At 63.3% G+C, this 56880-nt stretch carries 51 protein-coding genes (2 of these 51 cut by a window edge); 32 read left to right on the top strand and 19 right to left on the bottom strand.

Annotated features, from left to right (window positions below):
* A protein-coding gene (locus tag ABIE56_RS01045) for a LysR family transcriptional regulator (RefSeq protein WP_429241976.1) crosses the window boundary here: on the top strand, positions 1–357 show its 3' end. It extends 549 nt beyond the left edge of the window; only the last 357 of its 906 coding nucleotides appear in the window; the start codon falls outside the window, past its left edge; its stop codon occupies positions 355–357.
* 42 nt (positions 358–399) lie between these two features.
* Here ABIE56_RS01045 and ABIE56_RS01040 read toward each other — a convergent pair whose 3' ends face one another.
* Entirely contained in the window at positions 400–792 is a 393-nt protein-coding gene (locus ABIE56_RS01040; RefSeq protein ID WP_429241975.1) for a hypothetical protein, read from the bottom strand.
* A 482-nt stretch (positions 793–1274) separates the two neighbouring features.
* On the opposite strand from ABIE56_RS01040, the gene ABIE56_RS01035 reads away from it, so the two are divergent.
* From ABIE56_RS01035 to ABIE56_RS01010, 6 genes are all read left to right on the top strand, one after another.
* Positions 1275–2525, top strand: coding sequence for an efflux RND transporter periplasmic adaptor subunit (locus tag ABIE56_RS01035; RefSeq protein ID WP_429241974.1), 1251 nt, complete (start codon positions 1275–1277; stop codon positions 2523–2525).
* Positions 2526–2541: 16 nt separating this feature from the next.
* On the top strand, positions 2542–3312 hold the full coding sequence (locus ABIE56_RS01030; RefSeq protein ID WP_429241973.1) for an ABC transporter ATP-binding protein: 771 nt from the start codon (positions 2542–2544) through the stop codon (positions 3310–3312).
* Positions 3309–5750, top strand: coding sequence for an ADOP family duplicated permease (locus ABIE56_RS01025; RefSeq protein ID WP_429241972.1), 2442 nt, complete (start codon positions 3309–3311; stop codon positions 5748–5750). The genes ABIE56_RS01030 and ABIE56_RS01025 overlap by 4 nt, the downstream gene beginning before the upstream one ends.
* Positions 5751–5784: 34 nt before the next feature.
* Positions 5785–7173 (top strand): sigma-54-dependent transcriptional regulator, encoded by a 1389-nt coding sequence (locus ABIE56_RS01020; RefSeq protein WP_429241971.1) that lies wholly within the window; start codon positions 5785–5787, stop codon positions 7171–7173.
* Positions 7160–8470, top strand: coding sequence for a sensor histidine kinase (locus tag ABIE56_RS01015; protein WP_429241970.1), 1311 nt, complete (start codon positions 7160–7162; stop codon positions 8468–8470). The genes ABIE56_RS01020 and ABIE56_RS01015 overlap by 14 nt, the downstream gene beginning before the upstream one ends.
* A gap of 123 nt (positions 8471–8593) precedes the next feature.
* On the top strand, positions 8594–8716 hold the full coding sequence (locus ABIE56_RS01010) for a hypothetical protein (RefSeq protein ID WP_429241969.1): 123 nt from the start codon (positions 8594–8596) through the stop codon (positions 8714–8716).
* Between the two features lie 44 nt (positions 8717–8760).
* Here the strand turns inward: ABIE56_RS01010 and ABIE56_RS01005 are convergent, their stop codons facing one another.
* Positions 8761–9726, bottom strand: coding sequence for an MASE1 domain-containing protein (locus ABIE56_RS01005; RefSeq protein ID WP_429241968.1), 966 nt, complete (start codon positions 9724–9726; stop codon positions 8761–8763).
* Positions 9727–9980: 254 nt separating this feature from the next.
* Between ABIE56_RS01005 and ABIE56_RS01000 the strand changes: the two genes are divergently transcribed.
* A complete protein-coding gene (locus tag ABIE56_RS01000) occupies positions 9981–10463 on the top strand; it encodes a GFA family protein (protein ID WP_429241967.1) in 483 nt (160 codons plus the stop codon).
* An 8-nt stretch (positions 10464–10471) separates the two neighbouring features.
* Positions 10472–12376, top strand: a complete 1905-nt coding sequence (locus ABIE56_RS00995) for an esterase/lipase family protein (RefSeq protein WP_429241966.1) — start codon at positions 10472–10474, stop codon at positions 12374–12376.
* Positions 12377–12379: 3 nt separating this feature from the next.
* Here the strand turns inward: ABIE56_RS00995 and ABIE56_RS00990 are convergent, their stop codons facing one another.
* Positions 12380–13177: a hypothetical protein gene (locus ABIE56_RS00990; RefSeq protein ID WP_429241965.1), complete on the bottom strand. Its 798-nt coding sequence runs from the start codon at positions 13175–13177 to the stop codon at positions 12380–12382.
* Positions 13178–13326: 149 nt separating this feature from the next.
* Between ABIE56_RS00990 and ABIE56_RS00985 the strand changes: the two genes are divergently transcribed.
* The 4 genes from ABIE56_RS00985 to ABIE56_RS00970 all read left to right on the top strand — a co-directional run bounded on the left by ABIE56_RS00985 (position 13327) and on the right by ABIE56_RS00970 (position 18086).
* Positions 13327–14352 (top strand): LacI family DNA-binding transcriptional regulator, encoded by a 1026-nt coding sequence (locus ABIE56_RS00985; protein WP_429241964.1) that lies wholly within the window; start codon positions 13327–13329, stop codon positions 14350–14352.
* Between the two features lie 104 nt (positions 14353–14456).
* Positions 14457–15041, top strand: a complete 585-nt coding sequence (locus ABIE56_RS00980) for a sugar dehydrogenase complex small subunit (protein WP_429241963.1) — start codon at positions 14457–14459, stop codon at positions 15039–15041.
* A 19-nt stretch (positions 15042–15060) separates the two neighbouring features.
* Positions 15061–16647 carry a GMC family oxidoreductase gene (locus tag ABIE56_RS00975; protein WP_429241962.1) on the top strand — a complete coding sequence of 529 codons (1587 nt, stop codon included), beginning with the start codon at positions 15061–15063 and terminating at the stop codon, positions 16645–16647.
* Positions 16647–18086 (top strand): cytochrome c, encoded by a 1440-nt coding sequence (locus ABIE56_RS00970; RefSeq protein WP_429241961.1) that lies wholly within the window; start codon positions 16647–16649, stop codon positions 18084–18086. Before ABIE56_RS00975 ends, ABIE56_RS00970 begins: the two co-directional genes overlap by 1 nt.
* 5 nt (positions 18087–18091) lie before the next feature.
* On the opposite strand, the gene ABIE56_RS00965 is transcribed toward ABIE56_RS00970, so the two are convergent.
* Both ABIE56_RS00965 and ABIE56_RS00960 read right to left on the bottom strand, forming a co-directional pair.
* Positions 18092–18829: a hypothetical protein gene (locus tag ABIE56_RS00965; protein ID WP_429241960.1), complete on the bottom strand. Its 738-nt coding sequence runs from the start codon at positions 18827–18829 to the stop codon at positions 18092–18094.
* Between the two features lie 298 nt (positions 18830–19127).
* Positions 19128–22187: a TonB-dependent receptor gene (locus ABIE56_RS00960; RefSeq protein WP_429241959.1), complete on the bottom strand. Its 3060-nt coding sequence runs from the start codon at positions 22185–22187 to the stop codon at positions 19128–19130.
* Between the two features lie 346 nt (positions 22188–22533).
* Here ABIE56_RS00960 and ABIE56_RS00955 point away from each other — a divergent pair, with 346 nt between their 5' ends.
* The 4 genes from ABIE56_RS00955 to ABIE56_RS00940 all read left to right on the top strand — a co-directional run bounded on the left by ABIE56_RS00955 (position 22534) and on the right by ABIE56_RS00940 (position 25959).
* Positions 22534–23106: a cytochrome b gene (locus ABIE56_RS00955; RefSeq protein ID WP_429241958.1), complete on the top strand. Its 573-nt coding sequence runs from the start codon at positions 22534–22536 to the stop codon at positions 23104–23106.
* 19 nt (positions 23107–23125) lie between these two features.
* Positions 23126–23680 (top strand): sigma-70 family RNA polymerase sigma factor, encoded by a 555-nt coding sequence (locus tag ABIE56_RS00950; RefSeq protein ID WP_429241957.1) that lies wholly within the window; start codon positions 23126–23128, stop codon positions 23678–23680.
* Positions 23670–24437 (top strand): anti-sigma factor family protein, encoded by a 768-nt coding sequence (locus ABIE56_RS00945; RefSeq protein ID WP_429241956.1) that lies wholly within the window; start codon positions 23670–23672, stop codon positions 24435–24437. The genes ABIE56_RS00950 and ABIE56_RS00945 overlap by 11 nt, the downstream gene beginning before the upstream one ends.
* A 190-nt stretch (positions 24438–24627) precedes the next feature.
* Entirely contained in the window at positions 24628–25959 is a 1332-nt protein-coding gene (locus ABIE56_RS00940) for a S41 family peptidase (protein ID WP_429241955.1), read from the top strand.
* On the opposite strand, the gene ABIE56_RS00935 is transcribed toward ABIE56_RS00940, so the two are convergent.
* Complete coding sequence (locus ABIE56_RS00935; protein ID WP_429241954.1) at positions 25956–26690, bottom strand: IclR family transcriptional regulator; 735 nt, start codon at positions 26688–26690, stop codon at positions 25956–25958. The two genes, ABIE56_RS00940 and ABIE56_RS00935, sit on opposite strands and share 4 nt — an antisense overlap.
* A 68-nt stretch (positions 26691–26758) precedes the next feature.
* Here ABIE56_RS00935 and ABIE56_RS00930 point away from each other — a divergent pair, with 68 nt between their 5' ends.
* Together ABIE56_RS00930 and ABIE56_RS00925 are read left to right on the top strand one after the other, a co-directional pair.
* Positions 26759–27988, top strand: coding sequence for a multidrug effflux MFS transporter (locus tag ABIE56_RS00930; protein ID WP_429241953.1), 1230 nt, complete (start codon positions 26759–26761; stop codon positions 27986–27988).
* A gap of 145 nt (positions 27989–28133) precedes the next feature.
* Entirely contained in the window at positions 28134–28529 is a 396-nt protein-coding gene (locus ABIE56_RS00925; RefSeq protein WP_429241952.1) for a PAS domain-containing protein, read from the top strand.
* A gap of 99 nt (positions 28530–28628) precedes the next feature.
* On the opposite strand, the gene ABIE56_RS00920 is transcribed toward ABIE56_RS00925, so the two are convergent.
* Positions 28629–29147 carry a lipocalin-like domain-containing protein gene (locus ABIE56_RS00920; RefSeq protein WP_429241951.1) on the bottom strand — a complete coding sequence of 173 codons (519 nt, stop codon included), beginning with the start codon at positions 29145–29147 and terminating at the stop codon, positions 28629–28631.
* A gap of 132 nt (positions 29148–29279) precedes the next feature.
* Here ABIE56_RS00920 and ABIE56_RS00915 point away from each other — a divergent pair, with 132 nt between their 5' ends.
* A complete protein-coding gene (locus tag ABIE56_RS00915; protein WP_429241950.1) occupies positions 29280–30200 on the top strand; it encodes a LysR family transcriptional regulator in 921 nt (306 codons plus the stop codon).
* Between the two features lie 43 nt (positions 30201–30243).
* Here the strand turns inward: ABIE56_RS00915 and ABIE56_RS00910 are convergent, their stop codons facing one another.
* Entirely contained in the window at positions 30244–32157 is a 1914-nt protein-coding gene (locus ABIE56_RS00910; protein WP_429241949.1) for a glycoside hydrolase family 76 protein, read from the bottom strand.
* A gap of 284 nt (positions 32158–32441) precedes the next feature.
* On the opposite strand from ABIE56_RS00910, the gene ABIE56_RS00905 reads away from it, so the two are divergent.
* Entirely contained in the window at positions 32442–33278 is an 837-nt protein-coding gene (locus ABIE56_RS00905) for an AraC family ligand binding domain-containing protein (RefSeq protein ID WP_429241948.1), read from the top strand.
* Positions 33279–33331: 53 nt separating this feature from the next.
* The gene (locus ABIE56_RS00900) at positions 33332–33739 is read left to right on the top strand and encodes a DUF2000 family protein (protein ID WP_429241947.1); all 408 of its coding nucleotides are present in this window, start codon (positions 33332–33334) and stop codon (positions 33737–33739) included.
* A 68-nt stretch (positions 33740–33807) separates the two neighbouring features.
* On the opposite strand, the gene ABIE56_RS00895 is transcribed toward ABIE56_RS00900, so the two are convergent.
* Positions 33808–34131 (bottom strand): hypothetical protein, encoded by a 324-nt coding sequence (locus ABIE56_RS00895; RefSeq protein ID WP_429241946.1) that lies wholly within the window; start codon positions 34129–34131, stop codon positions 33808–33810.
* A 187-nt stretch (positions 34132–34318) separates the two neighbouring features.
* Here ABIE56_RS00895 and ABIE56_RS00890 point away from each other — a divergent pair, with 187 nt between their 5' ends.
* The gene (locus ABIE56_RS00890; protein ID WP_429241945.1) at positions 34319–36400 is read left to right on the top strand and encodes a catalase; all 2082 of its coding nucleotides are present in this window, start codon (positions 34319–34321) and stop codon (positions 36398–36400) included.
* An 85-nt stretch (positions 36401–36485) separates the two neighbouring features.
* A complete protein-coding gene (locus tag ABIE56_RS00885; protein WP_429241944.1) occupies positions 36486–37250 on the top strand; it encodes a response regulator in 765 nt (254 codons plus the stop codon).
* Between the two features lie 45 nt (positions 37251–37295).
* Here the strand turns inward: ABIE56_RS00885 and ABIE56_RS00880 are convergent, their stop codons facing one another.
* Both ABIE56_RS00880 and ABIE56_RS00875 read right to left on the bottom strand, forming a co-directional pair.
* Positions 37296–38495, bottom strand: coding sequence for a GAF domain-containing sensor histidine kinase (locus tag ABIE56_RS00880; RefSeq protein WP_429241943.1), 1200 nt, complete (start codon positions 38493–38495; stop codon positions 37296–37298).
* A gap of 9 nt (positions 38496–38504) precedes the next feature.
* The gene (locus ABIE56_RS00875; protein WP_429241942.1) at positions 38505–39083 is read right to left on the bottom strand and encodes a TetR/AcrR family transcriptional regulator; all 579 of its coding nucleotides are present in this window, start codon (positions 39081–39083) and stop codon (positions 38505–38507) included.
* A 156-nt stretch (positions 39084–39239) separates the two neighbouring features.
* On the opposite strand from ABIE56_RS00875, the gene ABIE56_RS00870 reads away from it, so the two are divergent.
* Complete coding sequence (locus ABIE56_RS00870; RefSeq protein ID WP_429241941.1) at positions 39240–39797, top strand: hypothetical protein; 558 nt, start codon at positions 39240–39242, stop codon at positions 39795–39797.
* Here ABIE56_RS00870 and yidA read toward each other — a convergent pair.
* On the bottom strand, positions 39788–40621 hold the full coding sequence (gene yidA, locus ABIE56_RS00865) for a sugar-phosphatase (protein WP_429241940.1): 834 nt from the start codon (positions 40619–40621) through the stop codon (positions 39788–39790). The two genes, ABIE56_RS00870 and yidA, sit on opposite strands and share 10 nt — an antisense overlap.
* A 103-nt stretch (positions 40622–40724) precedes the next feature.
* On the opposite strand from yidA, the gene ABIE56_RS00860 reads away from it, so the two are divergent.
* Entirely contained in the window at positions 40725–41357 is a 633-nt protein-coding gene (locus tag ABIE56_RS00860) for a nucleoside/nucleotide kinase family protein (RefSeq protein WP_429241939.1), read from the top strand.
* The gene (locus tag ABIE56_RS00855) at positions 41354–42784 is read left to right on the top strand and encodes a sugar porter family MFS transporter (protein WP_429241938.1); all 1431 of its coding nucleotides are present in this window, start codon (positions 41354–41356) and stop codon (positions 42782–42784) included. Before ABIE56_RS00860 ends, ABIE56_RS00855 begins: the two co-directional genes overlap by 4 nt.
* Positions 42785–43572: 788 nt before the next feature.
* Here ABIE56_RS00855 and ABIE56_RS00850 read toward each other — a convergent pair.
* The 5 genes from ABIE56_RS00850 to ABIE56_RS00830 form a co-directional block, all read right to left on the bottom strand.
* Positions 43573–44808: a histidine-type phosphatase gene (locus tag ABIE56_RS00850; protein ID WP_429241937.1), complete on the bottom strand. Its 1236-nt coding sequence runs from the start codon at positions 44806–44808 to the stop codon at positions 43573–43575.
* Positions 44809–44818: 10 nt separating this feature from the next.
* Positions 44819–47305 carry a TonB-dependent receptor domain-containing protein gene (locus ABIE56_RS00845; RefSeq protein ID WP_429241936.1) on the bottom strand — a complete coding sequence of 829 codons (2487 nt, stop codon included), beginning with the start codon at positions 47303–47305 and terminating at the stop codon, positions 44819–44821.
* A 101-nt stretch (positions 47306–47406) separates the two neighbouring features.
* The gene (locus ABIE56_RS00840) at positions 47407–48522 is read right to left on the bottom strand and encodes a FecR family protein (protein WP_429241935.1); all 1116 of its coding nucleotides are present in this window, start codon (positions 48520–48522) and stop codon (positions 47407–47409) included.
* Complete coding sequence (locus tag ABIE56_RS00835; protein WP_429241934.1) at positions 48515–49021, bottom strand: RNA polymerase sigma factor; 507 nt, start codon at positions 49019–49021, stop codon at positions 48515–48517. The genes ABIE56_RS00840 and ABIE56_RS00835 overlap by 8 nt, the downstream gene beginning before the upstream one ends.
* Positions 49022–49253: 232 nt before the next feature.
* Positions 49254–50231 carry an alpha/beta hydrolase gene (locus tag ABIE56_RS00830; RefSeq protein ID WP_429241933.1) on the bottom strand — a complete coding sequence of 326 codons (978 nt, stop codon included), beginning with the start codon at positions 50229–50231 and terminating at the stop codon, positions 49254–49256.
* Positions 50232–50719: 488 nt separating this feature from the next.
* Here ABIE56_RS00830 and ABIE56_RS00825 point away from each other — a divergent pair, with 488 nt between their 5' ends.
* A complete protein-coding gene (locus ABIE56_RS00825) occupies positions 50720–51268 on the top strand; it encodes a helix-turn-helix domain-containing protein (protein WP_429241932.1) in 549 nt (182 codons plus the stop codon).
* 16 nt (positions 51269–51284) lie between these two features.
* Here ABIE56_RS00825 and ABIE56_RS00820 read toward each other — a convergent pair whose 3' ends face one another.
* Positions 51285–51890: a phosphatase PAP2 family protein gene (locus ABIE56_RS00820; RefSeq protein ID WP_429241931.1), complete on the bottom strand. Its 606-nt coding sequence runs from the start codon at positions 51888–51890 to the stop codon at positions 51285–51287.
* Between the two features lie 80 nt (positions 51891–51970).
* Here ABIE56_RS00820 and ABIE56_RS00815 point away from each other — a divergent pair, with 80 nt between their 5' ends.
* From ABIE56_RS00815 to ABIE56_RS00800, 4 genes are all read left to right on the top strand, one after another.
* Positions 51971–52408 carry a low molecular weight protein-tyrosine-phosphatase gene (locus ABIE56_RS00815; RefSeq protein ID WP_429241930.1) on the top strand — a complete coding sequence of 146 codons (438 nt, stop codon included), beginning with the start codon at positions 51971–51973 and terminating at the stop codon, positions 52406–52408.
* A 126-nt stretch (positions 52409–52534) separates the two neighbouring features.
* Positions 52535–53275: a YjbF family lipoprotein gene (locus ABIE56_RS00810; protein ID WP_429241929.1), complete on the top strand. Its 741-nt coding sequence runs from the start codon at positions 52535–52537 to the stop codon at positions 53273–53275.
* Positions 53272–54069 (top strand): capsule biosynthesis GfcC family protein, encoded by a 798-nt coding sequence (locus tag ABIE56_RS00805; RefSeq protein ID WP_429241928.1) that lies wholly within the window; start codon positions 53272–53274, stop codon positions 54067–54069. Before ABIE56_RS00810 ends, ABIE56_RS00805 begins: the two co-directional genes overlap by 4 nt.
* A complete protein-coding gene (locus ABIE56_RS00800; protein WP_429241927.1) occupies positions 54066–56327 on the top strand; it encodes a YjbH domain-containing protein in 2262 nt (753 codons plus the stop codon). Before ABIE56_RS00805 ends, ABIE56_RS00800 begins: the two co-directional genes overlap by 4 nt.
* A gap of 93 nt (positions 56328–56420) precedes the next feature.
* On the opposite strand, the gene ABIE56_RS00795 is transcribed toward ABIE56_RS00800, so the two are convergent.
* Positions 56421–56880, bottom strand: the end of a protein-coding gene (locus ABIE56_RS00795) for a UDP-glucose dehydrogenase family protein (RefSeq protein WP_429241926.1). The gene runs 878 nt beyond the window's last position; 460 of the gene's 1338 nt are visible here — the last part of the coding sequence; its start codon lies beyond the right edge, outside the window; its stop codon occupies positions 56421–56423.

The raw sequence follows: 56880 nt of genomic DNA, 5'->3' as shown, positions 1-56880 counted from the left end.
GCGCTCGCGAAGCACGACTGCATCATTTTCGGTGAGCACCCGACGCGCGAATGGACGTTTCGAGACAAGGATGGCGAATCCTCAGTTAGGGTCAACCCTGCGTACGTCACCAACGATGGCGAAGCGGCGCATGCATTGGCGCTTGCCGGCGGCGGCATTGTGCAGAAATCGATATGGGATGTCGGCGATGACCTTGGGACCGGACGACTCGTTCGCGTGCTGCCGGATCACGCCATTCCCGCTGCCCCGCTGCATGCGCTCTACGCCAACGCGCAGCACCTTGCACCAAAGGTAAGGGCGTTCGTTGCGTTTTGTGCCGACGCGCTGGAGAAGGACTGGCGCTGGGGCGAAGCCTAGTCCGGCCCGCCACTGGGGGCTCAGCAGCGGGCCAATCGCGAATCACTCATGGCTGATTGCCTCGAATACGTCAGCGACGAGCGGATGGCCCATCGCCCGTAGAAGCACGCCGATCAAGGCGGCGGCAGAGCCGAGCACCGCTACCGCCCCGGCGAGTGCCCACAGGGCGAACTGATGCTTGGTCATGTACCGATCCGCCAGGCCATCGATCTTGTCCGAAAGCGTTCGTTGTACGGTGTCGATCTTTTCAGTGAGCGTCCGTTCGACCGTGTCGATCTTTGCGTCGGTAGCATCGAGCCTGGCTTCCGTACGCGCCGAGATGCATTCGAGAGCGCTGAGGCGCACATTGATCTGGCGCACATCGGCGCGCGTCTCGGCCATATCGCGGCGGATGTGTTCGACGCCGCTTTCCAGTCTGCTAATCCGGGCTTCCATACGTCCTTCGCTGGGTAATTTGTCTACTTGGCTGCGTGCGGAGGCCGGGCATGAATTGCCCGTTTGGCGGTGTATTCGCGCAGTGTCGCAGCCATGGTGTCCTGACCCTTGGGTTGACCAGTTGCCTGGATGCTACGTGGTCGTGCGGCCAGACGTGCCCGCGTTGTTGCGTAGTCCAAGCCCTACAAGCCTGGATGCGGCCAAATAAAAAGCCCGCGGAGGGGGCCGCGGGCTCGGGTGTACGTCCATCGATGCAAAGGCTGCAGGGGAACAGCCGGAGATGCGTGGGACCGGTGCCTCTCGGCAACCTTGGGAATAAATATACTCGCCGGTACATGAATGAACGTTAAGCCGCGCCCGTAGGCCGGGGCACGGGCCCCGAAACCGTACACCCTGTGTCCGCCAGCGTACGGCGCTGTGGGCCAGAAACGGCGCTGTAGAGCCATTTCTTGGGTTGGCACGGCCCGTGCTCTAAGGCTCCCATGGATATCGCCAAACCCGCCACCCCCATGCTTCGCCGTCCCCGCCTGTGGTGGCTGACCGGCGCCGCCGTCACGTTGGCCGTCGTGCTGGCTGCCTCCCTGGCCCTGGGCCGGGCCGCCCCGGCCGTTGCCCGTTCCGATGTGTGGATAGGCACCGCGGAGCAGGGCCAGATGAAGCGCGAGGTTCGCGCTAACGGAACCCTGATACCTCGGCAGCTCCGCTGGATTACCGCCGGCGCGGCGGCGACGGTGCAGCAAGTGGTCGTCGAGCCGGGCGCACGGGTCAAGGCCGATACGCTCATCCTCCAATTGGTGAACCCCGAACTGCAGGCCAATTTCGTAAAGCAGAAGGCCGCACTCGCCGGTGCAGAGGCGGCGGTCGCCGCTCAGAAGGCGCTCCTGCACTCGCAGTTGCTCGATGCGCAAGCCATCCAGACCCAAACTGAATCCGACCTGCTCACAGCCGACATCAAACGTATTGCGAACGAGCGCGCGTACGAGAAGGGCGCTTCGGCCGAGATCGAGGTGAAGCAAAGCAAGATCACCGTGGAGCAGGACAAGAAGCGCCTTGCGATCCAGCAGCAGCGCGTCGCCGCAATCAGGGCCAACATTGAAGCGCAGATCCGCGCCGAAGAGGCCAGGCGCGACGAAGCCGCCAGCGCATTGGAGATCGCGCGGCAGCAAATCGATTCGCTGGCCGTCCGCGCGGGTATCGATGGCATTCTCCAGCAGGTGGATGTGGAGCCGGGCCAGCAGATCGCCTCCGGTGGCAAGCTTGCCCGCGTCGCCCGCCCCGATGACCTGATTGCCCGCCTGCAAGTGCCTGAGGCGCTTGCCAATGATCTGGCCCTCGACCTGCCCGTCGATGTCGATACCCGCAACGGCCACATCACGGGTCGACTCACGCGCGTCGACCCCTCGGTGCGCAATGGCAGCGTTACCGTCGATGTCGCCTTCGATGCGGCGCTTCCCGCAGGTGCTCGCCCCGATCTGTCAGTAGAAGGCCGCGTGGTGCTTGGCACGTTGCCGCATGTCGTGAACGTTGGCCGCCCGTATGGCGCGGGCGCTAATACGGCGGGATCGTTGTTCGTGATCCGCCCTGGCGATAACGAGGCCCATCGCGTGCCGGTACGCTACGGCGCCATGTCGAGCGACCGCGCCGCGGTGCTCGAAGGGTTGCACGCCGGCGACCAGGCCATTCTTTCCGATACCAGCCAGTGGAACGGCTATGACACCCTACGCTTACGTTGAGATGGAGAGCGACCCGATGAATCCCGCCACCCCCGCGAATGACCGCGCGCCCTTGATCCGCCTGGAAGGCCTGGGCAAGGTGTTCCACACCGACGAGGTGGAGACGCATGCACTCTCCGGCGTGTCGCTGGATATCCATGCGGGCGATTTTGTTGCCATCACGGGGCCTTCTGGCTGTGGCAAGTCCACGCTGCTGTCGATGCTGGGGCTGTTGGATTCGCCGTCGGCCGGCCGTTTCCTGCTGGATGGGAACGATGTGGCTGGCCTGGACCTGCGCAGCCAGGCGCGCGTGCGCAACGCGAAAATCGGTTTCATCTTCCAGGCCTTCAACCTGATCGCCGACCTTACCGTGGAAGAAAACGTCGCGCTGCCGCTCACCTTCCGCGACGACTACCGCCGCGACGTGGCGCAACGCCGCGTGCGTGAAGTGCTGGATCAGGTTGGCATGAGCCACCGCAATCGGCACTACCCGGGGCAGCTCTCTGGCGGCCAGCAGCAGCGCGTGGCGGTGGCGCGTGCCCTGGTGGGCGAGCCACGCATCCTGCTTGCCGATGAGCCTTCCGGTAACCTGGATTCGCGCAATGGCGAGGCGGTGATGCAGCTGCTGGAACAGCTCAACCGCGCTGGCGCCACGCTTTGCATGGTTACCCACGATCCTGCGTTCGCACGCCGCGCCGGGCGCATCGTGCATATGCTCGATGGTTGTATCGTCGATGAAGATACGTTCGAGCGCCTGCGCAACGAAGAAGACAAGGACATGCCCCTCCTGCGCGAGGTGACGCCGTGATCCCGGCCTCCGTCGCGATGGCGGAGCTGCGCCAGTCGTGGCGCGGCATGTTTCGCCGGCCGGCCTTCCTGTTGCTGGCCGTGTTCACGCTATCCCTTGGCGTTGCCACCATCACGGCCATGTTCGCGTTGCTCGATCAGGCGCTCCTGAAGCCGCTGCCGTTTCCGCACGCCGACCGGCTCGTCACGCTGGGCACGTACATGGACGACTACGGAAACGCCGCCGCACCGGGCTACTACGAACCGTTGAAGGCCATGCCATCGATCGAATCGGCGGGCATGATCGATGGCGGGAACGTCAACGTGAACATCGCGCCCGATGGCCGGCCCGAGGTAGCACTGGCGACCCACGCCGATCGCGGCTTCTTCGCGACCCTTGGGCTGCCCATGGCGCTGGGGCGTAATTTTGATGATGCTGAGAATCGTCCGCATGGCCCGGGCGCCGTGATCCTGACCAACGCCTTCTGGCGATCGCGATTCGGTGCGGATCCCGCGGTGGTCGGCAAGACGCTCCAGGTAGAGGGGCAGGGCATGCAGATCATCGGCGTGCTGCCCCGCGAGTTCCAGTGGCCTGTGCCGCTCGACATGGTGTTGTCGATGCAGCCCGACCCGGCATCACAAAACATGTCCACCAACCAGCAGATCGTGGCGCGCATGAAACCCGGTGCCACGCTGGCCGGTACCGCAGCCGAGACCGCGGCCACGCTCACGCCCTTGCTGCTTGCGTCATCCGACGATGCGGCCAGGGCACGGGAAGCCCTTAGCCTGCAGCCGCCTCGCGCCCTGCCGCTCCTGAGCGACACCTACGTCGGCGAGCATGGCAAGACGCTGTGGCTGTTTCTGGGGGCCGCGGCCTGCGTGCTGTTGATCGCCGTGATCAACCTGGCCAGCCTTATCTTGTTGCGTTCACTCACGCGCACGCATGCGAGCGCGGTGCGTGCGGCGCTCGGCTCTTCCACCGGGCGCCTGAGCTTGCCTGCCTTTGGCGAGGGCCTGCTGATCGGCCTGCTCGGTGCCTCGCTGGGCCTTCTGCTCGCCTGGCTTGGGTTGAGGCTGATGGGCGATCTCGTGCCGCCGGAGTGGCTGCGCGGGGAGCATGTCGCGCTGACGGGCATGAGCGTCGTCTTCGCCCTGGTTGCCGGCCTGGCGGCCGCGGCGGGCGCCACGTTGCTCGCGGTGCTGCGTGGCCGGCGCCGTGACTGGCGACGCGAGCTGGTGGGCGGCGGCCGCGGGGGCATGAGCCGTGAGGATGGGCGGGCGGGGCGCGCATTGGTGGTCGCCCAGGTCGCCGTGGCCGTTGTCCTGTTGGTGGGCGCGGCGTTGTTTACCCGTACGCTGTATGAGCTCGAATCCATCCCCATGGGCTTCACCAGCCGCAACGTCACGACGTTTACGCTCTCGCCCGTGAAGCAGCGCTTCGTTACCGTGGCCGACGTGTCGGTGCTCGCCCGCAAGGTCCGGGAGCGCCTGGCGCGCCTGCCGGCGGTCGAGGGCGTAGGTGTTTCCAGTAACTTGCCCACGGGCTCACAGCTGAACTGGCCCATCGTGCTGCCCAATGGCGCGCCGCTGGGCGTGCAATACCGGATGACCGGTCCCGGATTCCTCGAGGCCGTGGGCGTGCCACTGATGACCGGTCGCCTGTTCGCGGATACGGATGTGGCGGGTGCCGATCCGGTGTGTGTCGTAAGCGCCGCGTTCGCACGGAAGTATTTCGGCGATGGCGATGTACTTGGGCGTGTTGTGATGCTGCGGTTCGATGACACGCGACAGCTTCCGCTGCGCATCGTCGGTGTGGTCGGCGATGTGCGCCAGCGTGGCCCGGCCGAACCCATGCCACCGATCCTCTACACGCCCCTCGCCCAGGTGCCCGAAGGGATCTGGACGATCATGCGGCAGTTCGGCCCACTGAGCTTCGCGGTGCGCCTGCACCCCGGCATGGGCCTTGACGATGGCGTGTTGGGTGGCGCCGTGAACGAGGTGGCCCCGGGCCAGCCGATCTCCAACGTGCAAACGCTGGATACGGTCGTCGCCTCCACGACCAGCGAGCAGCGCCTCAATCTGGTTCTGGTCGGCCTTTTCGCCGGCCTGGCGCTCCTGCTGGCGTCGGTGGGCCTGTATGCCGTGATGTCAGTGGCCGTGGCTGCCCATCGCCACGACTACGGCGTACGCGCTGCGTTGGGCGCCACGCAGAAACGCCTCCTGCTCACGGTGATCCGCGCGGCGTCAATGCAGGTGGGGCTGGGCCTGGCCATTGGGTTGGCGACTGCCATGGTGCTATCGCGGCTGCTGCGCACCTTCCTTTTCGGTATCCAGGCATTGGACCCACTGGCGATCGGCGCGGTGCTGCTGATCCTGGGGGCATCGGGTTTGCTGGCGAGCCTGCCACCTGCCTGGCGTGCGGCGAAAGTTCGACCGATGCAAGCCTTGCGCATCGACTAGCCCGTATCGCATTCAACTGATTAGACTGCCACGCATGACTGAACGCTCCCGCACAGATCGCACGTTGCCGCATGTTCTCGTGGTCGATGACCAGGATGCCGTGCGCGATGCGGTGCGCCTGTTGTTAAAGCACTCGGGCTACCGCACCAGCGAGGCGGCGGCACCTGCCGAGGCGCTGGCGATGATCCAGGCCGACGATTACGCCGCCGTGCTTGTCGATATGAATTTCGGCAAGGACACGACATCGGGCGAGGAAGGCCTTGCCCTCATCCGTGAACTCACTGCGCGCAAGCCCGAGGTCCCGGTGATTGCCATGACCGCCTGGGCCAGTATCGAACTGGCGGTGGAGGCCATGCGCGAGGGCGCGGCCGATTTCGTTGAGAAGCCCTGGCAGAACACCCGGCTTCTCAGTGTTCTGGAATCACGCATCGCACTGCGTCGGCGCGAGCGCGATGTGCAGCGCCTGAGCGAGGCGCAGGCGCTGTTGCTTGATGATGGCGAGATCTTCGTCGCCGAATCACCGGCCATGCGCCGGCTGATGGACGATGTATCGCGCATTGCGACAAGCGATGCTGCCGTGCTGTTGCTTGGCGAGAATGGCACCGGCAAGAGCGTGCTGGCCAGGCGCATCCACCGGTTGTCGCCACGCCGCAAGCAGGCATTCGTGAAGGTCGATATTGGCGGGCTGGCACCCACCTTGTTCGAGGCCGAACTCTTCGGGCACGTGAAAGGTGCCTACACTGATGCGCGCCAGGATCGGGCGGGCCGCTTTGAAACGGCCGACGGAGGAACGCTGTTCCTCGATGAAATTGGCAACCTCCCGCTGGAGCAGCAGCCCAAGCTGCTTCGCGTGCTGGAAGAGGGGGAATTCGAACGGCTTGGTGCCTCGCGCACCCAGCGCGTGGATGTGCGCATCATCGCCGCGACCAACGCGGATCTCGATGGTGAGGTGGAGGCCGGGCGCTTCCGTGAAGACCTGCTCTATCGTCTCAGTGTGTTCCCCTTGCGCCTGCCACCGCTACGCGAGCGGAGGGACGATATCGTGCCGCTAGCCCGCCACTACCTTGAAGCCGCCGCCCGGCGCTATCGGCGTGAGGCTCCGGCGCTGGATAACGTGGTTGAGCGTGCGTTGCTCGAGCACGCGTGGCCCGGGAACGTACGTGAGTTGGCGCACGCCATGGAACGGGCCGCTTTGCTGGGCGGCGGGCGCGTCCACATCGATGATCTACGCCTGCGAAAAGCAGCGAAGCCGCGTGGCATCGATGACATGACGCTGGATGATGCCGAGGCCATGATGTTGCGTGTGGCGATTGATCGCCACGATGGCAACCTGATGCGCGCAGCGGAACAGCTTGGCATCACCCGCCAGCGCCTGTATCGCCGACTGGAGAAATACGGGCTCCAGCGCGATGAAACCGAGTAGTACTACGGCGACCGGCCTGCTCGTCGCGTTACCAGCGCTCCTCGCGTTGACGGGCGTATTGCTGGCCGGTGTTCCCTCATTGGCCGAGGCGGTGGCGTTGGTTGCCCTGGTGATCGTGCTGACGTGGGCGGCCTGGCGTTTTGCCGGCGAGCGTACCAACCGATTACAAACCGTGGTGAACTTGCTCGAGGCTTTGCGCGAAGGGGATTACGGCGTGCGCGCGTCGGGCACGGCGCGCGGGGACGATTTCGGTGATATCGCACGCCACTTCAATGCGCTGGCAGCACGGCTGCAGGATGAACAACGCGGCTTGCACGAATCGCTGCAGCTGCTGAGCAAAACCCTCGCGGCGCTGGATGGCGCGGTGTTCGCGTTTGAACGTGACGGCCGTTTGCGGCTGGTCAATCCTGCAGGCGAGCGGTTGCTCGCCCGGCCCGCACAGGAGTTGCTTGGCACGGATGCGGCGATGCTTGGTCTCGCTGCGTTGTTCGATGTGCGATCGGGCGACATCGTTCCTCACGCGTTTGCGGGGCAGTCCGGGCGCTGGCAAGTAGGCCATGCGTCCCTTCGCAGCCGCAGCCAGGAGGGGCGCCTGCTGGTAATGCAGCCCATGGAGAGGGCCTTGCGTGACGAAGAGGCGCAGGCGTTTCGCCGCCTTCTGCGCGTTCTGAGCCACGAAATCACCAATTCCATGGCGCCGATCGCATCGCTGGTGGAAACGCTGCAGGGGGTGCTGCCTACCACCGGGAGCCCGCTCGACGGCGAACTCCACGAGGATTTGCGCCACGGGCTGGATGTCATCGGCCAGCGCAGTGCGGCGCTTCAGCGGTTTATTGGCCAGTACGCCCGGCTGGCACGCCTTCCGCCGCCACAACCGGCGGTAGTGGATGTGGTCGCCTTCTGTGAGCGGGTGGCGGGGCTGTTTAATGACCCGCGCATTCGCATCGCCCCCGGTGCGGCGCTACAGCTTCACGGCGATCGCGATCAGCTGGAGCAGGTGCTCATCAACCTGCTTCGCAATGCGGTCGAAGCCGGCGGCGACAGCGAGGTCGTGCTCGGCTGGCGCCGCGCCGACAAGCACGTACTGGTGGAGGTAAGCGACCGCGGCCCCGGGCTACCGCCCAGTGGCAACCTGTTCGTACCGTTCTTCACGACGAAGGCCAATGGCGCGGGCATCGGCCTGGCTTTGTCCAGGCAGATCGTGGAGGCCCAGGGCGGCACCCTGGAGCTTCACTCGCGTGAAGGCGGCCAGGGCGCCGTGGCCCGCATAAGCCTTCCCTTGGCAGCGCCGGGCTAATTACCGCCCCACCCGCGCCGCACAGGCCCAATGCACATCTCCGGCAGTTCGCCTGCGGTACAGGCGGCGCGCACCAGCGCTCGGCTAGGCTAAAGACTCCATCAACGAAAGAGGGAGTACGCCATGCGTTCCATGTACAAGTGCCTGGTTATGGGTTTCCTGGTCCTGGCCTCGACCGGTACGGCTGCCGTGCAGTCGCTCGATCTTCCGTGCAACCCGCTGGTCTGCTCTGTAAAGGGCCCCTGACCTAAGGCCTGCGTCGGGGGCGGCCGAACGTCGCCCCCGGTGTTTTACGCCCGTCGCCCGGAAGGGACCGCGCGGGCGACAGGTGCGCGGTGACCTACGAGAAGCGCGCCGGAGATCACCATGGCCAGCACGGCCTCGACGCGGATGGTGTTCGCTTCTGCAAGCAATCCCGGCGACGCCAGGGCGGCTTCCAGCGCCAGGGCAATGCTGGCGGCCATGCCGCCCATCGCGGTGCCATGCCACCCGTGCCGCCAGGCCATGCCCAGGACAGGCAGGAGCAACGCCAGTCGTGCTATCTGGCGCAGCATGTCGTCGTGCGTGGTCAGGCCCACCCACACCAGCGCTGCCAGCACGGGGAGCAGCCAAGCCACGACATCCTTGAACAGCGGGCTGCCGACGATACGGGCAGTGGTGAGCCCCTGGCCGCGAAGGTTCAAGAAGCGCTCGCGCAGGGCCAGGATGGTCGGCGTGAGGGTCAGCGCGCCCAGGTAGGAGCCGAGGGCGTAAGCCAGGAAGTAACCCATAGGGCCGGTGGCGGGGTCCGGCCACTCGGCGGTCGGGGTGTTCAAGATGGCGGCAAGCGCCGTGAGCAGGGTAGCGACGGAGGTGATGACGGCCGTGGCCAGGGCGGCCACGAGAATCATCGGCAGCCGCACACCGCCGCGCTCGTCAATCACTGGCCAGTAGCGTCGTAGTGGCTTCAGGGCTGCCATCCAGAGCACCACCATCGGCACGGCAGCCGATATGGCCCAGGGTAAGCCCATGTCGCGGCCGTTTGCCGCGGCATCCTCGAGAAGAGGAAGGCCTTCACCCAAGGCCAGCGCGGGCCAATAGCGTACAGGGAGCAGAAGAAGTGCCGCCAGGCGCAAGCCGGACGTCAGCATCCACTGGGGAAAGGAAAGATGGCGCGCGATCTCATAGCCGGCGCCGTAGGCGGCAGCGATCGCGAGGTGCTGGCCCCAATGCCAGGGCGTGTGTCGAGCTCCGAGCCCATGCGCGCGTCCATTCATCACCGTTGCCAACTCCTAGCCATGTAGTCGTGGTCCGATGGCGGGAAGGATGCCACGTTTTCAGCTTGCCGACAGGTGGGGAAAGTTCTTAGGACGCCCCGGCGTATATCGCAAGAACACGCCGATGATAGAGCCGCGTATGGACCGTCATGCGCGGGAATGTATCGGGGGAGCCTTTCTTCCTATATATGCCCATGAGATCAGGCCAGGTGCGTCGTTATAATCATCCGATTGAAGCCGCCTGAGGCAAGAACATGCTGACCGACATCACCGAATCGAAAGCCGCCTGCCATTGCGGCGCCGTACGCTTTACGGTGAGGCTAAGCGACGGATTGCGCACGGCCAGGCGTTGCAACTGCTCCTTCTGCCGCATGCGTGGCGCCATCGCGGTTTCTGCGGGGCTGGATGGCATCACCATCGACCAGGGCGAGGAATCGCTCAGCGTGTACCAGTTCAACACCGGTACGGCGAAGCATTACTTCTGCTCACGGTGCGGCATTTACACCTTCCACCAGCGGCGCTCGAATAATGCCCAATACGGTGTAAACGTCGCCTGCCTTGAAGGCATTAGTCCATTTGATTTCGAAGAGGTGCCGGTGCTGGATGGCGTCAACCATCCAGCGGACACGGGGCTGAGTACTGGTACGCCGGTCGGATTTTTGCGGTACACCGCAGTGGCGCCCGAAAGCCCTTCGGTACCCATGATCCGTCGCGCCCGGCTGAAGTCCGGACAATAGGGATCAGCGTGCGGCACAGGATCGTCTCTAGCCAGACACTGGCCCGCCTGTTATTCACCGTCGCGCTGGCGCTTCTGTCGGGGTGCGCCATGGTCACGGTGGGCGATGTCTCCCCGCGCGAGTACATTGCTCAACGCCGTGGCGATATCCTTTCCAGCCGCCATTTGAGCGGCCAGACCGCCGAAACGCTGGCCATGGCGGGGCTCGATGACGAACCATGCGAACGTGCGCCCCTGCCATGCATCAACGCATTGACCGCTGTTACGCCGATGGCGGAAGAGCGCCGGCAGGCGGCCATCGCTGAGCTGTGGGTAGCACGTGCCACGGGGGCCGATTTCGGTACCGGTCCACAAGCGGAGCAGGCACGGGTCGAGGCGTACTTCGAGGTGGCGCGGCACGCGTATGCCTACCTGTTCTTCACCGAGCGCAATGCGTCGGAACGCGCCTTTGAGGACCGCCAGACCCAGGTACGCGACTACTACAATTACGCCGTACAGCAGTTCGCGGTAGCGTTGGGGCGTCGCGCCCGTGAACGGCCCGGCACAGGTCTCACCACGGATGTGGGGCAGACCCATGTGACCGTGGATCTGCACTCATTGTCCTGGGCAAATGAGCGGCCACGTGAGGTGGTCGCCGCTTCGGGTTTGCGCTTCCAGGGCATTCGTAGCACGTACCGGCGTGATGGCCTGGGTGCCGAACTGGTGGTGGACCTGCGGCCAGACGACGGTACGGTGCCGAATAAGGCGTACCAGGCCATGCCAACGCCCTCGGCCACCGCTTTTCTTCGTTTCGCGGGCGACAATCTGAATGCGGTTCTCACATCCAGCAGCGCCGTGCTGGAAGGGCATGATCCGTTCCAGGACGCGACGGTATCGGTTGGCACCACCACGGTGCCGTTGGCGGGTAACTTCACGGCGGGCTACGGCCTGTGGCTGGCACGGTCCGGTTTCGCTTCCCAATCGCTGGCCACCCTGTTTGGGCGGACCAGTGGGATTAACGCGCCACGCATCTACCTGATGCAGCCCTACGATCCGAATCGCCGGGTCATTTTATTGCTGCATGGGCTGGCTTCCAGTCCGGAAGCCTGGGTGAATGTCGCCAACGACATCCTCGGCGACGAACGCCTGCGCCGGCACTTCCAGGTGTGGCAGGTTTATTACCCTACCAATATGCCGATCGCGCTGAACAACCGCGCCATTCGCGATGTATTCGCTCGCACGCTCGCCCATTTCGATCCCACCGGCCATGCCGTTGCCTCGCAGAACATGGTGATCATTGGCCACAGCATGGGTGGCATCCTGGCGAGGCTGATGGTTTCGTCCTCGGGCGACATGATCTGGGATGAGGTGGCACAGGGCAGTGCACGAAGGCGCGCGTTTCTTTCGCGCCGCGCGAAGGATGTGAGTCCTTACCTTCGCTTTGATGCGCTACCGAACTTCGACGAAGCAATCTTTATCGCTGCCCCGCATCGCGGTACGGATTTCGCCACCAATCGGCTTGCCCGGCTGGTATCTAACCTGATCCGATTGCCCGCCGCGGTCGTCACCCAGTTCGGCGGTATCCTAGCCGACCTTGCAGGTGACGACGGCGAGGCACAAGGCCACAAGGTCGCGCTGGTGCCTAATAGCGTCGACAACCTGCGTGCCGACGATCCCTTCATTCGCGCTGCAGCCAATCTGCCCATCGCGTCGACAGTTCACTACCACTCGATCATCGCGCGTCGTAGCCCCGATGGCCCGCTGGAAGATACGAATGATGGCCTGGTGCCGTACTGGAGCTCCCATCTGGCCGGTGCTGAAAGCGAGAAAGTGATCGTTTCCGGCCATAGCGTGCAGGAGACGCCGCAAGCCGTTCTCGAAGTGCGGCGTATTCTCACCGAAAACCTGAATCGTGCGAGTACAGATCCGCAGTAGCGCCTAGTTTCCGCCGACGATATCGACGGCGTCGGCGAGATCACCATGTCCGGTCATGCGTAACAGAAGAGCAATAAAGGAAAGCGTGGCTGCAAGGGCGGCGGTTATGCCGCCGGTAATCCAGAGCGACAACTGCAGCTTGGTGGGATAGCGTGCGAACCGCTGTTCCATGCTATCGAACCTGGCGGTGATGAGTTGCTGAAATCCGTCGAACCGTGCCGAGAAGTCAGCCTGGAGGCTGTCGCGAACGCCGTCAATCCTCGCATTGAGGCTTGCCTGAAGGCAGTCTCTGACTCCATCAATTTTGTCGGAAAGTCTCTGCTCGACACCATCGATCCGGGCGGTGAGTTTTTCCTCGACGCCGTCGATCCGGGCGGTGAGTTTCTCTTCGACGCCATCGATCCGGGCGGTGAGTTTTTCCTCGACGCTATCGATCCGGGCGGTGAGCCTTTCCTCAACACCATCGATTTTCTGGGCCGCATTCGCTTGCAGGCCATCGATGCGGGCGCCGTGTATCACATACATGGCGCGAAGCGTTCCACTCAGATCCACGATGGCGCATTCGATAGCGCCAACGCGGTGTTTGATCTCGCGTATGTCGCCCCGAACGTCATCGAGATCGCGGCGAACGTACTCAAGGGTGCTTTCAAGGAGTGTGACTCGGGCTTCCATAGGGATCTGATCGGATGCCTTTCCGGTGTAGGCAACGCCGATTCGGTTTCCTCGATCGTATGTTGGGGTAGGGGTGGGTCGAGATCGTGCAGTCATGAAGTCTCTCGATGTGTTGTCCGGCGAGTCCATGCTAGGGCCTTGTTCCCTAGGAAGTGCCCGCGCCGACGCGTAGGCGATCGCCTACCAGAACGGCAGGCCTGGTCGTCCAAGACAGGCGCGTGAAAGGCATTTCAACCGCAAGGTGCTAGAATTGCTGCACTGCATCAAATTCCAGTGCCATGCCAAAGCTCAAAACCCGCATCATCGACCTCGCCGCCGCTGCCCGCGTGAGCCCGGCGACGGTTGATCGGGTTCTCAATGGAAGGGGTGGCGTGAGTGAGCGGGCACAATCGCGTGTGCTTGAGGCTGCCAAGCGGCTTAAGCTCAACCGGGTGATCGAAACCCCGCCGGCTCGCTGGCTCAACGTGCCAATCCTGATGCAATCGCCGACCATTCACTTCTATAAGGAGCTGGCCCGGCGGTTCGGCGATCACGAGATGGCCATGCGCCAGCTCAAGGTGCGCAGTGCCGTGCACACCTTCGAAAGCATCCTGCCGGCGGAAATTGCCGAGCAGATCGAGCGCCTCGCCGCCGGGGCCGATGCCCTCGTGCTCACCACCCACGACCATCCGTTGGTGCGAGCCGCCGTACGCCGCGTCAGTGCGCGCTGCCCGGTGATAACCCTGGCCTCGGATATTCCGGCCAGTGGGCGCCTGGCCTACGTGGGCACCGATACCGAAGCTGCCGGCAGGTTGGCGGGTGAACTGATGGGCCGCTTTCTCGGTCCTCAGGGCGGGCCGATTCTCATCATCAAGGGTTACCACCACTTTCGCAGTCACGAGCAGCGAGAGCGGGGTTTCCTGCAGGTTCTACGCGAGCATTTTCCCAACGTGCGGATTATTGCCCGGGGTGATAGCCGTGAAGACCCCACGAGCACAGCCGACATCACCCGCGATGTGCTGCACGCCGTTCCCGGCCTGCGCGGTATCTACAACACATCGGTGGGTGACGAAGGTGTGGCCGATGTGCTGGTTGCGGAAACCAAACCGGACGATGTGATTTTCATCGGCCACGACCTGACCGATAGCAATCGGCGCCTGCTCGAACTGGGCCATATGGATGCGGTACTGGACCAGAACCTGGCGGGCCAGGCTGCGCGAGCGCTTCAGCATGTCCTGGCTCGCTTTGGCCGCGCCGCGGCACCTTCGCCGATATTGCAGCCCACCAGCATCATCATGCGGGAAAACCTGCCCGAAGTGATTTGATGGAAAACCATCAATCTCACGGGTTGAGGGTTTTACCTCAGAACGGCTGTTCATAATCGAAGGGTTCTCCCGCTTCTCAGCCGTCGCAAAAGGAAGCCTTATCCATGTCGAACCCCCCTGTGACACAGGCGGTGGGCGGCGACGCTTTGCCTGAAAATCCGGCGCGTCGCCGTGTTCTGATCTCCGCCGGCCTCGTTGCTGCCGCTGGCGCATTGCTCCCCTGGGCCCGCATGGCGTACGCCGAATCGCCCGCCCAGGCCAGCCCCGCTCAGCTCGATGCCTTTCTCCGCCTTGGCCAGCGCCTTACCGGGCGCGAGCACTTGCCACCTGACATCTCCGCTCGCTTGTTTGCCGCGCTCGCGCAGGGCGATCGCACGTTCGGCGCAAACGTTTCGCGGCTGATCCAGGCCATGGATGCTGCCGGTATTAGCGACATGCATCGGTTCAAGGGCTCTTCCGTCGATACGAATCCGGAAATGAAAGCCCTTGCGGTCAGCATCGTCAGCGGCTGGTACCTCGGTTACACCGGTACCCCCGTTGGGCTGGCCGTAAAAGACGACACGCAGTTCATCACGTACACCGGTGCTCTCATGTTCGAGCCCACCCGTGATGTGACCGTGATTCCCACGTACGCCCGCGCAGGTACGGATTACTGGGCCGCCGCGCCCGCCAGCATCGCGACCGACTGAGCCGCGCAAGGACACCACCATGACTACCCAATACGACGCCGATGTGGTCGTTATCGGCTCGGGCGCGCTTGGCAGCAATGCAGCGTACGAACTCGCGAAGCAGGGCCGTTCCGTCATCCTGCTCGAGGCGGGCTCGCGTATCCCGCGCTGGAAGATCCTGGAAAACTTCCGCACGTCATCGCGCAAGGCGAACTTCAACGATCCCTACCCGAACGAGCCCTGGGCGCACACCTCGTACGATCCTGAGTATCTGGAAAACACCGGGTCGTTCAACTTCCGCCCGGGCATGTTGAAGCTTGTGGGTGGCACGACGTGGCATTGGGCGGCGGCGTGCTGGCGCTACCTGCCCAACGATATGAAGTTGAAGACGCTGTACGGCGTGGGCCGCGACTGGCCGATCGAGTACGACACGCTGGAGCCTTACTACCAGCGCGCGGAAGAAGCGCTGGGTGTGGCCGGTAACGGCGAGGAAGACCAGAGCGGGCAGGGCGGAAAGGCCTGGCCGCCGCGCTCGCAGCCGTACCCGCTACCGCCGGACGCCACCACCTACATGAACCAGCAGTTGGTGAAGCGCCTGGCGCCTGAGGGCTATCACTACATCCACGAGCCCAACGGGCGCGTCACCCGGCCCTACGACGGCCGGCCCGCCTGCTGCGGTAACAACAACTGCATGCCGGTGTGCCCCATTGGGGCCATGTACAGCGGCGACATGCACGCCACGCACGCCGAGAATGCCGGCGCGAAGCTGGTCACCGAAGCGACGGCGTACAAGCTGGAGAAGGGTGCAGGCAACAAGATCGTCGCGGTGCACTACCGCAAACCGGATGGCACCGATGTGCGCCTCGCGGCCCGCTACTTCGTGGTGGCCGCGCATGGCTTGGAAACGCCCAAGCTGCTGCTGATCTCCGATGTGGCGAACTCGTCCGATCAGGTCGGCCGCAACCTCATGGACCATACGGGCATCGGCCTGCTGATGATCGGTGACGAACCGCTGTGGCCGGGACGGGGCGCCGTGCAGCAGGGTGGCATCTTCAACTGGCGTGATGGCGATTTCCGCAAGCAGCATTCTGCTGTGAAGCACTCGATGTCGAACGCCGTGCCCAACCGCACTATCACCGAGCGCCTGCTGAAGCAGGGCGTCATCGGCCCCGAACTGGACGAGCGGATCCGTCACGATGCCGCCCGCTGGATCGACGTGGGCACCGTGTTCGAGATGTTGCCTAACCCGGGCAACCGCGTGACGCCAAGCACTAAGAAGGATGCTCTCGGCATACCCATGCTCAGCGTCCACTACGACGTCGACGACTACGTGAAGGCCGGCAAGGAGGTCGCGAAGAAGGATTACGCCCGCTTCGCGAAGATCTTCAACGCCGAGGTGATCGAAGACGAATCGGGTTGGCAGAACCGCGACCACATCATGGGCACCGTGATCATGGGCAGCGATCCGAAGACCTCCGTGGTGAACGGCGATTGCCGTACCCACGACCACGAAAACCTGTTCCTCGCCACCACCGGCGTCATTCCCGCCTCGGGCGTGATCAACCCCACGCTCACGGGCGTGGCGCTGTCGATCCGCATTGCCGACACGATCAACAAGGAAATCTGATGCGAGCGAACCTCACGTCACACTGGCTGGGCCGTGCGGCGGTGGCCCTGGCGGGTGCGCTGTCCCTCGGCGCACACGCCCAGGACAGCGATCTGGTCGCACGGGGCAAGGTCGTGGCCACGGCCGGTGACTGTGCCGCCTGCCACACCTCGAACCCGTCCCACCCATATGCCGGTGGCCGGGCCATCGGTTCGCCCATGGGCAATATCTATGCATCCAACATCACGCCGTCGGACGGGCATGGTATTGGCGGTTATACCGAGCAGCAGTTTGCCGTTGCGCTGCGCAAGGGCATCAATGCGAAGGGCCAGCACCTGTACCCGGCCATGCCATACACGGCGTACGCGGGGATGTCCGATGAGGATATGCATGCGCTGTATGCCTACTTCATGCAGGGCGTGAAGGCGGATGACAACGTCGTCCCCGAAACGAAGCTACCGTTCCCTTACAGTATGCGCTGGACCATGGCTGGCTGGAATCTCCTCTACCTAGGTGATGGCATCCATCCCGCCGCGGGCAACGAAGATGAGCGGGTGAAGCGCGGCCATTACCTCGTCGATACCCTTGGCCACTGCAGTTCGTGCCATTCACCGCGCACGTTCCTGATGGCCGAAGACAGCCACGCTTACCTCGCCGGTGCGAAGATTGATGGCTGGATTGCGCCCAACATCACCTCCGATTCGGTGAGCGGCATCGGCGCATGGTCCGAGGATGAGCTGGCCACGTACCTGAAGACCGGCCACGTGAAGGGCAAGGGGCAGGCAGGAGGCGGCATGGCTGAGGCAGTGGAGCAGAGCCTGAGCCACCTTTCCGATGAAGACCTGCACGCGATGGCGGCGTACCTGAAGACCGTGAAGCCGATTCGCGATCCGAACGATACGAAGGCTGCGTTTGAGTACGCCGGCGCCGCCGCCTTGCCGCCCCTGGGCGAGCGCGAGCCGGTGCGCCCCGATGGTGCCGCCGATCCAGAGGCCCTGCGCCTGGCCACCACCGCCGATGGCGCAACCCTGTACGCAGGGGCCTGCGCCAGCTGCCACCAACCCGACGGGCTAGGCACACAAGACCAATACTTCCCGTCGCTCAGCCATAACCGTGCCGTGGGTATGTCGGCCCCGGATAACCTGGTGATGGCGATCCTTCACGGTATTGACCGCAAAGGTGCCGATGCGCACGTGGCGATGCCCGCGTTCGGGCGTGACCTGACCGACGCGCAGGTGGCGGCCGTGGCGACCTACGTGGAGCAGCATTTCGGTAACCCCGACGTTAACGTAAGCGCGAATATCGTAGCCGACATGCGCTCGGGCGGCTCGAAGCCGCTGCTGCTGCGGCTTACGCCCTACCTGATGCTCGGCGGCGTGGTGGTTGCCGCTCTGGTGCTGTGGCTTCTCGCCGCGATGATTCGCCGCAGGGCTGCCACGACTGCGAGGCGTCGCCGGTAGGCTGGTCAGTCGCCACGGATGGCTTTGATGACATCGGCGGACAGCGGGTGGTTCGCTGCGCGAAGGAGTGCTTCAGTAAATGCGAGAACGGCGGCGAGCACAACGGAAAGAAAGGCACCAGCGGTCACCAAGAGCTGGACCTTTGTAGGGTGGCGTTCCAGAAGCTGGACGATGTGGTCGAATTTTGCAGATGACTTTGCGTCCGCCGCATCAAGTGCCCTGGAAAACTTTGTATCCATTGCATCGAACGCCGCGGAAAACTTTGCATCCATCGCATGGAGCGCGGCGGAAAACTTTGCATCCATTGCATCGAATCTCGCATCCATGGCGTCGAACCTGGTATCCACGGAATCGAACCTTGTATCCACGGAATCGAACTTTCCGCAATGGGATGCATCCACAGCAGTAAGCTTCGTATGGAAGACCTCGCGTGTGTGCGCCAGTTCAGTGGTCATATGGCGCTCGAAGGCACCTATCCGGGTATCCACGACCTGTTTCAGGCTGTCCACCTTGCCATTCAACGTGGTCAAGCCCGATGCCAGGCCGTCAACCCGCTGCCTGATATCACGGACGTCGTCGCTGACTTCATCGAGGCGTTGAGTGACGTGCTTGAGGCCCGCTTCTACATGACTGATTCGGTTTTCCATGTGGCGATGATCGGAGGGACCATCGGGTAAGACAACCTCCACGTTCGTCGAACGGTGCCGGCTGGTTTCAGCACCTTCTTTGGTTACGGTAATCATGAGTGCGTGTTCTCCATACGCAGCGCGGTCTGGCAATGCTAAACCGTCTCATCAAGGGCGATGCCCTCGTCCCTGCGTAGGGGTTTTCCGAATGTGCTCCGTGTTGGTCGATGTCCTGTGCGCGGGCACACCCATCGCACGATAAATCGGAGCCTTCCACGAGCATGCCAGCGTTCGAAAAAAAAACGCCACCAGTATCCTGGTGGCGAGGGGAGTTTGCTTACCCCTGTCCAAGGGGAAATTGTTCTTGAGTTCGGTCCGGCGCCCAGGCTAGGGCGCCGGCCGGGACAAGTGGCTATCAGAAGTCGTACGTCGCCGTGAGGCGGGCGTAGCGCGGCTGCTGGTAGAACTGGCCGAGGTCGTAGTTGTTCAACACAGTCAGCGGCGTATCGGATTCATACGTCGCGAAGCTGTTGAGTGGCTTACGCTCATTGCTCACGTTGAACACCTGCAGGCCAAACGACGCCTTGCCATCGAAGATCGCCGGGCGGTACGTGACCGCGAGGTCGAGCTGCTTGAACCAAGGGTTACGCTTGACGCCCGGGGGCGACGGCTTCCCGTTGCAGTTGTGGTACGACGAGCCATAACCGATCGGATCCGGATCGGCCAGGGCATCCTCGTAACCCAGGCACTCCTTCGGCGAACCGGAGGCCAGGCGCAGGTTGCCGGACACCATCCACTCATCGGTGAGCGAGTACGAGCCGTAAGCCTTCAGCTGGTGGGTGCGGTCGTTCGACAGCAGGCCGTTGGCGGAACGCATCAGCTCGGCCGAATCCCAGTCCTGGGTCTTCGAGATATCGGTCTGGCCGATATCCGACTTGGTCTGGCCTTCGGTGTTGCCGTACGAGCGCGAGAACGTGTAGTCGATGCGACCCTGCCACTTGCCGTCGTACGGATGGTCAAGGTAGAGATCGAGGGCGTAGTAAGCGCGCTTGGCCTTCTGCGAGAAGCCCCAGTCCTCCTGGTTCATCTTCACGTCGGTGCGGCCGCTGCCATCGAGGTTGGCGAGGCTGAACGTGTTGGTCGAACCCGGGTTGAAGATAACGCAGCCCGGGATGTTCACCGAATCCGGATCCAGGCCTTCGCGTACCATCTTGTCGGCGATCTTGCCGGTGTCGCAAACGTCATCGATCGCGGTGCGGAGCTTGCGCACCGTGACCTTGGCGCCCGTGACCCAGGCCGAGCCGAGCTGCTTGTCGAAGCCGAAGATGGCTTCATCCTGGTACTGGCTCTTCAGGTCGCGTGCGGCAACCGCCTGCGCGTCGACCGGCTGGCCGTACTCGCCATCGGGCGAGGCCGGGCCATTGGCGCTGAGCGAGGTCAGGCCGGTCGGGCGGCCGTATTGGTCGATGCCGGTGTAGTTGAAGTACTCGTAGGTGAGCGTCGAGGGCGAAGCACCACGCACGGCCACGTTGTTCGGCAGCGCCAGGTAGTAGCGACCGAGGTTGCCGTAGATCTTCAGGCTGGAGTCGCCGAACACGTCCCAGGTGGCGCCAAGGCGCGGAGCCCACTGCGCCTGGTTGTTCACGTAGGGCTTGTTCTTGTCGTTGAAGTTCTTGAAACCGTCGTTACGGATACCGACGCTCACCAGCACCTTGTCCGTGACCTGCCAGCGGTCCTCGAGGTACTGGGCGCGCTGGTCAAGCGACATGTTGGTGACCGACGAGAAAATGCGCTGGCTGACGTAGTAGCCATCGCCACCGGGTGCGCCTGCGCCCAGGGCGCCGCTGATCGGCTGGTCCGGGTGTGCGGAGTGGCCGTACTGCCAGTAGTAACCGGGGCCGCTCGTGGCGATACCTTCGTCGAGGCCGCGGTAGTGCATGTTATCGATACCACCAGCCAGGTGGTGGTCGCCGACCTGCCAGTCGAGATCGATGCGGAGACCGTGGGTACGGCTGCCCGCGCTCGGATCCTGCGTCTGGTTGGACGGGTTCAGGTTGGTGATCGGGGTGCCACCGTTGAGCGCCGGGTTCTGGTTTTCCGGGAAGTTGATGTACGGCTGGCTATCGATGTTCGGGGTCGGGTTGGCCAGGTAATCGTCGGTCCAGCCCTTTGCGTACGTCGCCGACAGGGTCAGGTCATCGGTGATGTACGAGGTGTACTTGGCGATCGCGAACTTCGAGGTGATCTTCGACGTGTTGGCATCGGCGCCGGTCAGGCCGGTGTGCGAGCGGGTGTCGTAGTCGTAGCCAGTGTAGACGCCACGCTGTTCATCGGTCGAGTGGATGCCGGTGAGCTCGAGGATGTTGGAATCGTTGATGTTCCAATCGAGCTTGGCGTAATACTTCGGCAGGTTGTACTTGTAGTGGTTGGTCGCCACCGGGTTTGCTTCAACCGAGGAGGTGCTGTCACCTTCGGACTTTTCCGCTTCCGCGGCAACGAAGAAGAACAGCTTGTCCTTGATCAGCGGGCCGCCGACATACGCGCTGTACGTCGTGGTCCACTTGGTGTTGTCCTTGTAATCGCGGTACGGCGTGCCGACCTTGCTCTCATCCTGGTAGCCGTAGCCTGCCGGGAGTGCGCGGGTACCGTAGTACTCCGTGCCCAGCGAGGAGGCGGCGAAACGCGGCTCCCACAGCACCTGCGCACCAAAGTGCCACTCATTGGTGCCGCGCTTACCGACCTGCGAAATCACGCCACCGTCGGAGCGGCCGTATTTTGCCGAATAACCGCCGGTATAGACTTCCTGCTGGTCGATCGCGCCGTAGGGCAGGCCAACACCGCCGAGCGACTTGTACGGGTCGGTCGTGTTGTAGCCGTTGATGTAGTAGGCGTTCTCAGAAGCGCCCGAACCACCGAACGAGACGGTGCGGTAGCGGCCATTGCCCAGCGTGCTGGAGCCCGGCACGGCGCCCGGCGCGAGCAGCGCGATGGCCTCGGCGTTACGGCCCAGCGGCAGGCGGGCGAGGGTTTCGGAGGTAACGACGGTGCGCGAGTCGACCTGCGAGGTATCGATCGGCGGGAGCGCATTGGCGGAGACGGTGACCGACTCCAGGGCCTGCGCATTGGCGGCGGTGGCGGCGGTGGTGAATGACACATCGGTGCTGCCACCGACCTTGATGTTGACGTTCTTGCGCGAATCAACGACGGCACCGTTGTTCTTCGCATTCACTGTGTAAGCGCCGAGCGGCAGGTTGCTGATGGTGTAGCGACCCTGCGCATCGACCGGTACTTCGCGGCTGAAGCCGGTGCTGCCGGTGACCTGCACCGTAGTGACGCTGCCTGGCTGGACCGTACCAGCAATAGCGCCCGTGGTGGCCTGGGCGTGTACGCCCCCCGTAAGTCCCAGGCCTGCCGCGAGGGCGAGCGCCAGCGTAGACCGACGCAGCATCTGCGCCTGTGCTTGGTTGCGTGACATTAAATTTGTCTCCCCAGATGGCCTTGCGGCCGTAGCATGCGGTCAAAGAATGCCCGCACAAATTTTCGCAATGCGTGCCACACGATCTTTCGATCAACGTCGCACGAAAGCAGCGCTACCCGTCGCTACCTTTCGCCGACGTTAAGATTGCGTGCGTAATCGTGTCTATCAGGTTTTTTCCTATGTCCGGCACCTATAGACATCGCAAGTACTTGCGATTTCACGTAAGGGTATGAAGTAGCAGTAGTAATTTCGCGTTCCAGGTCTTTGCGGGAATAAAAAGGACCTACGAAAGATCTTGGATTGCGGCGGGACCAACCCGGTGCCGCGAACCGAGGCAACAGCCATGTCCATGCCAGCCCAGGCGTTAAACGCCGTGTCCACCACACGGCCCGCTACGTACACCAAGGTCGCCATCGCCATGCACTGGTCGATCGCGCTCCTGATCTTCCTCAACGTCGCACTTGGCTTCTTCATGGAGACCTTCCCGAAGAAGGCCCCAGGCCACGACGAGGTGCTTTTCTACCATGCGTCGTTTGGCACCTTGATCTTCCTTCTCGCCGTGTTTCGCCTGTTCTGGCGTAGCACGCACAAGCCGCCAGCCTTGCCTTCCAGCATTCCCACCTGGCAGCGCGGCATGGCCCACACGCTGCATTGGATTTTGTATTCGCTGATGCTGCTCGTGCCGGTCACCGGGTACTTGCACCGCATTGCGGGCGGCCACGACGTGAGCTTTTTTGGGCTCGGCAACCTGCCGGTGTTGATCGGCAAGGACGAACCACTGCGCCTGCTCACCGATACCCTGCACGTCTCGCTGGTCTGGGTCCTTTGTATCCTCGTCGTCGGGCACATCGGTGCCGCGCTCAAGCACCGGTTCTTCGACCGGGATAGCGTAATCCAGCGTATGTTGCGGGTATGACCGGTCATCAGCCGCCGCCATGATGTCGACCCGTAGCCGAACCGTTGTGGATGAACTGGCGCTACGCCACCTGGATGCTGCCTATAACCTGGGCCGGTGGCTGCTGGGTAGCGAGCAGGATGCAGCGGATGCCGTGCACGATGCCTACCTGCGCGCGGCACGCGCTTGCGATACCTATGCCGGCGGCAACGCGCGGGCATGGTGGCTGGCGATCGTGCGCAATTGCTGCCTCGCACGGCTGGCCCTGCGCAACAAGGACACCCGGAATGTTGCCATTGATGACGACCCGGCGGCCGCCGAGCGCTGGCTTCCGCATACCGGTGCCGAAGAGATCGAGGAGAACCTCGACAGCTCAAAGCGCACGCAACAGATCGACGCACAGTTGCAGAAGCTGCCCGTGGTTTACCGTGAGGTGATCGTGCTGCGCGAACTCGAGGAGCTCTCGTATCGCGAGATCGCCGATGTGCTTGAAACACCCATCGGCACAGTTATGTCCCGCCTTGCACGGGGACGAGCGCTACTGCACAAGGCATTGACAGGCGACGGCACGACGGAGGCCCCCCATGGACTGTAAGACCGCGAGCGACCTGTTGCCGCTGTACTTCGATGGTGAGCTTGACCGGGCGACCAGCCGCGACTTCGAAGCGCATCTGGATGCGTGTGCAGCGTGCCGCAATGCGCTAGTCGAACTCGATACGGTGCGGCAGGCGCTGCGTAATGATGCCGCGCGCCACAGGGCGCCGGAAGCGCTTCGATCTCGCATCGAGAATGCCGCAACGGCCCCCGTAGTGACGCGTTTGCCTCGGCCACGCTCAACATGGATGGCGCTCGCCGCTTCCTGGGTGTTGGCCTTCGTCGCCGGGGGAATCACACTAGCCGCATGGAACCATGGTTCGGGTTCCGGCGGCGAGGAAACCCAGTTGACCCGCGACCTGTTCGCCAGTCACTGGCGCTCGCTGGCCGCGGCTTCACCCATCGACGTGGTCTCGACCGATCAGCACACGGTGAAACCATGGTTTGCAGGGAAAATCGCGGTATCGCCTACCGTGCGCGACTATACCGAGCAGGGATACGCCCTGATCGGTGGGCGCATCGACTATGTGGGCACGGAGCGCGTTCCCGTCCTCGTCTACCGGCACGGAAAACATCTGATCGATGTGTTCGTGCTGCCGGCGGCGCCTTCCACGAGCGGTATTCCTGTTCGTCGGCAAGGCTACGTGTTGGAGGGGGCATCCGTTGGTGGGCAGGCCGCAGCGATCGTTTCAGATATGGACGAGGCGGAACTGACGCGGTTCAGGGATCTTTTGAACGCCTCCGGGCGTGGCGACTAGGGCATGCGAGGCTCGCAACTCCTTGCGTCGGAGGATCGGCTAGAGTTTGTCTAAACCAGACGGCGGGAGTTTGATGGATGTGGCCCCATGGATTCGGACGGCGCCTATGAAGTGCTGCAAACTTGCTGGACTGATCGTCGTTGGTTGCGTGAGCCTTATGCCTTTGGCCGCGGCGGGCTCGGCCGCGTCCTTGAAGCCGCTGCTTGACGGCAAGGCAATCGCTGCCGAGGCACGCGGGCTCTGGCGGCTTCCGGCCTATGGGATGCTGATCGATCTGCGCGATGGCGTTCGCGTCTATAACGAAGCCGGCGGCCTCTGCTGGCCAGACCCGACGTATCCGGACGCGGCGGCGTTGGCAGAGCAGTTTCCGTATTTTGCTAAGACAGCCACCGGCGCATTGACCTTCGCTGCGTCGAAGGATGGAACGCGGTACGTTTCGACGGCTGTATCGACGCCCCCATCCGCATGTACGGCGGCCCTGGATCGTGAGTCGCCGGCGTTTATCTTCGCGGCTCTTACGGCATCGCTTGCCGAGTTTTACCCCTTTGAGAAGGAGCACGACGTTCGTTGGGCTGAGCGCGCCAAGGCACTGACGCCTAGGCTGGCAGGAGTCACTGGTGACGGCACGCTGGCTGCGCTCCTTGCGGATCTGTTCCAGGGTGTGGCCGATGCGCATACGAGTCTGTCGGGAACGGTAGACGGCAAAGCCCTTCGTTTGCGCACGTTCCGGGGAGACGCTTTCGCCGGCTTGCAGGGCATCTACGCGAAGCAGCACAAGTACACTTTGTTCCTGGACTGGATCGATGCCGTCTGGATGCCTGGTGAGCAAGCCGAGGCGATCAAGACACTACTGCCGGGCACGGCGCACACCGCCCTTGGCAACAAGATGTACTGGGGGAGGCTGCCGGGAAACGTGGGCTATCTCGCCGTGATCGGTATGGGTGGCTATACCGCGGCCGGCGGAATGGACACCGACCGCCGCCGCCTTAGCGCTGCGCTCAACAGGGCGTTCGGCGACCTTCGATCGTCAAAGGCTCTGGTCCTCGACATCTCGCATAACTTCGGCGGCGACGATGAAATCTCTGCCGACATCGCCGCGCGTTTCGTGGACAGGGTGACGCCGGCCTACAGCAAGCGCGCTTATAAGGGCGACCAAGTGCAGACGTTCACGACGACACCGTCCGCAGGCGCTCACTATCGCCATCCCGTTTACCTGCTAACCAGCGTCTTGACCTCCAGCGCGGCAGAAGTTTTCACCATGCGCATGCGTGAGATTCCGGGTGTGGTTCAGGTGGGTGAGGCTACGCAAGGCATCTTTTCTGATGCCACTGAGAAGGGGCTGCCCAACGGCTGGGTCCTGTCCATGTCGACGGAAGTCTACGTCGACGCCGAGGGCCGGAACCACGAGGGCATCGGCATGGTGCCATCGCAGGCATTCCCCGTCGTGATGCCCGCTGTGCCACATAGCTATGCGGCGGTCATCCGCCAGGTCGGAAAGCTGGCAGCGGACGGCACGCCTTAGGCTGACCCTTCGCGTAGTGCATGCAGCGCAAGTTCAACGTTCAATTTACTATTTTCGTATCGGCTGCTGGGCAGCACCACTGACGCCGACACCCATTGGCCATCGCGTTTCCCTAGGCTGATGCCAATAGCGCAGTGCCCCGGCGCATGCTCTTCGACGTCGTAAGCGAAGCCGCCAGCGCGAATGGCATCCAGCTCGACGATGAGCGCCTTGACCGTTGGCAGTGTGGCCGGCGTGAGCTGCTTCAGGTTGCCCTGGCCGTACATGGCGTAGATGTCTTCGTTCGGAAGGCACGCCAGCATCGCCTTGCCGTTGGCCATGCTGTAGGCGGGGTAGGTCATGCCCACCTCGGGCACCGCGCGTACTCCCTGGTCGGAGAGGAAGCGGTCCAGGAACAGCACTTCGTCGCCGGCCAGGGTCGATAGGTCCACGGTCTCATGGGTGGCCTCGAACAGCCGGTACAGCTGCGGCCGGAGCTCGCGGGCGATGCTTGGCCCGGCCAGTTCACCGAGGCGTCGCAGCCCCCAGCCGGGCCGGACCCCGCCAGCGCCTGCCTGGACCAGATGTTCGGCTTCCAGGGCATCCACGATCCGTTGGACAGTGGAACGGGCTAGGCCTGTCGCGGCCGCGAGCTGGCCGAGGCTGCGACCTTCGCCGTGGGCGGTGACCTCGCGCAGGACCGCCGCCGCACGGGAAATCACCTGAATGCCAGCAGGGTGGGATGGCGCCATGGGTTGCTCCTGTACCGTATCGCGGTACACTGTCTGTACCATCATACGATACAGCACCGGGCCTGCCCATGTCCTCCCGCGCCATTTCCACCGCCTCGCCCCTCTATGTCGTCATGCTGGGCCTGCTTTCCGCGCTTCCCCCGTTCGGCACCGATGCGGGCCTGCCTGGCTTGCCCGGGTTGCAGGCCGAGTTCGGCATCGGCATGGCCCAGGCAACGCAGACCCTCACGCTGTTTCTCCTTGGCTTCTCGATCGGGCCGGTGTTTTTCGGCCCGCTGTCCGATCGCTATGGGCGCAAGCCGGTCCTGTTGTTCGGCGTTGCGGTGTTCTCGCTGGCTGCGCTCGGCTGTGGGCTCTCGGGCTCAGTGCATTCGTTACTGCTGTTGCGCTTCATCGGGGGCGTAGGCGCGGGTGCTGCCGCGTCACTACCTGCCGCGATCGTGCGTGATGTCTATCGCGATGAACTGGCGCTCTCGCGGCAATCGTATGTGGCGCTGGTCAATGGCGTGGCGCCATTGGTGGCGCCCTTGCTAGGTGCTGCTGTGCTGGCCTTTGCCGGCTGGCGTGCTATCCACGAGACACTCGCCGCCCTTGGCGTCGTGTTGTTTGCGCTCGCGGCGCTCGGCTATGCGGAGACCGCACCGCTCGATGCGAACCGACAGAAGACAAGCGTCCTCGGCTCGGCGATAGCGTCGTACCGCACCGTGTTGGGGGATCGCACGTATCTGCTTTCCACCGGCCTACTTGCGGCGACGTTCGGGGTGATGTTCGCCTATATCACTGGCTCGTCCGCGGTATTCATGAATCTGTTGGGTGCGACGCCTTCGCTTTACGGCGTGATCTTTGCCTGCACGGCCGCAGGCACCATCACCGGTGCGGCATTCAATATGCGGCTGTCGGCCCGCTTCGGGCGGCACCGCGTCCTCGGCAGTGCGGTCGTGGCCAACCTTGTGATCTGCATGGTGCTTGCCGGCGTGGCCTGGCGTGGCGCAGGCTCTATTCCATTGTGCGCTGCCCTGGTGGTGCTGAGTAATGCGTGCGCGGGGATCATCATGCCGACGGCGACCCACACGGCGCTGGGCAACATGGGGCGCGCTGCTGGCAGTGCCGCTGCACTTTTGCGCGGTATCCAGATGATCGCGGGTTCGTCGGCGGGTGCGCTCGTGGGGTTTATCGGTGGCGATCCGCTGGTGGCGATGGCGTGGGCCATGTCGGTGGCAGCGGTGTTGGCGATCGCGCTGTTGGTCCTGTTGTTGAGGACTATGAAGGCGCCTGACGCCTTGGTAACAACTGCCTGAAGTCGTGGCTTGGCGCGAGAGCGTTGCCGAAATGGCGCCACTTTCCGTCGAGAACCGGTGCCACCATCCCCCGTACCGCGTCACGCCATCCTGACCTTTGGCACGCTTTCATGGTCGCGAGCGTGGCGATACGAGGGCATGGGCAATGGGTGTAAGTGGTCTGAGCGCGGATGTGGCGGAGCTTGTGCGCCTGGCGGGGCCGGGCAGGGAAGGCGAGGGAATCGTTATCACCGATGCCGCTGGCGACATGGTGTTTGCCAATGAGATGGCCACCGATATCCTCGAAACACCGCGCATCGGTGCGGGTGTTGAAGACTACAGCGCACTCCATGGTGTCTTTACCGAAGATGGCCGCCCGTACCCCTCCACCGATCTTCCCCTGGCCCGGGCCGTGCTCAACCAGAAGACGACCCGCGATGAGCGCCTGGTGATCAAGCGCTGTGATGGCGTGCGCCACCTCCTGAGGGTTTCCGCACGCCCGCTGTTCGATGCCGACCACCGACAGGTGGGCTCGGTGGTGTTCTTCAGCGTGATCGACTGAGCGCGCCTGGCCTTCATGGCCAGGGAACACGTTCCGGAGGCCATGGAGGCCATGGAGGCATGGATTCACACGCTTGCGAGCACCGGCTCTTGCCCGCGTTCACTGACGTGATCGCCGCCAAACCACCTCCCCATGCGCCCCCTCCGCTGCCCCACTCGAAGGCTTTGCCACCGTATACGTCAGCTCATCGTCCTTAAGCGTGTAGGCCGTATCGCCTCCCTTGCCATCCCAATTGGGAAATGATGCCCGCACAATCTGGCTGTGCATGGTGTGTCCATCCGCGCTCACATGGCCGAAGTGCGCATTGCTGTCCATCGAAGCGGCCTTGTATTCCTCAGGCGTACCTTTCGATTTGTCGTTCACCGCGAACGGCATCCGCTTCGCGCGGACGATCTGCATCATGTAGTCGCCCTGGGCATCGATGAGCCACATGCCTTCCGGCGAGGGGCCGTAGAGTTCCACCCGGTGCCCATCGGGGTAGACGTTGTCGCAGCGGACCAGCGTCCAGGCGCCGATCAGTTCCTTGGGGACCGGCATGGCATCGGAGGCGGCGGCGAAGGACGGGGCGGTGGCCAGGGCGAGCAGGGTGGCCAGCAGGGGGATGGGCAGGCGGGACATGGGGTGCTCCTTGGTTGGGGTGTCCGGATCATCCCGCTGCCGGGTGAATTTGATAATGAGCCTCGGTCTGAATTGACCTTCAAACGTAAGTTGAAGATGATTCGAGCCATCGCCCCCGCCAAGGCCCCTCCCATGAACCGCCTGAGCGACATGCAGCTCCTCGTCGATGCGGCGGACCTTGGCAGCCTGTCTTCCGCCGGCCGGCGTGCGGGGCTCTCGCCGGCGGCGGCCAGCGCCTGCGTCCAGCGCATCGAGGCCTCACTCGGTGCACGGCTGTTCGAGCGGACGACACGCCAGCTCCGGCTCACTGACGAAGGCCGTGCCTACATCGCTTCCTGCCGCATGGCGATCGAGACCATGCGCGAGGCGGAGCAGGCTGTGCGTACGGGCGTCAATCGCATCAGCGGCACGTTGCGCGTTTCGACGCCGTCGGATCTGGGTCGCAATGTCATCGTCCACATTCTCGATCGCTTCATGGTCCAGCATCCCGACGTGCGCATCGTGCTGACCCTGTCCGATTCGCTCTCGCGCTTCGTACCCGATGATGTCGATGTCGCCATTCGGGTCGGTCCCCTTGAGGACACCGATCTCGTCGCCCGCCATCTGGCCGATAGTTGGCGCGTGGTTTGTGCATCGCCCACGTGCGTAGCGACACAGGGCATGCCAACGCATCCCGAAGACCTGGCCGATCTACCCACGCTGGTCATTACCACCAACGCCGGCCCGCGCAACGAATGGCGTCTTGGCGACGCCGTGGTGCGGGTAAGGCGTTACCACGAAAGCACCGATAGCGAAGTCATCCGCACCTGGGCGGTACTCGGCCGCGGCTTCGCCTACCGCCAACTGTGGGCGGTAGCCAACGATGTTCGCGAAGGGCGCCTGGTGCTGGTCCATGCTCCGGCATGGTCGGCGCCATCGCCCATCCATGCGCTGTACCACGCCAATACCTTCCAGCCACCGCGCGTGCGCAGCTTCGTCGATTACCTGCAGAAAGAGATGGCGACGTTGATGCCGTCGGGTGCCAATAACGCGCTGGGCCTGCATTTCGGCTAACGCCTCCGTCCCCGTTAGGGCGAGGACGGAGGCACCCCTGTGCTTACTCGACGATATTCGCCGTCACGTGATACACGCGCCCGCCCCAACCATCGTTGGGGAAGGAATCGGAGACCTTCAGGTACACCGGCTTCGAACCGTCCGCACCCGTCGTGAGGTAGGGCGTGAGATCGATCGTGCGATCGGCCTTGTTCGATCCATCGGTGATCGGCCGCGTTTCCTGCAGCACGGTCGTCCAGGTCTGGTTATCCGAGCTCACCTGCACCAGGAACTCGGCATCGATGGTCAGGGTGACCTGTGCCGAGGTGGTGTCGCTCGGGAACGGGAACCGGTACGTGAAGTGCGCATTGCCATCGGCGAAGCGGTTCTGCACGCCATTGCTCTGTGAGTTGGCGGGATCGAACAGCCACGGGTTCTCATCGACGGTGCCGGTATCGAAGTTGATGCTGTGGGCGATCAACACATCGGCCTGGGTGCTGAAGCGCAAGCCGGCTGCCACGAGGTTCGCCGTGACGGTGTGGTGCCCATCGGTGGCCGTACCCGGTACCTTGATCGTCAGCGGCAACGTGCTGCTTACCGGCACGGCATTGCCGTGCGGCTGCAGGCGTACCAGTGACGAGCGCGGCGTAACGCTCCAGCCCGACGGTGCTTCGACAGAGGCCAGCGCGAACAGCGGGAAGAAGCCCGTTGCCGAGCTGCTCAGCTGCACCGGGATGGTCGTGGTGCCCGATGCCGAGGGCATCACCACCGGCTGCGCCGGCGACATGGTGGCGGCCAGTGAAGTGAGCGGGGTGAACACCGGTACGTTGCCGACCAGGGCGCTAAGCGCGCTGGCCTGCGTGCGCCAGTCGAACACGTTGGGGTGATCGTCGCTGGTGGCGCCGGTCCAGCGCGTACCGAGGCGTCCTGCCGCGTCGCGATCATCGTTCCAGATGCTATCGGCCTGGTTATCGAGGAAGGCGGCGTAACCACGGTCGTGGGTGGTATCGACCAGGTCAGTCCAGTAGCGCATGAAAATGCCCTTGAACTGCTTGCCGTTGTCGTCGCAGGTCTGGTCCGTGGCGTCGCAGATTTCGGTAAGGACGCCGTTCTTTACCAGCGCGTTCGGGCCGATCGCCGCATCCGCCAGCCGGCGCACGGAGGCCAGGATCTTCGGATCACGGGTGGCACGGAACAATTCCAGGCCGCCACCAATCGCCAGGCCCTGGTTATACGACCACACGTTCTGGCCGTTGTTGGTACAGGCGTTGGTGAGGCCATCGTTCACCTGGCCATCGGCATTGATCATGCCGCTGTTCTGGAACCAGGTCCACGCGGTTTTGGAACGGCCGAGCCACAGCGTATCGCCAGGGATGCGGTTATGCAGTTCGGCGGTGAGGCGGATCCACAAACCATTGGTAATGGCGTTCTTGTAGGTACGCTCGCCATCCCACCACACGCCACCACCGCAGGTGCTGGTGTCCCAGTAGCCGTACACGTAATTGGCGATGGTAATCGCCATGTTGAGGTACTTGGGATCGTGGGTCAGGTCGTAGGCTTGCAGCCAGGTGAGGCCCCACCATTCGGAATCATCGATGGCGCGGCTGGTGAAGTTGCCCAGCAGCGGATCGCCGGAGAGTACGCCGGCGGGGAATACACCCTTGTCCTTTTCGAAGGTGTTGTTCAACTGGCCGATGTAGCGCCGATCACCGGTGCGCTGCATGTAATCGCCAATGGTCTGCAGGGCCACGGCCGAGTTCCACCAGCTGGACGGAAACCAGGCCTTGTCCGGGTCGTACGAACTCATCAACACATCGGCTGCCACGCGTGCCCGCGCCATGGCAGTGGGGCCGTCACTTAACGAGCTGGCCGCTTGGGCCTGCTCCGCGGCGGGGGTGGGGAAGGCGACAGCCATGGCTGTCAGGCTGGCCGCGGCCAGCAGGGATTGTGCGCGAATGCGCCATGCACCGAGCTTCATAAGTAGAAGCGCTCCTCTGGAATACCCACTGTGGGGCTTGAGGCTGCGCCTCCCCCCGCCACTCCCCGGCCAGATCGTGGGCGATGATCCGGCCTGGCAAAGCGTGCGCACGAACCTATTTAAACGTCTAAATTTCCCCATTTAGATCGTGCGAATTGGCGGAGTGTCGCAGAGCTGGTTGCTCGAAATGTGAGAACCACGTCAACGCAGTGGACGGTGGCCGGAAATTCGCCGCGCATGGTTTTCCGGTCCGCGCCGTGGGCATACTTGGCGCCATGCCCGGCGTGTCCCGCACCACCGATAACTGGTTCCAGCTTCGCCGGGATGCGGAAACCGGCATCGAAAGCATGCAGGCGCATTTCCGCGGCCATGCCTACGATGCCCACGCGCACGACGAGGTGCTGATCGGGGTCACGCAGGATGGCGTACAGCGGTTTCGCTGTGGCCGCTCGGTGCACACGAGTACACGCGGCCGGATCATCCTGATCGAGCCTGGTGCAGTGCACGATGGGCATGCGCCGGAAGAGGCGGGTTTCACCTACGTCATGCTGTACCTACCGCAGCCGTGGTTACGCGAGGCGCTGGAGGGGCGTTCGCCTTCGGTGAGCGCAGGGCTGAGCACGCGGTTCCGCGAGACGCTCGCTGACGACGACGGCCTGCGTGATGCCATCGTTCGCTCGTTCGCGGCGATCCATGGTGGTGAAGGCAAGCTTGCGCGGGATCTGAGCCTGAACCGTCTGGTGGCCGGCCTGGCGGGGCATCTCGATAAGGTCGAGCCCGCACCCGAGGTCGCGCCTTCCACCGCTATGAACCGTGTTCGCGATTATCTGCACGAGCACCTGTCCGCAGATGTCAGCCTCAACGATCTGGTCGAGCAATCCGGCATCGACCGCTTCCGCCTGAATCGCCACTTCACCACGGCGTTTGGCCAGTCGCCCCACGCGTACCTGGTCAACCTGCGCCTCCGCGCCGCCCGCCAGCGTCTGGCGCTGGGCGATACGCCGGCCGATGTCGCGAGTGCCGTGGGCTTCGCAGACCAGAGCCATCTCGGCCGATGGTTCCGTCGCGCGTTTGGCATCACGCCGGGCGCGTACCAGCAGGCGTGCACAAACGTTCTATAGCCCGGGCAGGCTGAAGGCGGATCCTCAGGGCGGTAGCCCAATCGAGATCCTTCATGTTCGATACGAAAGTAGCCCTGGTCGTCCGCGAGGACCTGGCAACCTGGCAGAAACTGAATGTCGTGGCCTTTCTCGCCACGGGCATTGCTGCCTCCGCACCCGAGGCGATCGGTGAGCCGTACATCGATGCAGCCGACGTGCAGTACGGGCGCATGCTTATCCAGCCGATGATGATTTACGGCTCGGATGGCGATGCCTTGAGGAAGGTGAGGCACAAGGCGATCGAGCGCGAGATTACCGTTGTTCCCTACATCGAAGCGATGTTCAGTACCGGCAACGATGAGGAAAATCGTCGGGTGTTCCGCGAGGAGGGCGTCGAGACCATGAATCTCGTAGGCCTCGCGGTACGCGGGCCGCGCAATGCGGTCGACAAGGTAATCAAGGGTTTGTCACTGCACCTATGAGAGCGCCACGTCGAATCGTCGTCGGCTAACTCGTGGGCGAACGCACGGGGCGTTAGCAGCGTTGTTCGTCAAGGTGCGACGCGCGGCCCCATCGCGCCATACGGCAGGATCGCTTCTGAAGGGATAGCCTTCGCATGGCTGATCGCGCCGTAAGGAAGAATGGTGTCGCGGTCATTCGCGGCTTGGGTACTCATGGCGCCATAGGGCAGCACCGACGTGCCGGCGGCCGTCGCGTCGTGCCTCGCGGCGCCATAGGGAAGGATGGTGCCAACACCGCCCAGCGGCGTCGGCGCGGCCGAGTGCAGGTCAGTCGACATGGCCCAGGAGGCCGTCGCCACCAGCACCAGGGCCAGCGGCAGCCAGCGGGCTGGCGAGGAAATCGAAGCATTCATGGGGTAGGGCTCAAGGGCAGTGCGCCGTCATGGCGTCCCGTGGATGATGCGTTGCAACAGCCGGGCGATCCAATCGTTCCTTTTGATCAGGGCGATAGCGTCGGTGAATGTATGCCCGCCACGGGCTAGACCCTACGTATACGTGCCCGCGCGCACGGTCCAAGGCTAACCAACGCCGAGGTCAGCCATGGTCAGCAAAGCGAAGAGCGCGAAGGGAACGTCCGCCGATACCCGCGGAACCGGCGATGAGCTTCATCAGCAGGCAGGAGGTTCGCACCCGGCGCTGACCACCAACCAGGGTGTGCCGGTCAGTGACGATCAGAACTCCCTGAAGGTGGGCGAGCGCGGTCCGGTGCTTCTGGAAGACTTTATCCTGCGCGAGAAGATCACCCACTTTGATCACGAGCGGATTCCGGAGCGCATCGTTCATGCCCGCGGTACCGCCGCCCATGGATTCTTTGAACTCACGGCCTCGCTTTCGAAATACACGACCGCAAAGGTACTGACCGAGGTCGGGGAGAAGACCCCTGTATTCACCCGGTTCTCGACCGTGGCCGGTGGGGCGGGGTCGGTGGATACACCCCGCGATGTGCGTGGTTTCGCGGTGAAGCTCTATACCAAGGAGGGCAACTGGGATCTCGTTGGTAACAACATCCCGGTGTTCTTTATCCAGGATGCACTCAAGTTCCCCGACCTGGTCCACGCGGTGAAAATGGAGCCCGATCGTGGGTTCCCGCAGGCGGCGACGGCCCACGATACCTTTTGGGATTTCATCTCACTCACGCCCGAGTCCATCCACATGATCATGTGGGCGATGTCGGACCGGACCATCCCGCGCTCGCTGAGGATGATGGAAGGGTTCGGGGTCCACTCCTTCCGCCTGGTTAATGCGAAGGGCCAGAGCACCTTCGTCAAATTCCATTGGCGGCCCAGGCTCGGCCTGCAATCCACCGTGTGGGATGAAGCCGTAAAGCTTGCCGGTGCGGATCCCGATTTCCACCGGCGTGATTTGTTTGAAGCGATCCAGGCAGGGAACTACCCGGAATGGGACCTCGGCGTGCAGCTGTTCACGGAAGATCAGGCAGCACAGTTCCCGTTCGATCATCTGGATGCGACCAAGCTGATTCCGGAGGAACTGGTGCCACTGAAGATCATCGGGCGCATGGTGCTCGACCGCTGGCCCGATAACTTCTTCGCCGAGACCGAGCAGGTTGCATTTTGCCCCTCGCATCTCGTGCCGGGCCTGGATTTCAGCAACGACCCACTGCTGCAAGGGCGCTTGTTCTCTTACCTGGATACGCAGCTCTCGCGGCTGGGGTCGCCGAATTTCCATCAGCTACCGATCAACGCGCCCAAGTGCCCATTCGCGAATCACCAGCGCGATGGCCACATGCAGCAGCAGGTGCCCAAGGGGCGGGTGGCGTACGAGCCGAGCTCACTACAGAAAGATGCCCCTTACGAGGACGCAAGGCGCGGCTTTCGCTCGGCACCAGTAGAAGAAGCAGGTGGCCGGGGCAGGGTGCGGGCGGAAACCTTCGCCGACCACTACAGCCAGGCCCGCCTGTTTTACATCAGCCAGACACCGTTCGAGCAGGCTCACATGGCATCGGCACTGGTCTTTGAACTTTCAAAGGTCGAGACCGAACACGTACGCGAGGCGGTGGTCGGACATTTGCGCCATGTCGATGAAGACCTGGCCCGACGGGTGGCAAATGGGCTGGCTATGGACAAGCTGCCGGCAGCGGCCAAGGCCCGTGCGCCAGTCATCGAGATGAAAGCCTCTCCTGCCTTGCAGATCATCGGCAAGATGAAGCGGACCTTGCAGGGGCGCGTGGTCGGCATCCTCGTCAATGACGGCTCCCATGCCAAGACCGTGGCGGCACTAAGCAAAGCGGCGGAATCCGCGGGTGCCACCGTCAAGATTGTTGCCCCCAAGGTCGGGGGCGCCAAACTCTCAGGCGGAAAGACGCTCGTCGCGGATGGGCAACTGGCGGGGACGCCATCCATCAACTTCGATGCCGTGGCGGTGGTTTTGAGTGCCGAAGGTGCTGGACAACTGGGCAAGGAGGCCGCTGCCGTGGACTTTGTTCGTGACGCGTTCGGGCACCTTAAGGCGATTGCGCTGGATGACGGTGGCAAGGCGCTGTTCGACGCGGCGGGCCTGGAAACCGATAAGGGCGTCATAACGGCGAGCGATGCGGCCGCTTTCGTTGAGGCCGCCAAAGGGCGGTTCTTCGAGCGGGAAGCTGGGGTCCGTACCCTGGCGTGAGGCCAGGTGGTGAGGAGGCGGTAGCTATCGCCGCCTCCACCCCCTATCGTGGCGGCTCCCCACAGGCTCGCAGCCCGGACGCGCCATGCCCGATCAGAACAACCCCCGCGTCGTCGGGTTCGAAGTCCCCCCGCTCAAAGAGTCGGTCGATTCGGTGCGTGACGCGCCCATGGTGGCGCTGCTCGATCAGGTGCCCACGCGCGAATGGGTGGAGATGTTCGAGGCGGAAGTGGAGCGGCTGCGGGGTAAGGTCGGCTTTGCCCGCGTTTCGATTGAAGAGGACCGCGTGCTGTTCTTCGGCTCCAGAGGGGATGGTCGTGAACTCGCGGCAGATATCCGCGCCCTGGTGAACCAGACGAATACCTTTCGCCTCAATGAGCGCTTCTTTGCTCGAAGCGCGCCGGCGCCGTTTGAGCCGCCCGAAGCGCCGCAGGCAGAGGTGGTACTGGCATCGCCGCACGTGATGCCGGCTAGCGACGAGCCCCGGCACGTACTGGTCGTTGAAGATGACGAAGACCTGTGCGCAGTCGCCTGCGAGGTGCTGGAGCATGCCGGGTGGCAGGCGGTGGCCGCCCACAGCGCCGAAGAGGCACTCGCGCTCTTAAACGGCGGACTGAAGCCGAATGCCGTGCTTACTGACGTGGACATGCAGGGCCCGATGAACGGCGTGGAGCTTGCGCACCACATTCATGCACACTGGCTCACCATCGGGCTGATTATCGTTTCCGGTCGTTACAGCCTTACGCAAGCCCAGATTCCGGTGGGCAGCGTGTTCCTGTCAAAGCCCTATCAGCGCCGCCAACTCCTGGCCGTGCTCGATCTTGTAACGACGCTTCGCTCGACGACGTAATGCAGGCCAGCCGCCGCGTCGGTCGAGCGCCGCATTACGACGCGCTTAGCTAAAGCGCGGAAAGCGAACCTCAAAACGCGTGCCGCCCTCCTGGCTCGATTTCACCGAGATGGCGCCGCCGTGGCCACGCGCGATTTCCGAAGCGATGAACAGGCCGAGGCCGAGCCCTGGCCGTGGCGTTTGGGGATCGGGCCGCACGAAGGGATCGAAGAGGTGATCGATCATGTCCGGCGCGATGGGCTCGCCATCGTTATGCACGGAAATCGCCACTTCCTGCTCCGCTTCGGTCACCGTGAGGGTAATGGGCCGGGTCGGTTCGCCGTAGGTGATGGCGTTATTGAGCAGGTTGGCAAGCAGCTGGCGCATGCGGTCGCTATCGAACGACACCGGACGCTCCAGCGTGCCGCGCAACACGACGGGGCGACCAGGATGACCGCTTGCCACTTCATCGACCGCAAGGCGCAGCACGTCGAGGAAATCGTGGCGCTCCACGCGATCCATCGGTACACCGCCACCCAGGCGGCCGCGGGCGAAATCCATGATGTCGTCGATGAGCCGGGCCATGCGCTTGATGCTGTTGTCCAGATGCGTGACCAGCCGCTTCGCCCGGTCCGTCTGCTGCAATGGCGCAAGCTCGTCGGCAATCAGCCGTGCCCCCTGGAGCGGGCTGCGGAGGTCGTGCCCCACGATGGCCAGGAAGGTTTCGCGCATGGTCCCGGTATCGACCTCGGCTTGCAGGGCCGCTTCGGCATCCTGGGCACGCGTTTCCAGCGCGAGGTTGGAGGCGATCAGCGATGCGAACAGCGTCAGCGTGCTGACGATCGTCCCTTCATCGAAATCGCGCGGCTGCGAATCGATGGCGCACAGGGTGCCGAAGAAGCTGCCGTCGCGCGTAATGATTGGTACCGAAACGTAGCTCTCAAGGCCGTAGTGCCGGGGCGTGTGGTGCGTGGAAAACACCGGGTGCGCACTGGCATGGCCAAAGATCACCGGCTGGTGGTGCTGGCGGATCTCGTCGCAGATCGTGGATTCGAGCTTCAGGTCATCGCCGGGCTTAAGGCCGAAGTCGAGCCTGTCCAGCACGGAGCAGGCCGTCCAGCGTTTCTCGGTGACTCGCGCCACGGCGGCGAAGCGCATGCCGGTGAGCCGGCATACCGTGTCCAGCATGGTAGGAATGATATCGAGCTGCCTGATGGCCTCGACGGATTCTTCGATGCTGAGCGGGGTGTAGGGCAGTTCCGTCATGGCGCCGTATCAGGATTTGGGATGGGTGATGAGCCGCTCCAGGCCGCTGCGGACTACCTCGGCGAACTTCGCCGGCTCGCCGTAGGCCCGCGCCGTAAGCATCGCACCGTAAACGATCGACATAAATGCCTCCGCCTCGGTGCTGGCGGCGCCGCGTAGCTGGAATACGCCCACCTGGGCGCCTTTGGTCAGGATGGTCTCGAGCCAACGGGAAAGGTCGCGAAAATGCGCCCGTACGGCCTCGGCCAGGTTTTCCGGCAGCGATGGCAGCTCGGCCGCCAGCATGCCGGCGACGCAGAACGGCGCGGTCGCATCCGCGATGCACTTCTCCCAGTAACCCGTATAGAACAGCAGCTTCTGCGTCGGATCGAAGGTGCCATCGGCCAGCAGCCGGGTCTGCTCAACGATCCCCGAGCGCGATTCCTCCACCACCGCCAGCGCCAGGTCGGCCTTGGTGGGGAAGTGGTGGTGGATGCTCGCCTTGCGCACCTGCACCTCTTCCGCCACATCGGCATAGCTGAAGCCGTTATAGCCGCGGGTCTGGATCAGATAGCGCGCGGAGTCGATCAATTTCTGCTGGGTACTCATGCACTTAGCCTACCACTAGGTAGGCCCCCCAAACAACGCACGCCCCTGTAGGAGCGCGCTTGCGCGCGATCGGAGGCGCCGCCCAGCCACGGTTGACGGTCAATCTACCTACTAGTAGGCTGGCAATTCCTCCCCCGAAGAAAGCCCCAGGCCCCCATGACCTCCCTCCGCCACTTCTACTACCTCCGCGCCGGCGTCGCCTTCGCCTGGGTCGCCCTCGTCATCCTGCTCTCGCGCCTGGGCGTACCGGCGATCGTCGCCAACGCATTGCTCGTCGCCTATCCGCTGTGGGACGCCCTGGCCAACATCATTGACGTACGCCATAGCGGCGGCCTGCGCGCCAATCCCGGCCAGCAATTCAACGCCGCGGTCAGCATCGTGACCGCCATCGCCCTGGTGATCGCCCTCGTCGTGGCGGGCAATAAGGGCGCGTTATTCGTGTTTGGGATCTGGGCCCTGCTGTCGGGCGTGCTGCAGCTTGCCGTGGGCATCCAGCGGCGCAAGCTCGGCGGCCAGGTGTTCATGATGATCAGCGGTGCGCAGTCGGCGCTGGCCGGCGTGATCATGGGCCTGCGTGCCTTTGGCGAGCCGCGCAGCATCGCCGAACTGGCGCCTTACGCCGCGTTCGGTGGCCTGTATTTCCTGCTATCCGCCCTGCGGCTGACCTTCAGGAAGGCGCCGACCGTGGCGGGCGCCGTCAATCATTACGACTGAAGAACGAACATCTCGATGGCACGGGCGACGCCATCCTCCGCATTGGTCGCGGTTTCATAGCGCGCGGCCTGCTTCACCGCGGGGATGGCGTTGCCCATGGCCACGCTAGTGCCGGCAAACTCCAGCATGGCGATATCGTTCTCGTGATCGCCCAGCGCCATGATGCTCTCGCGATCAATGCCCAGCCGGTCGGCAAGGCGCTTCAGGCTGGGGCCTTTGCCCGCGCGGCCGTCGAAAATATCGAGAAAGCTGGCCGAGCTCTTCAGCGAAGTGAAGCGCTCCGCGAAGCCGGTCGGAAGGCGGGCGATCGCCGCGTCCAGGATCGCTGGCTGGTCGATCATCATCATTTTGGGGAAGCGCATGCCCTCGGGCATGTCGGCCACGGCCCGGTACGAGAGCGGCGTATGGGTCAGGAACGAGTCCGCGACCGTATACGGGCTGATGTCCAGATCGGGCGTGTACATCCGCTCGCCATCCAGGCCCTGGAAGTGCACGCCGAGCTCGCTGGCAATCGCCGCGCAGTAGCGGTAGTCCTCGATACCCAGGGTGAATTCCACCACGCGTTCGCCTGTGCCGATGTTCTGCACCACGGCCCCGTTGAAGGCGATGCAGTATTCATCGTTCCCGGCGATGCCTAATTCGGCGAGGTAAGGCAGCAGCCCGGCGACGGGCCGGCCGCTGGCCAGCACCACGCGCACGCCGCGGGCGATGGCGGTGTGGATGGCGTCCTTAACGCGGGGAGTGATCTTGTGGCCTGGATCGAGGAGCGTGCCGTCCATATCAATGGCGATGAGCTCAATGGGGCGGCGTCGTGCGGTATCCATCGGTGGTGCTTAACCCGGTTTACTTTTGGGTTGGAATTGTACGACATTTAGAAACTGTCACGTTCATCAATTCCTTACAGCCGCGCGGATACCCTTCGAACCGATGATCGATACCACGACCCGCGCACGGCTCGATGCACTCATGGCAGGCGGCGGCCGACGAATCCTGGGGATTGCGGGCTTGCCCGGCTCGGGCAAATCCACGCTTGCGGAGCAACTGCTCACCCGCCTTGGCGATCAGGCAGCGAACGTGCCGATGGATGGGTTCCACCTCGCCAACGCGGAGTTAAGGCGCCTTGGCCGCGCCGAACGCAAGGGCGCGCCCGATACGTTCGATACGGGAGGGTACGTGGCGTTGCTGAAGCGGCTGCGCGCGCCGGTCGAAGGTGAAATCGTCTACGCACCCAGGTTCCATCGGGAGATCGAGGAATCGATCGCGGGCGAGGTCGTCGTACCTGCGTCGGCGCGGCTGATCATTACCGAAGGCAATTACCTGCTGATGGAGGAGGGCGGGTGGGCGGCTGTGCGCCCGCTCCTGGATGAGGTCTGGTTCGTGGATGTCGATGACGAGCTGCGCCTTCAACGCCTGCTGGAACGCCACATGCAATTCGGGCGCTCACGCGAGGCAGCCCAGCACTGGATCGAAACCACCGACGAACCTAACGCCCGGCGCATTGCCGCCACGGCGCACCGCGCGGATTTCCGCGCCCGCACCCTTCCGATGGAGCCTGCATGAGCGCAATAACGTCCCCTGGTTCTTCCGTGACCGTGGAGGCCACGCCACGTACCGGCATCGTGGTGGGCATCGCGGTGATCGCCGCCCTTGGCGGCCTCCTGTTCGGTTACGACACCGGTGTGATCGGTGTGGCGTTGCTCGGTCTTGGGCGCCAGTTCGCGCTGGATGACACCACCAAGCAGTTGGTGACCGGCGCGATTATCTTCGGCGCACTATTCGGCTGCCTCGCGACGGGTCCCTTCTCCGATCGCCTCGGCCGCCGGCGCATGGTGATCTTCGTAGGCGTGCTGTTCGCCATTGGCTCCATCGCGTCGGCGTTTGCGCCGTCGGTAGGCTGGCTGATCGCCGCGCGTTTCGTGCTTGGCCTTTCCGCGGGCAGCTCCACGCAGATCATCCCGGTGTACATCGCCGAGGTCTCGCCTTCGAAGCACCGCGGCAAGATGGTCACCCTGTTCCAGTTCATGGTGGTGTTCGGCATCACCGTGGCGTATTTCACCGGCTTCGTGCTGGGCGAGCACTGGCGCTGGATGTTTGGCCTGGGCGTCGTCCCGGCGATCATCCTGCTGGGTGGCATGGCCTACCTGCCGGAAAGCCCGCGTTGGCTGGTGGCGGAGAAGCGCATCGATGAGGCCATGAAGGTGCTGGAACGCGTGCGCGGCAACGCCGCCGCGGCGCGTGCCGAGATCGAAGAGATCCAGACGGTCGCCGAGCAGGAGCCGTCGAGCAGCTGGAAGGACATCGCCAAGCCGTGGATCCGGCCTGCCGTGATCGTGGGCGCCGGTATTTCCATGTTCTCGCAGATCACCGGCAACAACGCGCTGATCTACTACGCGCCCACCATCCTTACCAAGGCCGGCTTCTCCGATGAGGCCGCCGTGCTCGGCACCGGTGCGAGCACCGTGCTGGTGGTGATCATGACGGTGATCGGTAGCTTCCTGGTCGACAAGATCGGCCGCCGTACCTACCTGTTGTGGATGATCCCGGGATCGATCGTCGCCCTGATCGTCATGGGCTTCATGTTCGAGGGCGCCGGTCCGCAGAACGATTTCAGCCGCTGGCTGGCGGTGGCCTGCCTGGGTGCCTACATGATGTTGAACTGTGGCAGCTTCGGTATCTGTATCTGGCTGATCAACTCCGAGGTGTACCCGCTGTTTGTCCGTGGCAAAGGCGCAAGCATCGGTGCCTTCAGCCACTGGACCTTCGATCTCATCGTGACGCTCACAACGCTGTCGCTGGTCACCTGGCTGGGTGCGACGCACACCTTCTGGCTGTACGCGGTGATCTCGGTCTTCGCGTTGGCCTTCGTGTACTACCTGGTGCCAGAAACCGCAGGCAAGAGCCTGGAAGAAATCGAGCACGAACTGCGCGAACACCGCTTCTATCCGTTCCAGAAGAAGCGGCTGAAAGGTTCACCGCACGCAGGCTAGCATCCAAGACTGCCCCTTATGGAAGGGGCAGTCGCGCTTTCGTGGTCGCAATTAAGAGTAGCGGCCGGGGTAAGGCGCGCTGGGCGCTGAGCTCTCGCCTTCAGTGGGCTTGCGTGTAGGGTAATGCCATCACGACACGTAGGAGAGAGCAATTTCCAGATCATTCTCATAGACGGCGCGTCAGTCATTTGGGAACGTTGCGGTCACGAAAGCAACGAGGGAATGACGTGGCAAAGAATCGGCATTGGCGATCCGACCCAAGCGTGCGGCTTACTGACCCGAGGCTTCAGGCCTCGCTTGACAAGAAACTGGAGACGCTAAAGAGCGACAAGGCACTCGGTCTGCGTTTTCTGCAGGAGATGGGGTTGTTGACACTCTCCGGTCGGCTGGCACGTCAGTATCGCTGACGCGGAACTTGAGTACAGGTGTCGGACATGTATTCGTCCCGTGGCGGGCTGATTCTCGGTTTTCATGGCTGCGACGCGACGGTCGGCGAGTCGATTCTCGCCGGTAAGACTTCCCTCCGGCCGAGCGACAATGACTACGACTGGCTGGGCCCAGGCATGTACTTTTGGGAGGGTTGCCCCAGGCGTGCTCTGCAGTTCGCTCACGAGGTAGCGTGTCTGAATCGTCACGTTTCACGCGGTGCAATACACAAGCCATTCGTTCTCGGAGCGGTCATTGATCCGGGACACTGTTGCGATCTGCAGTCCCGGGAGTCGCTGCAAGAAGTCGCGCGTGCCCATGGATTTCTTTCCGCGCTGCTGGGCGATCAGGCCATTATTGGTTCACTGAGCGCTAGGCTCGACTTCCAGGGTATCCACCACGGCGCTGCCTGCGGCTTGGCTGGAGCTCGCCGCGAATTGTTCGATGGGGCACGCTCGCTGTCCTCCGCATGCCGGCTGGACAAGTGTCTTCCGTACGATCGCGCCGGTGGGTGCCATATCACCGGAACGCAAAGCCGGGAGCGTGGGCATCGCGACCGACAGGCGCACGGCGGTTCCCTGGCGCGTTGGCACGAGGTCGTAGAGCAACGCTCCGCCCGGGGGGAAGTCGTCACCCTTCGTCACGTCATGCCAATCCAGTCCCAGCAGCCCGGCCTGCGCGGCCAGATCGGTATCGTGGCCGATCAACACGAGAACACGCGTGCCGGCGGGTGCGAGCGGGCTGGTCGTCCCTGGCTTACCCGCAGCGGCCAGCAACGTCGCGGTGATGTGGGCCAGCATGTTTCCGCCACGTCCACGCGACGCCTCCGGTGTTGCGTGCGCCAGGCGGAACGATGCGTTGTGCAACTGGATGATGCTTGCCACGCCGTCGGCATTCAGCCGTCCCCAGCCGTATTGGCTCGCAGGCATGCCCTGCGCGTAGGCCAGCATGATGTTCTCGGCCAGCGATCCGGCAGTCTTCAAGGCTTTTGCCAGGTCGCCACCCAGCAACACCTGCTTTCCACCATTCCTGGCCTTCGCCATGCAGGCATCGTCATGGCAACCAAGCAGTACCTGCTGCAACTGGGCCAATCGTTCGCGCGTTGTGCCATCCATCGCGGCAGCGTCAATGCCGCCCTTGTCGTCGTCATCGCCGCCACCCGTTCCGCGGAACAGCGGGTCATCCTGCCCGGCAGGGAACGCCAGATAGGCCGGGGCGCAACCTGGGGAAAGCCCTTCCAGCAGCGCCACGGCGCTCGCCCGGTTGCGCGGTGTGCTGTCGGCGATCACGCGCACCTCGCCCTTGCAGGCATCGCGTGGCAGCCCAGCCTGCGCCAGGTCCGCGTCCATGCGCTTGCCAAGCGAGTGCAGGGTGTCGATGCCGTGAGGCGTGAGCTGCCCCGGGGCCACCGGCCATGCAGGCCATGCGTCGGCCGCGTACCTGGCCAGATCTTCCGGTGCCTTCGTCGGCGATCGGATACCGTGGCGGATCAGGATGATCCGCTGCAGCACGCGCTCCTGTCCGCTGGTCTCGGCAGCGAAAGCCGCAGGTGCCGCAAAGCCAAGCGCGAGCAGCAGGAAAACGCTACGCATCGACATAGCCAACCCCTTACAGCTTCAACGAAAGGTCAAGGAACACGCCGCGGCCTGGCAGGCCCCAGTACAGCGCATCACCGCTTACGCTTTGGGTGCCGGCATAGCCGATGAGCTTGTGCACGTTGAACAGGTTGTTGACATCCATGCTCACCGACCAGCCCTTGCCCGTGGGGCCACCATCCGCACTGCGGTAGCCGAAGGCGGCATCGGTAGAGACATATCCAGCAAGACGGTTATCGTTGATGAACACCGTGTTGCCTGCATCGTCGGTCGTGTTATCGCTGCCGTACTGCTTGCCGATGAACTTGGTCATCAGCGAACCGTAGTAGCCCAGCGGGCTGCTGTAGAGCAGGCCAAGGGCAGCGGTGACCTTGGGCGTGCCGGCAATCTGCGTGCTGGTGTTCTTGTAGGTGGCCTTGTTGTACGTGGCGTTGCCGTACAGGCTCAGTGTCCGGGTCAGGGCCCAGGTCCCTTCCACCTCGGCACCCTTGTAGATGGCGCCGCCGGTGTTCAGGTACGTGGATTCCTGGCCTTCATCGGTATTGACGAGCGTGGTGGCGAGGTAGTTCTTGAAGTCGATGTAGTAGACATCAGCGCCGAAGGTGAGACCACGATCCGCAAAGGCTGTGCCGAGTTGGTAGTTGGTCGTGGTCTCCGGGTCCAGCTTCTTGGAACCGACCAGTTCGATCACATCGATGGGCGGGGCGAGGAAGCCCTTGGCGACCTGCGCATAGCCCGTCCACTGGTCACTGAAGCTGTCGTGCAGGCTCAGTGAGGGCAGGGCGGCGTTGTAGTTGGCGGAGTTGTACTGCGATGCCTGCGCATTGGTCTTGCTGATCGGTGCATTCATCTGGCGCGTCACGGTGCTATAGCGCACGCCCGGGCTCAGGGTCAGGGCATCGGTGAGCGACCAGTCATACTGCACGTAGGGCTGGAACGTATCGGTGCGGTCGCGCAGGATGTAGTTGTACTTCGAGCCGTACTTCGTGCCGGTCTCGGCACCGGTGGTCAGGTCCAGTGGGTACTGGTATCGGACATCCTGGTTACGCTCGATCCATGCACCGGTCTGGAGCTGGCCCGGGCCCAGTTCGCGTTCGAAGCGCAGCACGTCGCCGAACGAATGGAAGCCGGAATCGGCCAGCTTGCCAGGCACGTCATTCTTCAGCGTTGAGACTTTCTTACCCGCCGCGTTATACAGCGTTACGCCGTTATCGGCCGGGTTGTTGTCCGACGCATCGGTGGTCTTGCGCGCCCAGTGGTCGAAGCTGTTGTAGTAAGCCTTGTTATCCACGCTCCACTCGCCGAGCTGCGTGGATAGGCCCACGTAGGTAAAGCTCGAGTAGTAAGCGGCGTTGTTATAGCCCTTGTAGCTCTGCAGCGCCGGATCGTTGCCCAGGCCATACCGCCAGCCGAACTCATCCATTTCCTGCTTGGTTGCGCCCTGCACGGTGTTCTGGTGTTCGCGGTTGTAGCTGCTGACGAACGTGAGCGTGGTGTTCGGCGATAGCGTGGTGATCGTCTTGATGAACGCGTGTTCGCGCTTATCGTCGGTACCCTTAAGGTAGGTATCGCTCTTTTCCTTCGAGAGATCGGCGAAGACGAGGGTGTTGCCCAGGGTTTCATCGGCGCTCACGCCACCGGCCACGGTGTTCCAGCTACCCACGGTGGTGTACAGGGTCACGCCGTTCACGGCGCTTGGGTCGCGCGAGCGCAGGCCTACGGTGCCGCCGAACGTGGCATTGCCCACGGTCGCGCCGCCGCCCGGGCCACGGTCGATCTCCGCCTGGCCGAGTACGTGGTTATTGAAGTAGGCCGACGTGGTGTGGTGCAGGTCGCTCGCATCGCCGAAGGGGATGCCATCAAACGTGATGTTGAACTGGCCATCCTGGAAGCCACGGATGCTGATGCCTTCGTTCTTGCCCATGCCCGGACCTTCGGGTGAGGTCACGGTAACGCTTGGGGCGTACTTGATGATGTCATCGAAGTTGGAGTTGAAGCGCAGGCCATCGCGGATAAAGCGCTCGTCGATCACCGAGGTGGGCTGCGTCGCTTCGAGCGGCGGTGCGCTGGGGGCGAGCGTATCCACCGTGTTCGCCTGCACGCTTACCGGGGCAAGGTCGCGCGGGTTGCCGTCGGCTTCGTTGATGGGCGGGAGGGTGCTCGCGCGGCTGGATGCCGCGGTGCTTTTGTCGTCCCTGGTCGCCGGTACCAGCGTGATGGTGCTTGCGGTGACGAACGTGTAGTCGAGCCCGGTGCCTTGCAGCAAGGTGTGCAGCTGGCCCCTGGCATCCATGCCAGCGGGAACGGCTTTGCTATGCAATGCATGCACGGCGTCGGGCGTGTACACCACCTGCAAGCCGGTCTGGCGGGCAAACGTGTCGAGCGCCTGGTCCAGCGGCATCGCGGCGATGGGGGCTTCGGTGGCGGCCTGCGCGGCAATCGCGGACAGGGGCAGGGTGCCGAGCAGCAGGGCGAGGTGGAAGGCGAGCTTGTTGCGCATGCGATGGGACTCGTCAAGGGAGATGGCGCGCAGCTGTTGCGCATGTCATCTACGAGTCGGCGGCACCGCAGTCGGGTACCGCTATTTCTGTGAATTTTTTCTTACAGCCTGGCCGTGTTGGTGTCGCGGGAGTGGCGGAGCACATGCACGCCTTCCGCATCGCGGCGGACGTGAACCCCTGGCAGTGTCTGCAGATAGGCGACAAAGCCGGCAGGATCGCGGGCATGGAAGCGGCCGCTGATGCGCGTTGTGGCCACGATATCGTCTTCAATCAGCAGGGGTGCCTGTCCATAAGCGTTGAAGCGGCGCGCCACTTCCGCGACGGGCGCGTTGTGGAAATCGATCTCGGCGGGGAGCCACGCGAGATCCTGCGAGAGATCGGTGTTGGGTGCGAGGTGGGTCACGCCGCCGTCGCTGCCCAATGTTGCGCGCTGGCCGCCTTGCAGGTGGGCGACGACGTTCTGCGACTGGGCGGTGTTTGCTTGCCAAGGCCACCTATCGCGCGGCGCCAACACGTCAACGCGACCACTGAGCACGGTGATGTCCCCACCCGTGGCGCGAGTACTGACCTGGAATACGGTGCCAATGTCACGGAGTACCGTGCGCCCCAGCGTCACGCTGAGCGGCGCAGGCGAATCATGTCCCACGTCGATCAGCATAGTTCCAGCGATGACGGCGATATCGCGCTTGCCGTCTTCGAACTGCACGCGGACGGAACTGTTGCGGTCGAGTTGAATGCGGCTGCCATCAGGCAGGTCGATGCTGCGCGTTGCAGCGGCGCCTGCGTTGTAAACAATGCCGGCAGGTGACGGTGGCGTGGGCCACGTGACAACCGCCGCGACGGCAATGGCGGCCGCCGCGGCCGTCGCGGTGGCGATCCACGGCCAACGACGGCGGCGCGACCCCGCGTGGACTTGCGTCTCAGCCGTGCGCGGGCTTGCGACGCGGCCCGGGCGCAACGGCACAACCGCGGGCTCGTCGGCAGCCTCTTTTACAAGCGTGGACGTCGCCAAGGGCTCGTGTGCGGCGGCGTCTTTCATTTCCTGGTCCAGCTGCACTATGGCCATGTACTCGGCCACATGCGCCGGCGAATGGCGCAACCAGTTCACGAACGCAACCCGCGAGGGCTCATCCAGTCCCGCGCGGCTGGCCATCAGCCACTGTGCGGCTTCCTCGGAAATGCGTCGTGCCGCCGCCTGGCCCATGTCGTCACGCATAGCGTCCCATCCCTTGCCGGCACGCGGCCAGTCCCTTGACGATGTACTTTTTCACCATGTGCACCGAGATTTCCAGCTGATCGGCAATATCCCGGTAGCTCAGGTCGTCCCGGTAATGCAGCACCAGCACCGCGCGACACTTCGGCGAGAGACGTGCCATCAACTCATGAAGCCGCTTGCTGCGGACCTCCTGGTCGACGCCCGCGTCCGCCTCGCAAGGCGTTGCCAGGCGGTCGAGTACTTCTTCCAGCCCGCCATCCTCGCGACCGCCAGTTTGCCGGCCACCGGCGCGCTGGCGGAGCAGGTTCGTGGCTACGGTAAAGAGGTACGCCTCGGGGTTCCGGATGGAATCCGGGTCCGCCGAAAGCAGGCGCAAGTAGGTCTCCTGGACCAGATCCTGCGCATCCCAGGCATGCCCGGCACGGCGATGGATATAGCGCTGCAGTGGCCCATCCTGCTCAAGCAGGACGTCGGCCAGGCCAGAGGAGGGATCTGACATCTGTGTCCCTTGGGGCGTTGCGGGCGCGGCGGTCGTGCCGAAAGGGAGGGAGGCTAAGTGGGGTCCATGACGGACGTGTTACATAGGGATGCCTCGCGCCCGTGCTGGAAGTCCAGTTCGTTCGGTACACGCTGGACGAGATACTTGCCGTTCCGAGGCGGGCGCTCGCATTTACGATGACTGGTCGGTTGGGAAAGCCGAGCGCGCGCCACGAGCGGTGATCGTGCGACCGCTAACGGAGCATTCCGAGCGATCGCATCCACTTTTCGGCGAGGTTAGGCCACGCTCCGATCGGCCAGTCTGGATGCTTAAGCCCGAACGCGTGCCCACCCTGCGCGTAAAGGTGCATTTCCACCGGCACGCCTGCCTGTTTGAGAGCAACATAGTAGGAAAGCGAGTGTCGGATGTTGTCGACGGGGTCGTCTTCGGCCTGAACGATGAAGGTGGGTGGCGTGTTTGTCGTGACATGCAGTGTCGGGTTCAGGACGAGGCCCTTGCCCTCCCACAGGTGCCCTGGGTAGGCAGCGATGGCGAAGTTCGGGCGAACGCTTTCCCTGTCGGCTTCATCGACCGGAGCGTAGATCGGGCCTTTGGCGTTACTGACGTCGGCAACGATATGTCCGCCGGCGGAAAAGCCGATGATCCCGACTTTGTTTGGGTCGATCCCGAGGCTACCGGCCTGGTGTCGCACCAACGCTATAGCGCGCTGGGCATCCTGCGTTGCCATGTGAACCGCGGGCTCGTGACGGCAACGGCATGCCCCGTCCCATTGAGGACCTGAGGTCGGCACCCGGTACTTCAGCAGTACGCATGTCACGCCTTTTGACGTGAGCCAATCGCAGATGTCGGTGCCTTCGCCCTTGATCGCGAGAACCATGAAGCCCCCGCCCGGCGCAACAACGACGGCCGACCCATTTCCCTTGGCCCTCGGCGGATAGATGGTCATGGTGGGGCGCGTGACATTCGTGATAGCGCCATCCTTGAATGTCTCAGGTCCATCGACAGGCGGCTGGGCAATCGTGAGCCCTTCCGGCCAAAGGGATAGTTGCTTTGTGGGTGTTTCCGGTTGCCAACGTGGTGGTTCGCCCGGCGTTGGCGTCGCCTCTGGCGAGGCGGCGACCGCCCCGGCCACGGTCAAGAGGAATCCTGCGGTAACGACGATCCGATGAAGGGTCATCTCTTGCGGCCCCCTTTTTTTATGGAAGGCCATAGGGATAGTCCAGTGTGCTGGCAATTTCGTGGCGGTTCGCGGGCATTCCCTACATGCTTGTGGCCGGGCTCCTTCTCAGCACGAAGTCAGCGCCGGACGTGAGCGGCTCCCCATCACCGATTAGCGCAAGGTTCGCCACTTGCTAGCCTATTACATTGGAGTAATATGACGGGCATGTAATGTATGGACAGGGGGAAGCACGAACGCCTCCACGAATTTCTGCGACGCCTTCATTCCGCCGCCCCCGCGGGTAGCCACGACGACGCGTATAGGTTGCTCTGCGCAGCTCTCAACGGCGTCGAAGATGAAATGACCTCGATTCCATACAATCCGGATCTCTACCGATCGGACGGGCGGATGTATCCGCCTCAAGCGGACAGTGCCAGGTCGGTGGGCGAACTCGAGGGCGTTATCAGGTACAGGAGTGTGCGCCATAACACTCGTATTCACCATGAGGGTGGCATACGCATCGATGAGGTAGGTGGAGCATGTTTGCTAAGCAAGCCGGGAAAGTCGGGAAAAACAATCGACCTGCCATGAGGCGTGAAGACATGGATGTGTTCGTGGAAGCGTTGCGTGATGAAGGCTTCACCGTCTCCGTCGATGCAAGCGAAAGGCATGGGGGACCTTGGTTCATCGATGTGGCGACGGGCCAATTTCAGACCACTGCGATGTGGTCAAGTGCGGACGGCTTTGGCCTGTTCGCTGGTGAGGTAGGTTATGGAGACCGGCCGAGCGAGACGTTCCTTGACGTTTCCCGGGCGGTTACCAGGATCAAGCAGATGCATAACCAGTGGTTGGCGAAGGGATATTTTTTGTCCCCCTCACTGGCGGACCTCAGGCAGCTATTGAATACATCACAAGAAGAACTCGGGCGTCTTGCTCACCTGAAGCAATCTGCCGTGTCCCGATTTGAAGGACGAGACGACGTGAAGTTGAGCTCGCTGGTCGCCTACGTCAGTGCGCTGGGCGGGCGCGTTGAACTCAGGGTTCATTTCGATGATATGCATCTATCGTTGGCTATTCCTGGTGCGTAATCGCGCTTACCCGTCGTCATTGCGCGTGCAGCCGTCTCGTAAACACGTTGGCATGGCCGCTCACCCACAGTGCGATGTCCTTGAGTAAGTGCTGTGACGGAAACACACGCCCGTAGAACATGAACCAGATGGCGACCGCGCCCGCGGCGAGCAGTAGTGGGTGCCACACGGGCAGTTCGGGTGAGCGCCGCAGGCCGTGAATGAACCACGCGCCGATGGCCGCGCCGAGTGTCGCGCCCATGATGACTTCGGACAGGCTGTGCACCTCAAGCGCAAGGCGCGAGACGCCCACGGCGAGACCGATGAGAAGACCGACGGCAATGGCCAGGCCGGCAAGCGGCTTTCGAACACCGCGCGTAAGGATCGCGGCAAGGCACGGCCACGTCAGTACGGAGAGCGCCGTATGCCCGCTGATGCCGGTGTAGTCCAGGCCGGGTGGTCCGATGCCCCAGGCCATGAACAACAGCTTTGAAAGCGCCACGGTGCCGCCCGTTGCCACGGCGGCGACGATCCAGCGCAGGGCATCGCGTCGCTGCGGTGGTATCACCAGCACGATGGCCATCCACGTGATGAGTGGTAGCAGCAGTGCACTGTCGCCGTAACTGGTTATCGCGTGCCACATCACAAGGCGTCTGCGATCGTGGCTATCATGGGGTTCGTTCGCATGGTGCCTTCGTTGGTTGTTCGGGAGTAGCCCGTTACATGTTCCAGCAGATCCTCGTTACCTGTATCGGCAATATCTGCCGCAGCCCTACCGCCGAGTACCTGTTTCGCCACCGGCTGGGTGCGGATAGCACGGTGCAGGTATCCAGCGCCGGGCTTGGCGCGCTCGTGGGGCACGGCATCGATGCCACCGCGCTGGATCTGTTGCGCGAGCATGGCATGGATGGCAGTGCACACCGCGCACGCCAACTGGACCGTTCACTCCTGCGCAGCGCCGATCTGGTGCTGGCGATGGAGCGGGACCATGTCGTTTCCATTACGAGGATGGCGCCGGAGGCCAGCGGGAAGGTGTTCCTGCTGGATCGATGGCTGGAGGGCCAGGATATCCCGGATCCTTTCCGGCAAAGCCGGCCCGCCTTTGAACATGTCTACACGCTTATCGATAACAGCGTAAACAGCTGGCTCAAGTATCTCTAGTCGTAAGACGAGACGCCAGTCAGTTTTCAGTCCGGTTAGCTCGTGTACTGTCGGTAGGACGTGCCGAGTGCGAGGGAGGCCATCGTCTCCTTCAGTCAGTGCAGTCCAATGCGGGCCTTCCGTTTCATGACGTTGACAGGCCTTCCATTTCCACTTGCCGGACCAACGCTGATTTTGTCTTGGCCTGAAGCCCGACAACGCGCGCTGTGCGCGCTACGCCTTGTTGCCCTTGGTGGCCTCGTCCTGGCGCTCGCTGCGCTGGCCGCGTGCTCGCCCGTGTCCAGCGGCAGCGTCGAAGCCGTCCGTCTCGCGGTGCACGGAGAAACCGTGCACCCCACGCCGGAATCGGTGGCTGCATCCCCTTATTTCCAGCTCCAGGCAAATGGCCCCGATGGCGAGGCGATCCTCGTTCTCGGCAAAGTGGAAGACGGGCGGTTGGGCTGGTACGGGCAGGGCGATGACATCGTCTTCACGCGTGATGGCCAGCTGATCAAGACGGTCGGCCTTCCGCAAAATCTTGACGGCTTGTCGATAACGGGTGGTAAAAATCCCTTTGAAACCGGCCTCCAACACGTAACGTCGCCCATCACGTACACCCGTACGATGGATTGGTCGCCGGGCTATCGCTATGGCAATGCCATGCAGGCGACATTGACCCCAGGTGGCATGGATACCGTCGAGATTCTTGGCACGCGGCGCAGCCTGCGCCGTTACGACGAGCATCTGAGCGGCCCCGCTGGGAGCTTCACTAATCGCTATTGGGTAGACCCTGCTGATGGCTTTATCTGGAAAAGCCGCCAATACGTGGCGCCAGGGTTTCCGCTCGAGCTGATCCAGCTCCGGCCTTATACGGGGAAGGCTTCGTGAGGCGGGTGGTATGGCACCTGGCGGCGCTCGGGGTGATATTCACCATGGCCGGCAGCGCTGCCGCACAGGATAGCGCGCTGAAGGCCAGTGCCTCTGGCGAGGTGCGCCACCCCGGTTCAGCCGTCTATCCGTCCGGGGCCCGGCTCTCGGACCTGGCGTTGGGGGCACGGGTCGATCCCGATGCCTATATGGCCGGGGCCGCGTGGCTTCGCCCTTCATTGCATGACGCGCAGGTACGGTTGAAAGCCGGCGTGGTCTTCGAGCTCGGTGCGATCCGCATGGATGCGCTGAGTCATGGCAAGGACGAACTAGGGCTCGCCGCCGCCGGGTTCCAGGCATGGATCACGGCGCTACCGGTCACCGGTCGACGCACCAGCGTGGTGCTAGACCCGGATCGTCTCGAAGTCTCCGCTGCCGATAACTGGCCGATCGAACATGGCGATGCACTGTTCTACCCGCGGCGTCCGTCGACGGTGCGCATCGTAGGTGCCGTGGCGAAGGCTTGCAGCGTCCCGCAGGTTGCCCTGCAGGACGCGCGGGTCTACCTCGCCCAGTGCCCACCGTCCGTTGCCGCGGATCCAGACATGATCTTCGTCATTCAACCGGATGGCACCGTTTTCCCGCAGAACACTGCCTTGTGGAATCGCGACCCACCGCGTGCGCTTGCGCCGGGTGCCTGGATCTACGTGCCGTTCAACCGCAAGGCCATCGCCGCGACTACCGATGGCCAGTTCAATGAGGATGCCGCCGCCTTCATTTCCACCCAGTTGATCAGCACGGAGGGCACGCCTTGAGGCGGCGCCGGTTCCGCCCGGTGCGCCGTCCGGATTTCCGCCGCATGGCGTGGCGTGGCTGCTGCGCCGGCGTGGTGTTGTGGGCAGGTGGCGTTGCCACCGTGCATGCGCAGGAGTACTACACCCAAAGCGACTTTGGTGGCGTAGGCCTGCTGCAGACGCCCACGGCGCGCATGGCCCAGGAGGGCGAATTCAGCTTCGTGTTGAGCCGGACCACGCCGTATACGAACTACAACGTCTCCATGCAGCCGATCCCCTGGCTGGAGGGCAGCTTTCGCTACACCAACGTCAGCAACCGTCTGTACGGCGCCCGCTCGCTCAGTGGCAGCCAGACCTACAAAGACAAGTCGATTGACGTGAAGGCGCGCCTGTTCCAGGAAACGCGCTGGACGCCCGCCGTGGCCTTTGGCGTGCGTGACGTGGGCGGTACCGGTCTGTTCTCCAGTGAGTACCTGGTGGCCAGCAAGCGCGCCGGGCGGTTCGATTTCAGCCTCGGCCTGGGTTGGGGCTACATCGGCAACCGTGGCGATATCAGCAACCCGTTGAGCTTCATCAGCGATCGCTTCAATACGCGCCCTGCCAGCGGCACGGGTGCCACGGGTGCCCTTAGCATCAACAAATTCCTTCGTGGCCGCCCAGGCTTCTTTGGCGGCGTGGAATATCACTCGCCGTGGGACTGGCTCGTACTGAAAGCGGAGCTGGACGGCAACGACTACAAGCACCAGCCGCAGAGCAACAACCAGCCGCAGCGGTCGCCGATCAACCTGGGCGCGGTGTTCCGGCTGAATGGCAACGCTGACCTGACCCTGGGCTACGAGCGTGGCAATGTCGCCACGGCGGCGCTAAACCTGCACGCCAACCTGGCCACCCATGTGGGCCCGCAGAAATCGTTTGATCCGCCACCGGAGCCGGTGTCGTTCACCAGCACGCCGGTGACGAGCATGCCGACCGGGCCCACGCAGGGCGCGGGCAGCACACCCAGCGACCTGGCATCCAGCGAACCTGGTCCTACGCAGGCGGCGACGTCAGTACCTGACCGGAGGGCGCCGGAACAGGTTGATTGGGCGCAGGTCGCGAAAACCTTGCAGGCCAATGCCGGCATCAATGTGAGCAGCATCCGCCGCCGCGGTTCCGAGCTGGTCATCCATGGCGAGCAGGAGCGCTTCTTCTACACGGCTGAAGCTGCCGGTCGCGCTACGCGCATTGTCGATAACCGCGTCGATAGCAGTATCGATTGGGTGACGGTATCCAGTGAAACGAACGGTCTCAGCACCGTCGATACGAGCGTGCACCGGCCGCGCTTCATTGAGTTATTGAACCACCAGATCGATCTGCCGACCTTCCGCCGTAGCGTGGAACAGGATCCGGTCACCTCGCGTGATGAGGAGGTGCTTTACAACGCCCCCTTGAAACGTTTCACAGGTGGTACATCGATTGGTTACCAACAGAACCTGGGTGGCCCCGATGCGTTCGTGCTGTACCAGGTGTATGGCGCTGGCTACGGCACATTCAACTTCAACCGGCACCTGTGGCTCGATGGCGTGCTGTCGGTCAACATCGCCAACAACTACGACAAGTTCAAGTACGACGCGCCGAGTAATCTGCCGCGCGTGCGTACCAACGTGCGCCAGTACCTGACCAGTTCGGATATCACCATGCCGAACTTCCAGCTTACCGGTACCCGCAAGTTGGGGCAGGACCTGTACGGCATGGCCTATGCCGGCATGCTCGAGAGCATGTATGCAGGCGCGGGTGGCGAAGTGTTGTATCGCCCATTCGGAGAACACTGGGCCGTCGGTGGCGATATCAACTGGGTGAAGGCACGTGGCTTCGACCAGGATTTCTCGCTGCGCAAGTATCACGTTATTACGGGGCAGGCCACGGGATACCTCGATACCGGCTTCCACAACGTCACCCTGGCCGTGAGCGTGGGCCGTTACCTGGCCGGTGACTGGGGTACGACGGTGGATGTGTCCCGCCAGTTCGCCAACGGCACGCGCATGGGCGCGTACTTCACTGTTACCGATAAGTCGGGTAGCTCAGGTTACGGCGAAGGCAGCTTCGACAAGGGCATTTACGTGTCCATCCCGTTCGATGCACTTCTGCCCAACTCGTCGCGCAACCGCGCCACGCTGATGTGGCAGCCGCTGGTGCGCGATGGCGGTGCCCGCCTCAACAAGCGCTATACGCTGTACACGATGACGAACGACCTTGATTCGGACCTGTTCGACAAGAACCTGGGCAAGATCTCGCAGTAACCCGATTCCGATAACACTGCACGAGCGCGCTTGCGCGCGATGGGTGCTTGTCGCGAGCACCCCATCGCGCGCAAGCGCGCTCCTACATGGGTTTCATTTCATGAGCGAGCGGCCGCGGCCGATGCCGTAGTAGGCCAGGCCGGCGTCTTCCACGACCTGCGGATCGTACAGGTTGCGACCATCGAAGATGGCCGGCTCCTTCAAGGCCGTCTTGATCCTTGCGAAGTCGGGGCTGCGGAAAGCCTTCCACTCTGTGATCAGGGCCAGTGCGTCGGCGCCCTCAAGCGCCTCATAGGGCTTTGTACACAGCACCAGGTCGTCACGTTCGCCGTAGATACGCGCCGTTTCCTCGCGGGCTTCCGGGTCGTACGCGCGCACCTTTGCGCCTGCCTCCCACAATGCCTCGATCAGCTTGCGGCTGGGGGCTTCACGCATATCGTCGGTATTTGGCTTGAACGCCAGGCCCCACAACGCGATGGTCTTGCCGGCGATATCGCCGTTGAAGTGGCGGAGGATCTGCGCGAAGACGCGGGTCTTCTGTGCGTGATTCACC

This window comes from Luteibacter sp. 621 (assembly GCF_050435445.1).
Lineage (GTDB): Bacteria > Pseudomonadota > Gammaproteobacteria > Xanthomonadales > Rhodanobacteraceae > Luteibacter.
Note: the sequence above shows the minus strand (reverse complement) of the source record. Positions and strands in the feature narration are given on the sequence as shown.

Coding starts and splice junctions, on each gene's coding strand:
- ABIE56_RS01000 (WP_429241967.1), top strand. CDS start 9,981: ATGCTGACCGACATCACCGAATCGAAAGCCGCCTGCCATTGCGGCGCC.
- yidA (WP_429241940.1), bottom strand. CDS start 40,621: ATGGATACCGCACGACGCCGCCCCATTGAGCTCATCGCCATTGATATG.
- ABIE56_RS00930 (WP_429241953.1), top strand. CDS start 26,759: ATGTCCTCCCGCGCCATTTCCACCGCCTCGCCCCTCTATGTCGTCATG.
- ABIE56_RS01030 (WP_429241973.1), top strand. CDS start 2,542: ATGAATCCCGCCACCCCCGCGAATGACCGCGCGCCCTTGATCCGCCTG.
- ABIE56_RS01035 (WP_429241974.1), top strand. CDS start 1,275: ATGGATATCGCCAAACCCGCCACCCCCATGCTTCGCCGTCCCCGCCTG.
- ABIE56_RS00945 (WP_429241956.1), top strand. CDS start 23,670: ATGGACTGTAAGACCGCGAGCGACCTGTTGCCGCTGTACTTCGATGGT.
- ABIE56_RS00860 (WP_429241939.1), top strand. CDS start 40,725: ATGATCGATACCACGACCCGCGCACGGCTCGATGCACTCATGGCAGGC.
- ABIE56_RS00855 (WP_429241938.1), top strand. CDS start 41,354: ATGAGCGCAATAACGTCCCCTGGTTCTTCCGTGACCGTGGAGGCCACG.
- ABIE56_RS00990 (WP_429241965.1), bottom strand. CDS start 13,177: ATGGACTCGCCGGACAACACATCGAGAGACTTCATGACTGCACGATCT.
- ABIE56_RS00975 (WP_429241962.1), top strand. CDS start 15,061: ATGACTACCCAATACGACGCCGATGTGGTCGTTATCGGCTCGGGCGCG.
- ABIE56_RS00895 (WP_429241946.1), bottom strand. CDS start 34,131: ATGAATGCTTCGATTTCCTCGCCAGCCCGCTGGCTGCCGCTGGCCCTG.
- ABIE56_RS01015 (WP_429241970.1), top strand. CDS start 7,160: ATGAAACCGAGTAGTACTACGGCGACCGGCCTGCTCGTCGCGTTACCA.
- ABIE56_RS00830 (WP_429241933.1), bottom strand. CDS start 50,231: ATGGCCTTCCATAAAAAAAGGGGGCCGCAAGAGATGACCCTTCATCGG.
- ABIE56_RS00820 (WP_429241931.1), bottom strand. CDS start 51,890: ATGTGGCACGCGATAACCAGTTACGGCGACAGTGCACTGCTGCTACCA.
- ABIE56_RS00885 (WP_429241944.1), top strand. CDS start 36,486: ATGCCCGATCAGAACAACCCCCGCGTCGTCGGGTTCGAAGTCCCCCCG.
- ABIE56_RS00950 (WP_429241957.1), top strand. CDS start 23,126: ATGATGTCGACCCGTAGCCGAACCGTTGTGGATGAACTGGCGCTACGC.
- ABIE56_RS00900 (WP_429241947.1), top strand. CDS start 33,332: ATGTTCGATACGAAAGTAGCCCTGGTCGTCCGCGAGGACCTGGCAACC.
- ABIE56_RS00835 (WP_429241934.1), bottom strand. CDS start 49,021: ATGTCAGATCCCTCCTCTGGCCTGGCCGACGTCCTGCTTGAGCAGGAT.
- ABIE56_RS00870 (WP_429241941.1), top strand. CDS start 39,240: ATGACCTCCCTCCGCCACTTCTACTACCTCCGCGCCGGCGTCGCCTTC.
- ABIE56_RS00960 (WP_429241959.1), bottom strand. CDS start 22,187: ATGTCACGCAACCAAGCACAGGCGCAGATGCTGCGTCGGTCTACGCTG.
- ABIE56_RS00965 (WP_429241960.1), bottom strand. CDS start 18,829: ATGATTACCGTAACCAAAGAAGGTGCTGAAACCAGCCGGCACCGTTCG.
- ABIE56_RS01040 (WP_429241975.1), bottom strand. CDS start 792: ATGGAAGCCCGGATTAGCAGACTGGAAAGCGGCGTCGAACACATCCGC.
- ABIE56_RS00980 (WP_429241963.1), top strand. CDS start 14,457: ATGTCGAACCCCCCTGTGACACAGGCGGTGGGCGGCGACGCTTTGCCT.
- ABIE56_RS00810 (WP_429241929.1), top strand. CDS start 52,535: ATGACGTTGACAGGCCTTCCATTTCCACTTGCCGGACCAACGCTGATT.
- ABIE56_RS00935 (WP_429241954.1), bottom strand. CDS start 26,690: ATGGCGCCATCCCACCCTGCTGGCATTCAGGTGATTTCCCGTGCGGCG.
- ABIE56_RS00910 (WP_429241949.1), bottom strand. CDS start 32,157: ATGAAGCTCGGTGCATGGCGCATTCGCGCACAATCCCTGCTGGCCGCG.
- ABIE56_RS00920 (WP_429241951.1), bottom strand. CDS start 29,147: ATGTCCCGCCTGCCCATCCCCCTGCTGGCCACCCTGCTCGCCCTGGCC.
- ABIE56_RS00815 (WP_429241930.1), top strand. CDS start 51,971: ATGTTCCAGCAGATCCTCGTTACCTGTATCGGCAATATCTGCCGCAGC.
- ABIE56_RS00825 (WP_429241932.1), top strand. CDS start 50,720: ATGTTTGCTAAGCAAGCCGGGAAAGTCGGGAAAAACAATCGACCTGCC.
- ABIE56_RS01020 (WP_429241971.1), top strand. CDS start 5,785: ATGACTGAACGCTCCCGCACAGATCGCACGTTGCCGCATGTTCTCGTG.
- ABIE56_RS00845 (WP_429241936.1), bottom strand. CDS start 47,305: ATGCGCAACAAGCTCGCCTTCCACCTCGCCCTGCTGCTCGGCACCCTG.
- ABIE56_RS01010 (WP_429241969.1), top strand. CDS start 8,594: ATGCGTTCCATGTACAAGTGCCTGGTTATGGGTTTCCTGGTCCTGGCC.
- ABIE56_RS01005 (WP_429241968.1), bottom strand. CDS start 9,726: ATGAATGGACGCGCGCATGGGCTCGGAGCTCGACACACGCCCTGGCAT.
- ABIE56_RS00915 (WP_429241950.1), top strand. CDS start 29,280: ATGAACCGCCTGAGCGACATGCAGCTCCTCGTCGATGCGGCGGACCTT.
- ABIE56_RS00850 (WP_429241937.1), bottom strand. CDS start 44,808: ATGTCGATGCGTAGCGTTTTCCTGCTGCTCGCGCTTGGCTTTGCGGCA.
- ABIE56_RS00875 (WP_429241942.1), bottom strand. CDS start 39,083: ATGAGTACCCAGCAGAAATTGATCGACTCCGCGCGCTATCTGATCCAG.
- ABIE56_RS00880 (WP_429241943.1), bottom strand. CDS start 38,495: ATGACGGAACTGCCCTACACCCCGCTCAGCATCGAAGAATCCGTCGAG.
- ABIE56_RS00970 (WP_429241961.1), top strand. CDS start 16,647: ATGCGAGCGAACCTCACGTCACACTGGCTGGGCCGTGCGGCGGTGGCC.
- ABIE56_RS00925 (WP_429241952.1), top strand. CDS start 28,134: ATGGGTGTAAGTGGTCTGAGCGCGGATGTGGCGGAGCTTGTGCGCCTG.
- ABIE56_RS00955 (WP_429241958.1), top strand. CDS start 22,534: ATGTCCATGCCAGCCCAGGCGTTAAACGCCGTGTCCACCACACGGCCC.
- ABIE56_RS00840 (WP_429241935.1), bottom strand. CDS start 48,522: ATGCGTGACGACATGGGCCAGGCGGCGGCACGACGCATTTCCGAGGAA.
- ABIE56_RS00985 (WP_429241964.1), top strand. CDS start 13,327: ATGCCAAAGCTCAAAACCCGCATCATCGACCTCGCCGCCGCTGCCCGC.
- ABIE56_RS00890 (WP_429241945.1), top strand. CDS start 34,319: ATGGTCAGCAAAGCGAAGAGCGCGAAGGGAACGTCCGCCGATACCCGC.